This is a genomic window from Polynucleobacter sp. AP-Nickl1-40-C4 (assembly GCF_035012665.1).
In the GTDB taxonomy this organism is placed as follows: domain Bacteria; phylum Pseudomonadota; class Gammaproteobacteria; order Burkholderiales; family Burkholderiaceae; genus Polynucleobacter.
Genome location: NZ_JAYGQR010000010.1, coordinates 1 through 57671 on the forward strand (window position 1 = coordinate 1; position 57671 = coordinate 57671).

A 57671-nucleotide genomic window follows, 5' to 3' on the forward strand; every position below is an offset into this window, starting at 1 on the left:
ATAAGGAGCTTAGAATGATCCAAGACCGTTTAAACAACCGACCTAGAAAACGATTAGGATTTAAAACCCCCAATGAAGTATTTATGCAGTCCTTAAACCGTGTTGCACTTCGTGTTTGAATCTACGTCTTAATAATGCTTGTTATTTTGAAAAAACAAACTTCTCATGTCATTAAATTTCCCCTCTTTGCGGCCCTACTCCTCTCCGCTCTACCAGTAAAAGCGCAAGTAGACGCAGGTGCCTTGCAACGAAATTACCAACGCCAGCTGACAGAGCCTAATTCACAACTTCCGAAAGTTTCGGTACCCGATGCCAAGCCATCTGAAACAGTCAAAGATAAAGGGCCTCGCTTTACTGTTCGTCAATTTATCTTAGAGGGGGTTAAGGCGATTCCAGAGGAAAAAGTTCAAGAAGTTCTCAAGCCATGGTTAGATCAATCCGTTGATTTTGATGAGCTACAGAATGCTTGTGATGCCATCATGGAGCTCTATCAGAAAAACGGACTGAATGCTCAGGCTTTATTACCCCCCCAGAAAATCAGTCAAGGCAAAGTACGCATTCTGATTACAGAAGCAAAACTGGGAAGTGTCGTTGTTAACCAACCCGATGGTTCTGCCCGCTTTTCGCCTGAAGAGGCAAAAAAATACATCACTTACAACAACCCAATTGGCGAGTTACTCGATAACGATAAATTACAGCGCTCCTTAATTTTGCTAAAGGAGACCCCTGGCATAGTAGTGCGTAGCAGTCTAGAACCCGGTGATAACGATGGGGAAGTTAGCGTTAAAATGGAACTAGCCGATGACAACCTGCATTCTGAGCGCCTAGAAATCAATAACTATGGCAGCCGCTTGACTGGGGCAAATCAAGCTGTAGCAGGATTACAGATCTCTGACCCGCTTGGCATTGGCGATCAAGCAGGCCTTAGCGTTATTAGCTCTGTAGGCTCTCAGTTTGGTCAGGTCACTTATTTGGCGCCAATCGGTTATGACGGATTTAAGGCTGGGGTCAATGCCACCTACCTGAATTACACCAATGTGAGCAACTATAAATACCCCAACGGAAGTTATGGCACTGCTTGGACGGCAAGCCCGAACGTGACATACCCCCTAATACGCTCAGAGCAAACCAATGTCAGCCTGAATGCAGGCTACTTTCTGAGCTACTACACCAACTACAATATCACCGGTAACACAGTCAGCAGTGCCTACAGTACTAACTCGGCGACTTTTGGCTTATCTGCCAATCATGCCGATAGCTTTGCGGGTGGCGGATCTTCATCGGCATACTTGGTTGCAGAGAGTGGTAACGTAGCTATTTCCCCGACGAGCCCCTCAAATTATGGGGTCTACATCCCAAACAGTTACAACAAGTTGAACTTCACGCTAAGTCGTAGTCAACAATTAACTGAAGATGGGTTGAATGCGGCGACTCTGGTTGTGAATGGTCAATTTGCATCTTCCAACCTAGTGTCCTCTGAGTTGTTCTATCTAGGTGGCCCGCAGGCTGTCCGAGCGTATCCAGTTGCGCAAAGTGGCGGCGCACAGGGTGGTGTAGCTAGCCTCGATATCAATCATAAATTGTGGGACAACTACACGATTTCAGCCTTTTACGACTATGGTCTTGTGCAGCAATATCGCACTAGCGCTGCCTATACAGCTCTAAAAGGTTTAACAAACGCTAATAACACCTACTCACTCAGTGGTACTGGCTTAAGTCTGAAATGGAACTCTGGGGGCTGGGCCTTACTTGGTATGGTTGCTTGGGCTATAGGTAAAAACCCACTGTATAACTCTAGCGGACAAGCAGTCAATGTGGATAGCACTACTACTAAGCCCTTGGGATGGTTTAGTGCAGCTTATAACTTCTAGGCTTAAGTTCAGTTTATTTAAGCTGTAGCTTGCTTAAAGCTTATTCGCAATAGCAATCTGTACTAAGTCTGCAATGCTATCAACTTCCATTTTTTTCATGACATTGGCCTTGAAGATCTTGACCGTGGCAGGAGTAATAGCCAGCTCCTCGGCAACTTCTTTACTCATTTTTCCCTGGACTAGCAGCGCAAAAACCTCTTTCTCTCTGTAGGTCAAGCGGGCATAGGCCTCTAATGAAGCCCGTTGAGAACCGCGGGTTTTTTCTTTTTCAAGTTCTAAATTTAGGGCAGCCTCTACAGCTACAAGCAATTGATTGAGTGGAAAAGGCTTGAGAAGGAAGTCACTTGCGCCATTTTTCAAACCCTGAATGATGTCGACCTTTTCACTATCCCCGCTAATAAAGATAATGGGGATACTTTCACGCTTAATCATTAATTCTTGCTGCAGCTGTAAGCCAGTCATTCCTGGCATGCTCATATCCAGCACTAAAACAGCGGGAGAAGTCAGCGGAGAATGGTTCAAAAAAAGCTGCGCTGACTCAAAAGCATGAATTTCATGGCCGGTCCTTGCAAAGGCCCTCTCGAGGGAGACCCTCATAGAGTCATCGTCATCAACAATGTAAATATGGCAATTTGTTTGCATACGCTCATTCTACTATTTCATTTAATGAAAATAGGGCTTGCGTACTTCAGATTACTGCTGGGTATTAAAGAGTTCTAAATTTGTTGGGACGGGTAACAATGGTAAATGGAGCGTAGTTTTAGCGCCCCCCTCTTTTTGATTGCGAATTTCCAATTTCCCGCCATGGTTCTCTAAAATGGTCTTGCTCAACCAGAGCCCTACACCCATGCCATCCTTCTTAGTCGTTTGATATAAGCTAGGGCCTTTTTTCAGGAACTCCTCTGGAAAGCCCGGTCCATTGTCCTTAAACTCAATCACGACCTCTTGATCCTTGTGAATCAAGTTAATCATCATTTTGCGATTTTCGCTAAGCTGCTGTAAAGCCTCTATCGCATTATTAATAGCGTTTAGCACCACCATCTGAATTTGTCCATTATCTCCTTTGATTTTGCATCCTGGCGGAATGATTGCCTCAAGAGCAACCTCATGCTCAATGAGCTCTTTATTGAGTAATTTACAAACATCATTAATGGTTACAGAAAGATCAAATTCCTCAAAGGCCTCCTCACCATAAACAAAGAGTTTGCGTAGCCGCGCAACTACCCCACCCGCCCTTTGACTATCCGCCAAGATGGACTGAGTTAACTCATTACAGCGCTCCAATTGATCTTCTAGGTTAAGGGCTTTCATACTGGCAAGTTCTATTTGTAAGAGCTCAGCAGTCAGACTGATTGCCCCAAGTGGATTATTGATTTCATGGGCAATAGAGCGCATCATATTTCCCATGCTGTTGGCTTTAAAAGCGGTCGTCATCGATTTCAAAAGTCTATTTTTCTCCCTGATCGTTTTCTTCAAGGAGGCATTGAGGTCTTCAACCTCTTTTAGTCTCTCTAGCTCTTGCTGGGCCGCATGAATCTCAATGGCCTGTTCAATATTCTGCTTTTCAATCTCTTTTTTGCTAGTCAGGTCAGCAACTACCCCTTCCCAAAGAGTCAAGCCACTCGATAGCATTCTCGGTATTGCTTCAAATTCAAACCAATAAGTCCGTCCTTGAATGAGCATGCGGCCTTGCCAATTAAATGGGCGCTTTTCCCGGATACATTCCAAATAAAGACTAATGAAATGTTCATACTCCTCAGGATGAAGGCGGCTAAAGGTGATATTGGGGTCGGCTAATGCAGCCTCCTTCACCATATCAAACATCTTTAAGAAACGCTTACTTAAGAAAGTAAACCGCATGCTATTACTAGCAGTTACCTCCATTGCATAGGTGCCCATCGGGATATTTTCTGTAAGGCTTAATGCAAGGCCTTCAGTCAATTTTCTCTGTGTCAAATCTAGAAAAGATAGACATAAAGAACCCTGCACAACAGTAGCGCTAATCATCACATCTAAAATCTGGCCAGATTTTGCCTTGATCATGGATTCTCTGGGGGGAAGATCCTGATTATTCCCTACCGTCTTGGGCAAAACCTCATTCCACCAAGCCAGCACTTGGTCACGATAAGCAGTATTTGGGTAAACCAATCTAAACCAATCAGAAATAGTCGGTAGATCGCCAATCTGATATCCAAAAATCTCCGTGAATTTAGCATTCACGAATAAAGTTTTACCGTCTCGGTCCAGACTGATCCACATATGGGGAATCGGCAGCTCTCGTAAAATTTTTACGGTTTCTTGTTCAAGCACGAGGTTGTCGGCTAGTGCATTTTTTAAGGGACTTAAATCCGTGAGAACTCCCTGATAAAAAAGAGAGCCTATTGCGGGTGGCTTAATCGTGGCCTCAAAAGAAATATGTCTTAATTCACCACGACAATACGCCATACCCTCCCAGTAGATATCTTTACGCGCTTTGACGCAGGCTTGTAGTTGAGCTAAAAAGCGAGTTTGGTCTGGTTGAGGGATTAAATCCAAGAAGGCTTTTGAATGGGAGAGAATTGCGTCTCTATCTAGATCCATGAAGTACAAAAATCGTTCGGAGACAAAGCAAAATCGGGGGGCTACAGTGGCACCTAAAATCCCCTGACGAACTAGATTAGTAGGGATTTTGATCTCGAAAGCAGCGCTCGGAATATCTTGATTAAACGGCGCCTTTTCGACAATCCACTTGCGCAATAGGTAGCTGAAATAGCTTAAAGCAGCAATCGCAAGTAGGATGAGCAAAATTTCCATAGTCAAAATACTAAATACCCATTCTCCGCGAGGCGATTAGATCACAATATCTTTTAATCCCTTGCTACCAGGTGGGCTGATTGGGGGCTCGCTGGGTGCTGGAGCAGCAGGTTGATGTGCCTTAGCTGCCTCTATTAGAGTGCGTTTCATTGCCTCAGCACTACCAGCCAAACTAAACCGCGCTACTGTAAAGGCGCCATTGGATAAAGGAAATGCAAACCCAATTACTTCTGCATTTTTACTGGCTTCCAATACTAGGTTAAAGGGTACGAGTATCTGAAAAACAGTACCGTTGATTTTTGCGCACTCCACAGAGATAGGTCCACTAACAGCACCACTATTGACTAAAGCAGAATATTTTTCCCCAGGCTTACAATCAAAATTTTGGTGCACATAAAATAAGCAAGAATCTCTACTACAAAAAAGGCCAAAAGAAGAGCCCGAGTCATTAGCAGTATGAGCCTCAGTAGTATTGTTAGTAATATCAACTATCCAATTTTTATAAGCTACAGATTCTGCGGCTATTGCGCAAGACTGGCCAACAAATAAGAGACAAAGTATCAAAATTATGCTCGTCAGTGACGCTTTTATGACCCCACAAAAAAAGAGTGCTAGCTTTTTGAAAACATCGTTTTGCATAAAACCTCGTTATTTATTGGTAATTTACTCAGTATTCTCACTATTCTCAGTATAAGTGCACTATATACCGCCTTTTATTTTGAGTTCAAATATGGGGTGACTAGCTACTTTGCGGGAAAATAAGCTCTGTATGCTTTAGCCAATCCTCCAGCATCATCACCGGAATTTGAGCTTCATAAACAAGCTCTTTTAATATTCCTCGAATCTTGAATAAACCGTTTAGCCTATGAAACAGAGGCACGTCGATTTTGATCTGATTTCTTAATAAAGGTTAAAATTTAGTATGAATTTAACCGTCAGCGCCCCAATTGCCTTTGATTACCCTCAGCAAGATGCTGCTGGGGTTACTTGTACTGCCAAGGCTTGGGCCAAGACTCCACCGCAGCTTCATGGCTCTGAAAAGGCTGCTGTGATTGCACGCATCAAGCAACTCTTGATTGAAAAAGATGCAGCCTTAATCGCTCACTACTATGTCGATGGCGATATTCAAGATTTAGCATTTGAGACTGGTGGTTTTGTAGCCGACTCTTTAGAGATGGCCCGCTTTGGCAAAAATCACGCTGCCAAGAATTTAATCATCGCTGGTGTGCGTTTCATGGGTGAGACTGCAAAAATTCTGAGTCCTGAGAAACGTGTTTTCATGCCTGATCTTGATGCAACCTGCTCGCTTGATCTTGGTTGCGATGCTGCGGACTTTGCTGCATTTAGAGCCGCACATCCTGATCGTGTTGTCGTGGTCTATGCAAATACCTCAGCGGCAGTAAAAGCCCAAGCCGATTGGATGGTGACCAGCTCTTGTGCATTAGCGATCGTGCATCAACTCAAAGTTGAAGGTAAAAAAATCTTGTGGGCACCCGATCGTCATTTGGGTCGCTACATTCAAGAGCAAACTGGCGCAGATATGTTGTTATGGAATGGTGCTTGCATTGTTCATGATGAATTTAAAGCTGTGGAGCTTGAACTTTTGAAGGCCGCTCACCCTAACGCCATGATCTTGGTTCATCCAGAATCTCCGCAATCAGTCGTTGACCTTGCAGACGTTGTGGGCTCTACCTCAGCCATGATTAAGGCGGTAGTGGAAGGCACGGCTACTGAGTACATTGTTGCTACTGATAACGGCATCTTGCATCGCATGCGCCAGCTAGCCCCCAATAAGAAACTGATTGAAGCGCCAACTGCTGGTAATAGTGCAACCTGCAAGAGTTGTGCACACTGCCCATGGATGGCCATGAATGGCTTACAAGGAATTTTGAATTGCCTAGAAAATGCTTCTGGTGAAATCTTCATTGAAGAGCCTATTCGCGTTCAAGCATTGGGCTGTATAGAGCGCATGCTTGATTTCACCAAAAACCATCCCGACCTCTTAGCAAAAGCGCAGCATGGCTTTGTAAAAAATATTGGTGCCGCTTAATTATGTTTGAATATAACGAAACTTTAGAGCAAGCTCGCCAACGCAATATTCATGATGCCCTCATGGAAGATATTGGCACTGGTGATTGGACAGCCAAACTCGTTCCTAGTAAACCTGTTCATGCGCAGTTAATCGTTCGTCAAGAGGCCGTTCTATGTGGGGTTGACTGGTTTGAGGGAGCACTCAAGAGGCTCGATCCCAATGCAAAAGTTACCTGGCATTACCTAGAGGGCGACATGATGAAGCCTGATACCAAGGTTTGCGCTATTGAGGCTGACTCACAAGCCCTACTCTCTGCTGAACGTACTTGTATTAATTTCTTACAAACACTTTCTTGGACAGCAAGCATTACACGACAACACGTGGATGCAATTGCAGGCGCTAGCCCTAACCCTAAAGGTTGTGCTGTACTAGATACACGCAAGACTATTCCTGGATTACGTCAGGCTCAGAAGTATGCAGTGCTCGTTGGTGGCGGGAAAAATCAACGTTTAGCACTGTGGCACGGCATTTTGATTAAAGAGAATCATATTACTGCTGCTGGCAGTGTTACGGCAGCCTTAATGAATGCTCAAGCACTTAATGCTGGAGTGGATATTCAGATTGAAGTAGAAAACTTTGCCGAACTTGAAGAGGCTTTAGCTACGGGTGCGAAAAGTATTTTGATTGATAACTTCAACACCGATCAAATGAAGCAAGCTGTTGCCATTACCGCTGGACGTGCTTTGCTGGAAGCCTCTGGCGGCATCAATCTAGACCAAATGCGCGCCATTGCAAGCACTGGTGTTGACCGCATCTCTCTTGGAAAGTTAACCAAGGATGTGAATGCGGTTGATTTCTCGATGCGCATTTTGTAGCAATTTGGTTATACCAATAGCACTTGAATGCCCTTAGTTTCAATTAGCTGAAGTAGCTTGGCAGCGGCACCACTAGGGTGCTTTCCAGAACCTGTCGACTCCCATTTTTGAACTGTAGAGACACTTACATTTAGTAGTGAGGCAAAAATGGATTGACTCATTCTTGCTTGATGAATGCGTATATCCGTCACTTTTTTAGGCGTAAATAAAGGTGGCTTTTCTAAGCAAAGGGTCTTCATTTTTGCATAATCATGCTTAGTTAAAAGACCGTGCTCCTCCAATGCCTGCGCCATTTCCAATAACTCGTCAAGCACCCTTCTATCTTCAGATTTTAATTTTTTACTCATTGCAATTTAGCTCCTTCAATATCCCAGCCCTAACTAGTACCCGCAATCTATTTCTATCTGCCTTTTCGAATGACTTAGCAATAATCGTTGCCGCCTCTTGCTCCACATTGCTAAAGTCAGAGCCGGGATAACTCTTTTCCCTGCCAACGATAAAAATAATTGCTTCCTTATTTTTCTTGGCAACAATAGTGCGAATGCCCCCACTTTTGCCCTGACCTGGAAGTGGGATTCTCTTTTTACATACCCCACCACCTAAGTCAGCCTCATAAACTCCTCGCTCAATCTCTCTAGCAGCATTACAAAGTTCTATAGCTCCAATAATTTTTCTTGCCCAACGATCGAATGTTTTTGTTTTTAAGACTATTTTCATAGTCGATATTTTAATGTATAGCACTCAGTGCTATAACATTGTATCCGACAATGAATTAGGGTTGCAAGTAGCCGGCTTTTATAGAAGAATTCCGTGCAAATCTATAGAGTTAAATCACACAAGCTATGAGCGTCATGTGAGAAGCCTGGTATCTACAACGCAAGAGGGAAGATGAAAAACAAAACTACAAGCCCCTATGATGTGGCAGAACATTTGCGCACACCCCAGGAGATGGCCCTCTATCTTCAAGCATGCATTGAGGAATCAAATGGAGATGTTGAATTTATAGCAAGAGCATTGGACGATATAGCTAGAGCCCAAGACGCAACCCTGGAACCCAATGGGTCAGGGCGTCCTGGGATTTAATACATTAACTACGCTTACGAGCAAGCGCACTAAATTACCCTTCCCTACCCTTGTAAATGATCTGCTTCTCCAGGGCATTACGAATAAATTCAATATTGCTTCGCAGGCTATAGCATTCAGCAGTGGCTAGCTTTGCTGCTTTTGATCTGAGTATTCTGCGCTCCATCTCATTAAGTACCTCAATATATTCACCACGACGATCTGGGTCAAAGCTTTCAATCGTAGTTTTCTCGAATTTATCGAGCTCTTTATAGATTGAGTTAATTTGCTTCTTAGCAAGATTGGTTCTGTAAGTAGGAATTGATTTAATAACGGGATAAGCAAACGCAGCAAACGGGAGCAAGAGGAAGAACATGCGCTCTAAGAACTCCGCAAGCCAGAATGGCAAATACTTCATTAAGGTAGGGGTACCCTTTTCATAGAAAAATTTAGCCTCCTCACTTAAAGGGGCCTCAGTGTTCATGTAAGCAGGGAATTCCCCGGTTTTAGCAAAATAGGATTTGTTACCGTTGATTTCTCGCGCAGCCTCTAGAAATAAAACTTGGATCGCCGGGTGTAGGCGGTTATCAATTAAGAGATTGGTCGTAGTCGAAATCAGCTCAATTGGATGATCCGGGATATTTTTCCCGAGATCAAAGCCGCCCATAGGCACTGATACCTCCTCGAAATACGGCAATAAACGGGTATAGGCGTCTGCACGCGTAAATGAAGCTAACTTAATGCCTGGATTTTTAATGAGTCTTTGCACGTTTGGTGAATCAAAACCATCTACCAAAATCACGGCATCAATTTCACCGCGCTCCAAAGCACTAACGCCTTCGGCATTCCCAAGACTCAGTAAATTAGGGGCATCACCATTTAAGCCATTGAGTTTAAATATTCCGAGAGCCTGCGTACGTGTTCCACTCCCCACCGGGCCAATATTGATTTTGAGTTTGGCAATATCCCTATCGGATACGTGAATGCTTTCGTTGAAAGCATTCTTACGATAAAACATCCAAAATGGTTCATAGTCAACACTACCGAGGGATTCCACACCAGAGAGATTGTCTACAGCAATCATTCCACCCTGAACCAGGGCTGCTTGGATTGGATCTTTGCGATCAATGAGATGTTGAAGGTTTTCTTTGGACCCATGGGTCTCTACCAATTCAAGTTCAATGCCTTTTTTCTCAAAATAGGTCTTGTATTTTTCGCCCAATACTTTGTAGGAGCCACCGGTACCGGTTGCCATTAATACTTTATTGGGTGGCGCAGGCTTTGCAAACCAAATCAGAATAGCTAGAGCAAGAATTAATAAGAAAACAAGTGGCCAGACCTCTCTTAAAGCACTAACCCAATTTTTGATCTCATCAACTGCCGTTTGATAAACCGCAGAGATATGTTCGCTGACTTCTTCTTTAAAACTGGCCATGTCATTCCTCGTGATATGGGGCTAGCTTATCACCAAAAAACGGGGCTTTATAGCTTTGAAGGCCTAGGAGGCAGAATCCGTCTCAGCACCCTCTGCTTGAGGAGTCAGGATGGTTGGGTAAGAGACAGCCCAAGTACCGGGGTAGTCACGGCTGTAATGGAGACCACGACTTTCCCTACGCATTAATGCCGAGCGTACGATCAGCTCTGCGCATTCCAATAGATTTCTGAGCTCAATGAGATCGCGCGTAACCTTAAAGTTAGCGTAATACTCCTGCACCTCATAACGGAGAAGCTTAATTCGATGTAGGGCTCGCTCCAAGCGTCGATTGGTTCTGACAATACCTACGTAATTCCACATCAAAGAACGTAGCTCATCCCAGTTGTGGGCAATGACCACTTGCTCATCCGCATCCTCAACTTGGCTCTCGTCCCACAATGGGAGAGCCGGCATCACTGGGGTCTTCAGATTGGAGATATCTTCTGCAGCAGCCTTGCCAATGACGACGCACTCCAACAATGAGTTGCTTGCCAAGCGATTCGCCCCGTGTAAGCCGGTGTAAGTTGCCTCACCTACTGCATAGAGTCCTGGCAAATCAGTACGCCCCTTGAGATCAGTCACTACACCACCACAGGTGTAGTGCGCAGCAGGGACAACTGGAATCGGTTCTTTGGTGATATCTAGACCAAGACTTAAGCAGCGCGCATAAATCATCGGAAAATGCTCTTTTATAAATGCTTCGCCTAAATGTGTGGCATCGAGATGGACATAGTCTAAGCCGTGCTTTTTCATTTCAAAGTCAATAGCACGGGCAACGATATCGCGCGGCGCTAATTCGTGGCGATCATCGTGGTCAGGCATGAAGCGTGTGCCATCAGGCAGTTTGAGCAGACCACCCTCACCGCGCATGGCTTCGGTAATCAGGAATGTACGGTCACTTGGGTGATACAGACATGTCGGATGAAATTGAATAAATTCCATATTGCCTACTCGGCAACCTGCGCGCCAAGCCATAGCAATGCCATCGCCTGTAGCGGTATCGGGGTTGCTGGTGTAGCGATAAACCTTGCCTACGCCGCCAGTAGCTAAAACCACTGACTTGGCTTCGATTGTTTCTACGCGATTATTTTTAATATCAAGTGCATATACACCGTAACAACGATTAGGCTTAGTGCGCTGGGTCTTGGCATCGAGCTGACGATTGGTGATGAGATCAAGTGCGATCCAATGCTCCAAGATCTGAATATTTTTATGGGATTTAGCTTTATCTAACAGCACTTCATGAATTGCCTTACCCGTGGCATCAGCAGCATGAGCAATACGACGATGACTATGACCACCTTCGCGGGTTAAATGCAAACCCATTGGGCCAGCTTCATCAGTTGTGAATGGGACACCTTGCTCTACCAACCAACGTATCGCATCAGCGCTTTCTTCGGCGATATAGCGTGCTGTGGATTCAACCACAAGCCCTGCACCGGCATCTAAGGTGTCAGCTACGTGCGAATCGATACTGTCATGCTCTTTGTCGACTACCCCAACAATACCGCCTTGGGCCCAAGCTGTAGCAGCCTCACCTAAACCTCGTTTGGCCATCAAAATCACCGGCTGGGATTCGGCCATGTGCAAGGCGACAGTCAGCCCCGCTAATCCAGCCCCAATAATCAGGACAGGAAGCTCGGCGTTTACGGTGGTGTTTTGGGAGGGTTTAGAACTTGCCATAGAGAGATCATTCTAAAGGGCAAAGGGGAAACTTGTTCTGATGTGCCCTTAAATCAACCTTTATCAATCCAATAGCCAGGGGGGATCTATGAAAATCAAGCAGGTAACTATGTAAGGCCCTACCAAATCTCCTTGCCAACAGGTTTTGCCTCCAGCCATTCATTATCTTCATTTGAGCGCTTCATTTCCGGATTCCAATTCGCAAGCAATTCATCTAGCCGAAATTGTGCTTGCTTTACTGGCTTAGGCTCTGACAGGGAGGCTAATGAGTCAGCAATGAAGGATGCAGGTAAATCGGGATTATCAATTGCTGCTCGACCTACTTTTACCCAAAATTCAATTTGAGCTTGAATAGTATGGCGCTCAAGCCTTGCCTCTCTCTTTGCTGCCTCATATAAATCATGATTAATTTTGATTAATCTACTCATCAGATACCCCCATAAAGACTTTTTACTACAAAATTAGGCATCCTGAAAACAAGGTCTTTAAACAAAAAAGCTCCCATTTGGGAGCCATTTTGTGAATTGCCAAATCCTAATTTAAACGTTGGACATTTCCTTAGATCCACCTGGGGCATTTGTACCGTACCCCATGATCTTGGCTGCTTCTCCGCCTTTAGCCAGCTTCACAGCGCAATACTTAAACTCTGGAATCTTGCCAAATGGATCTAGCGCAGAATTGGTGATCAAGTTAGCGGCAGCCTCATAGTAGGCAAAAGGAATAAAGATCACCCCTCTTGGTGTGCCGTCGTCTCTTCTCACGTGAATACCTACATCACCACGACGAGATTGAACGGTAATCACATCACCCGCCGTAACGCCTAACTGGGTCATATCCTCGCCATTCATCGACACGGTAGCCATAGGCTCAATCGCATCGAGCACAGTGGCACGACGCGTCATACTGCCGGTATGCCAATGCTCTAACTGACGACCAGTAATCAATACAAATGGATATTCAGTATCAGGACGCTCATTCGCAGGAATGATATCGGCTGGCACTAACTTCACTCGCCCATCTTTGGTATCAAACTTGTCATTAAAGACAATTGGGCGACCTGGATCTTCGGCAGACAAGCATGGATAAGTAACGCTAGATTCTTTTTCTAAGCGCTCCCAGGTTATGCCGTTGATCGCGCCGTGCATTGCCTGACGCATTTCGTCATAAACCTCAGCAACACCGGCATCAGGACCTTGGTAATTCCAGTTCAAACCCATGCCTTTAGCGATTTGCTGAATAATCCACAAGTCAGGTTTTGCATCACCCGGAGGATTAATGGCTTTCTTACCCATCTGAACCATACGGTCAGTATTGCTAGCGGTGCCAACCTTCTCAGGCCAAGCACTTGCAGGCAAGACAACATCGGCAAGCAATGCTGTCTCTGTCATGAAGATGTCTTGTACAACTAAGTGTTCAAGAGCCGCTAATGCATGACGCGCATGATTTAAATCCGGATCACTCATCGCAGGGTTTTCACCTTCGACAAACATGCCGCGAATCTTGTCTGGATCAGAATCAGGTGCAGTGATCTTATGCATGATCTCCACCACGGTATAGCCAGGTTTTTTATCTAATGGCGTACCCCAGAACTTCTCAAACCAAGCATGCGCTTCTGGATTATCAACACGCTGATAGTTCGGGAACATCATCGGAATCAAACCAGCATCACTAGCGCCCTGCACGTTATTTTGACCACGCAATGGATGCAAGCCCGATCCAGGCTTACCGATTTGGCCAGTAATACTTACAAGAGCAATTAAGCAACGTGCATTGTCTGTACCGTGCACGTGTTGACTTACGCCCATGCCCCATAAAATCATGGCTGATTTGGTGGTAGCAAACTCTCTCGCCACTTCACGCAAGGTTTCTGCTGGGATACCACAGATTGGCGCCATTGCTTCAGGGCTATAACCTTTGATGTTTTCTTTTAAGGCTTCAAAGTTATTCGAGCGATTTTGAATAAAGTCCTTATCAACCAAGCCTTCTTCAATAATCGTATAGATCATGGCATTGAGCATCGCTACATCAGTGTCTGGCTTAAATTGCATCGTGCGCCATGCATGCTTACTGATTTCAGTCGCACGTGGATCACACAAGACAATTTTGGCGCCACGTTTAGCGGCATTCTTAAACCAGGTAGCAGCAACTGGGTGGTTTGCAGTTGGATTGGAACCAATCAAGAAAATTAAGCTGGAATGCTCAACATCATTAACCTGATTACTTACCGCACCAGAGCCAACACCTTCGAGAAGCGCTGCCACAGAGGATGCATGGCAAAGACGTGTGCAATGGTCTACGTTATTGCTACCAAAGCCGGTACGAACCAACTTTTGGAAGAGATAAGCCTCTTCATTACTGCCTTTGGCAGAACCAAAGCCCGCCAATACTTTTAAGCCATGTTGATCTTTTAATTTCTTAAGGCCTCCAGCAGCAAACTCCAAAGCCTCTTCCCAGCTAGCTTCACGGAAGATGTCTGACCAGTCTTGCTTGCCTTCAAGGATGGACTCATCCTTTGGAACGCCCGCTTTACGAATTAATGGTTTGGTGAGGCGTTGTGGGTTATGGATGTAATCCATACCAAAACGGCCTTTAACGCATAAACGATTGTGGTTTGCTGGGCCATCACGACCTTCAACACTAACAATTTTTTCGTCTTTGACGTTGTAAGTAATTTGGCAACCAACACCACAGAATGGGCAAACGGAGTCTACCTTGCGATCCACCGTTTGGGAACCAATCAAACCCTTAGGCATCAATGCGCCAGTTGGGCAAGCCTGCACACATTCGCCACAGGCAACGCAAGTACTGTCGCCCATCGGATCATTTAGGTCGAATACGATCTCACTATGACTGCCACGCATAGCGTAGCCGATCACATCATTTACTTGCTCTTCACGACAAGCGCGTACACAGCGATTACATTGAATACATGCATCCAAATTGACAGCCATCGCTGGATGAGAAATATCACTGCTAACTTTCTCACGACGCAGCGCTTTGAGTTCTGGGCGAACAGTGACGTCCATACGTGCAGCCCAAGTACTTAACTCACCATGCTGGTTTTGTTGCTCTTCTTCTTTGCTATCGCCAACCCACTTAAAACCTTCATCAGGCATATCTGACAACAACATCTCCAGCACCAATTTCTGGCTCTTTACAGCACGCTCGCTATTGGCCTTAACTTCCATTCCTGGAGTCGCGGTTCTGCAGCAACTTGGCGCTAATGTACGCTCGCCATTGATCTCCACTACGCATGCACGGCAGTTACCGTCGGGACGATAGCCATCTTTAAAGCACAGATGTGGAATATCAATACCGTGGCGCTTGGCAGCCTTGAGAATCGTTTCGCCTTCGTATGAAACGATCGTTTTGCCATCGAGCTTGAACTCAACGGTTTGTAATTCGAGTTCTTTTGGATTTGTTGGTGCGTTCATGTTTGTCTCGTTATTCCCTGAATTTTTATTAAGGTACTTCCTTATTGAACTTCTTCAGGGAAATATTTATGAATACAACGAATAGGGTTTGGTGCCGCTTGGCCAAGACCACAAATAGAAGCATCCACCATCACGGTGGCTAAGTCCTCTAAGGTTTCTTGATCCCATGACTTGGCTTGCATCAACTTGGCTGCTTTACCTGTGCCAACACGGCAAGGTGTACATTGACCGCAGCTCTCATGTTCAAAGAAATGCATCACGTTCAATGCCATATCGCGCGCTTTGTCTTTGTCGCTAAACACCATGACTGCAGCAGAACCAATAAAGCATCCATAAGGTTGCAAAGTATCAAAGTCGAGCGGGATGTCATTCATGGTCGCCGGCAAAATACCGCCCGATGCGCCACCAGGCAAATAGCCGTAGAACTTGTGGCCATCTTGCATGCCACCACAGTACTCATCAATCAATTCTTGAATCGTGATGCCTGCTGGGGCTAACTTCACACCAGGTTTGTTCACGCGCCCGCTCACGCTAAAGCTTCGCAAGCCCTTGCGATCATGACGACCGAATGAACTAAACCATTCTGGTCCGCGCTGAACAATGTCACGCACCCAGTACAGAGTTTCAAAGTTGTGCTCGAGCGTTGGGCGTCCAAACAAACCGACTTGTGCAATATATGGAGGGCGCATCCGTGGCTCACCACGTTTACCTTCGATACTTTCAATCATGGCGGATTCTTCTCCGCAGATGTAGGCGCCAGCGCCACGACGTAATTCAATATTCGGTAATTTAAATGGCGGATTAGCTTTGAGCTTTACCAATTCAGCCTCAAGCAACTCACGGCAGCCGTGATACTCATCACGCAAATAGATATAGCAAGCATCAATACCAACCACGCTGGCTGCAATGAGCAGGCCCTCTAAGAAACGATGTGGATCACGCTCTAAGTAAGTGCGGTCCTTAAATGTTCCTGGCTCACCTTCGTCGATGTTCACTGCCATCAATTTAGGGGCTACTTGATCTTTCACAATGCGCCACTTACGACCCGCCGGGAATCCTGCACCGCCTAAGCCACGTAAGCCAGAACTTTCCATCGCTTTGATGATGCTTTCGGCATCTTTCTTGCCTTCGAAAATTTCTTTAGCTAAAGCGTAACCACCTTTTGCGCGGTATGACTCATAGCCAACATAGTCAGGAGAAACGGCTTGCATTTCACCCTGAGGAGAAACTCCCTGCTCTGCTAAGGCTGCAGGATCAAAGACGGCATCGTCTTTAGCTATGGGCTGGGTGGTTAACTTATTTTTTACAGCAGTCGCTACCTTGTCCACTGTGGCAAACAAGACTGGATACTGATGAACTACAGCTACAGGAGCTTGCTCGCAACGTCCCACGCATGGAGCTGCAGCAACTTTGATATTCGGATTACCTAAGATACTTGGCAACTTGGCCAATAGGTTTTGCGCCCCCGCCAATTCACAGGCAATGCCGTCACAAACGCGAATAAGGATATCCGCGACTGGATCGTTACCACGCACTACTTCAAAGTGGTGGTAGAAAGTTGCTACTTCATACACCTCTGCCATTGGCAGATTCATTTCCTTGGCTAATGCCACTAAATGTCGGTCATGCAAAGCGCGGTATTCATCATTAAGCTTGTGAAGATTTTCAATTAATAGGTCACGACGATGTGGCGCATTACCAATGAGCTGACGAACTTCAGCAACTGAAACATCATCCGCTTGACGCCCCTTCAATTTGCTCTTACGGCGAATGGTTTCCCTCAAATCATCTGCGGTTGCAACAGCAACTGCTTTGACTTCTCCAGAAGGCTTTGGATGATTCATAGTTCGTAGTCTCTAATTTTCTATTTATTGCTATTTTGTACTCAGCACCAATGCAGAGCCTTATCCCACTTTGCGCATCAAAAAACCCTGCTAAGCCAAATACTTAGCCGGTCATCAATACGCAAAATAACGCTTAATTTTGGGTTATTTAAGGTCCTATGTCCTTGACGGCGCTCAAGGACTTTAACTAAGGGTTTACCCTACTATAGGAGGGATGGTGAAGGCTGGTCGCCAGGAGGAAGTGAGTAGTCCAACTTGCGCTCATACAGTCTGGCTTTGTAGCAATCCTGGTAACCCTTGCTGCCAATTTGCCAACCAATTGATGTGCAATCGTCTTGGGCAGCCGATTCAATAGAGCCACAGCCTACAAGGCCTAAAGCGACTAAGAATGTAATTACAGGGAGAATGGGCAATTTTGTTGAATTCATGACCTCAAGTCTACTTGATTCTGATCTCAACATCGAGAGGTATGCCCTCTTTTCCAACCTCTACAGTCTTCACATCACCTAGCTGAATACGGTCCTTAAGACTGGGATCAGCCTTAACCATGAAGCCATAGGCCGTCATCGCCCTATTTTTCGCCAATTCTTGAAGCTCGGCATCAGTGATACCTATTCCAGCGATTAATTCCTCATGCAGTTGCTCATTGCGCTTCTCGCCATCTGGAAGCGTCAATAGACGTTGCCCAAGCTTGATGCGCCCTATGTATTGGGCATATGCCGCCTTCAGGCCTGACTGTACTTTCGGGTCTGTAAATGATGGGGTGGGTACTGGCTCTCCAGGAGTCAACTTAAAACCAGCATCTAGCAAAATGGCACCATCTGCCTTAGCTCTTGCAAGCTCCTTCTTGTCCTGCACAGGATCATAAGTACCGATGATCTCTAAGTTCGAGTTCGGGCGCCTCACCAAATACTCGCCAAATTTTTCTAGGCGATCTTGATCAGCAACCAGGAATACTGCTTCTCCAGGTACGGCATTAACACCCTCTTCACCAGCCATTCCTAAAATAGATGCAAGAGCTCTAAATGGTGCTGTTGCTACGTTTGTTAGAACATTACTTATGGCCTGCCAAACCAAGCCACTGGCACTAAATTCTGGAGAGTCGACATTGCCTGCGATGCGAACCGTTACGTCAATCGTGTCATCAGAGTCTTCTAATAAAGCAATTGCTAAGCCTAGCGGTAATTTTTTGCCAGTAAAGTCCGGCACCTCATCACCCAGCACCACCTTCTTAATAATGATCTGATTACTTCCATTGAGTTCGCCATCATTGGCTTTGTAATTGAGATTGAGGTTTAGTCGTCCACTGGTAATTTGATAGCCTGCGAATGTCATGACTGCAGGATTGAAGGCAGTCAGCGGAAGGTTTCTAAAGCTCATCAAGATGTCATGATTACGTCGTGGATCATCAAATGATGCTTGACCTTTTACTCGCATACTTCCCGAGCCAGCAACAACGCCATCCATCGCCACAGTGGCAAATCGACCAGGAGTATTGCTAACCCCCAAAAGAGTGGCATTGAACCTCTTCACATCCACCTTGAAGTTAGGATGCATCGCCATATCCGAAAAGTACACTTCCCCATTCTTCAGAAGGGTGGATCGAATATCCAAACTGAATGTAGAAGGATCTGCATTCTTAGAGGCAGCCACAGGCTCAGACTTTGTTTCTACTGCTGACTTAGCAAATAGCCTTCTAAAGTTTGAGAACCCTTCTTCATTAATTTCAAATTGCAGGGTTGGCGCATCAATGGCCAACTCATCTATTGAGAGGCTATTGTTGGAACCCTGTTTTGACTTAACGGATTGATATTCAAACTGACGAATATCCGCCATCTTCCAAACAATCAGTGGATTTTTTTGCCCTTTCTCTAGTATTGCTAAGTCTGCAATATGAATATCGCCCGCAACTGAATCAGTCTCGCCGCCTATTTTCACAGTTAGATCGGCGTTCATCAAGCCACTGGTACCGATGAGCTCTTTATTAGCCGGCAATAGAGCGACGATTGGCGAGGTTGCAAGATTGTGAATTTCTAGCTTGCCATTAACTGACTTCGAGCTGGTATTGAAATCCCAGTGTGAGCGTATCTCACCATCGTCCAACTTCAAGTTGAGCTGCGCGCCTAAGTTACCTGGCTGAGGATTATCCAATCCACCTGTAATAGCAACATGGCGATACGCAATAGTTTTATTGATTCCAGGTATTAATAACTGCAAGGCACCAAGATTAAAGTCGTATTGACCACGGACCCCAGTCACTAAACCATCCTTATCGTAATTGGCTATATTAAGCAACTTCATCGTAAACGGGTTGAGTGATTCTTTTAATTTGCTCGAATCATCCACCAAACTTAAAGAAGCTGAACTGACGATAAATTCATCGATCGATATTTTGAGAGGCTTCTTGAGCTCTTTGGGGTCTGTAGGAGGCATCGCCTTTTCAACGGCAGCAATCAATTCCTGCCAATTCCAGGACCCTGCGTGCATGCCCTTAGGCGGACTCTTCTCGACCAACACTTTAGGCTCTTCCAGCAAAATCTCATCAAAGCCCAGCACCCCTATAGCCAGCTTTGTCCACTTGAGGGTAATTGCTAGCTTTTTAAATTCCAGCAATTTAGAGCCACCTTCTTTTGCCAAGTGAAGACCATCAAGCTCCACCCTCAGCCGCAACGGAGAAAGACTGAGGTCTTGATAGGAGATCTCATAACCAATCTTGTTGCCATATTCAGTTAGGGACTTTTTAATCAAGCCAGGCAGCAACAAATGGCTTCCCAACCAGAATAAGGCGGCTATCAGAATAAAAAGTCCCGCCAAACGCAGAGACCATCGCTTTATTCGGGGGTTTGTGAGGGAAAGCATCTACTTGTCTTTATAGGGCGATATCAGCAACAATGAAAATGAACGCAGAATAATAAATATACCCCCTCAGGAGACCCATGAAAATATTCATCAAAAAACTGGCCTTATCTATTGCATGCCTTGCCGCCCTATCGATCGGTAGTGTTGCTAACGCCCAAAGTTCAGACGGGTTTACTGATCTGATTGACGGCGTGAGCTTGAGTGGATGGAACATTATTGGAAGCGCCAACTGGGTCATTGGTAACGGTATTGTCGAAGGCAATAAACCCAATGGTTTTTTAGTTAGCGCTAAGACTTACAAAAACTTTATCATCAAAGCAGAGTTTTATGCTGAGTCCAATACGAATAGCGGCATTTTCATTCGCTGCCAAGACCCTAACAAGGTGAGTCAATCCACTTGTTATGAAATTAATATTTGGGATACCCGTCCTGAACAAGCGTATGCGACCGGCGCTATTGTGGATGTTGCCAAAGTTGACCCAGTACCTAAGGCTGGTGGACGCTGGAACACCATGGAGATTATTGCAAATGGCTCCAACTTTAAGGTCATGATGAATGGTGTGGTCACAGTAGGGAATGGCCAAGATAGCAAATATTCTGAAGGCCCTATTGCCCTGCAATCTGCTGGTGGCGTTATTAAATTTAAGAAGTTGCAAATAAAGCCTCTATAAGCTTTGACGCCCAAATAAATCAAAAGCCGCTGACAAGCGGCTTTTTTAATTCTCTCGAGATCAAGCGTCTTACGCTGGCGGAAAGCCTGCTTTTTGCTCCCACATATTATTAAATACATTAATGATGGGCTTTTCATAAACACCTGCCTTGGTATAGGGCTCATCCTTTAACCAAGCTTCCACATCTGCCCTGCTAGGAAAGTCGATTGCGAGCAAGCTACCAACTGTAGTCTTACCGTCATCAGAAGTCATCGGTCCAGCAAAAGCCATGCGGTCAGAAAGTTGCGCCAAGTATGCGCGGTGTTCTGGACGGATTTGTACACGCAAGTCAGCAGTACCAGGCTTATCCATCAACAAAATTGCAAAGATCATATTTTCTCCATCTTTTAATTGGTTTTATTTTTAAATCTTAATTAGCAAGATATTACGGTAAGTTCCAAAGAAAAAACCACCCGAAGGTGGTTTTCTTGATACATGGCGGAAGAGGCGGGATTCGAACCCGCGGTAGGCTATTAACCTACGCACGCTTTCCAGGCGTGTGACTTAAACCGCTCATCCACCCTTCCGGAACCGATGATTATACGATTCCCGAAGGGGTTTGGTCTAAATCTTGATTTAGCTTATTACAGAGACTCTTTGAGCTGGTCCAAGATATGTGGATTTTCCAGGGTTGAGGTGTCTTGAGTTACTTCCTCGCCTTTAGCAATCACACGTAAGAGACGACGCATGATCTTGCCAGAACGGGTCTTAGGCAAGTTATCACCAAAACGAACATCCTTAGGCTTAGCGATCGGGCCGATCTCCTTACCTACCCAGTTACGTAGCTCAGTAGCAAGCTTCTTGGCTTCATCACCAGTTGGGCGTCCGCCCTTCAGAACAACAAATACGCAAATGGCTTCACCAGTCAGCTCGTCAGGACGACCTACAACTGCTGCCTCAGCAACTAAAGGATTAGCCACTAAGCAAGATTCAATTTCCATGGTTCCCATGCGGTGACCAGAAACATTCAATACATCATCGATACGACCAGTAATCGTGAAGTAGCCAGTCTCTTTGTTACGGATTGCACCGTCACCTGCCAGATACAAGGTACCGCCCAATTCTTCTGGGAAATAGGATTTCACGAAACGATCTGCATCATTCCAAATCGTACGAATCATAGAAGGCCATGGACGCTTCACAACCAAGATACCGCCTTGACCGTTAGGAACATCTACACCAGCCTCATCCACAATCGCCGCCTGAATACCTGGCAATGGCAATGTGCATGAACCAGGAATCATTGGGGTTGCGCCTGGTAATGGTGAAATCATGTGACCACCAGTTTCTGTTTGCCAGAACGTATCTGCGATTGGGCACTTTGAATTACCAACATGCTCATAGTACCACATCCATGCCTCTGGATTGATTGGCTCCCCTACAGAACCTAGAAGGCGCAGTGATGACAAATCGTAGCTCTTTGGATGCACTGCTTCATCATTGCTGGATGCTTTGATCAATGAACGAATTGCAGTTGGTGCTGTGTAGAAAATAGAGGCTTTATGTTTTTGGATCATGTCCCAGAAACGGCCAGCATTTGGATAGGTTGGCACGCCTTCAAATACGATCTCAGTAGCGCCAACTGCGAGTGGGCCATAAGTAATATAAGAGTGACCCGTTACCCAACCAATGTCGGCAGTACACCAGAACACGTCATTAGGCTTAATGTCGAAAGTCCACTTCATTGTGAGAATGGCCCACAAAAGGTAGCCACCTGTTGAGTGCTGTACACCCTTTGGCTTACCGGTTGAACCAGATGTGTACAGAATGAATAATGGATGTTCAGCGCTCACCCACTCTGGCTCGCAAGTAGTCGCTTCGTTCGCTACGATCTCTTGCATCCACACGTCACGCCCTGCTTGCATGGTGACATCAGTGCCGGTGCGTTTACTAACTATTACATGCCTAACCTTAGGGCACTCGCCCGTAGAAAGCGCTTCATCACAAATTGCTTTGAGTGGCAATGCTTTGCCACCGCGGAACTGGCCATCAGCAGTAATCACTGCAACTGCACCCACGTCCATAATGCGATCACGTAAGGCTTGGGCAGAGAAACCGCCAAACACTACAGAGTGAATTGCGCCAATACGCGCACATGCCTGCATAGCAACAATGCCTTCAATCGTCATTGCCATGTAAATGATGACGCTGTCGCCAGACTTAACACCCATCTTGCGCAATGCGTTTGCCATTTTGCAAACACGCTCGAGCATCTCTTTGTAAGTTACTTTAGTAACTGTGCCGTCATCTGCTTCAAAAATGATGGCAGTCTTGTCACCTAAGCCGGCCTCGACTTGGCGATCTAAACAGTTGTATGAAGCATTAGTGGTGCCATCTTCAAACCATTTGTAGAAAGGCGCCTTGGATTCATCTAAAACCTTGGTAAAGGACTTTTTCCAATAGAGGTTCTCTTTTGCAAGACGACCCCAAAAACCGTCGTAATCTGAATTGGCTTCAGCACAGAGCTTGTTATAAGCCTCCATACCTGGAATTGCCGCACCCTTTACAAAGTCTGCAGGTGGGTTAAAAACGCGGTTTTCTTGCTTTAATGGTTCCATGCTTCACAGCCCTCTATCTAATAATCAATAATCTAAAATCAACAACAAATGCGAGAAAATGTCGCAAAATGGCATATTTAGAGTCTCAAGACCTTAGAAGATAAGTGAAAACACTGGGGATTTGCTCTATGGCAAACCCTTAAAATAGGGCAAACCTTACTAATAATGTGGAAATAAGCAGATAACCATGACCAATATCAAACAAAACGACCTGATTCAAAGCGTTGCGGACGCATTTCAATTCATCTCCTACTACCATCCCAAGGACTTTATTACCGCCATGGGCAAGGCTTATGAATTGGAACAAGGTCATGGTGCCAAAGATGCGATTGCTCAAATTTTGACCAACAGCCGTATGTGCGCCGAAGGTCATAGACCGATGTGCCAAGATACCGGCATTGCTGTGGTCTTTCTCAAAATCGGCATGAATGTTCAATGGCCTGATGCAACCATGAGCGTCACAGATATGGTGAATGAAGGCGTGCGTCGCGCATACCTTAACCCTGACAATATGTTGCGCGCTTCAGTGTTGGCAGATCCAGCAGGCAAACGAAAAAATACCGGTGATAACACCCCAGCCGTGATCCACTATGAAATCGTCCCGGGCGATGATGTTGAAGTGATTTGTGCGGCTAAAGGTGGTGGCTCAGAAAACAAAGCCAAGATGGTCATGCTCAACCCTTCTGATTCCATTGTGGATTGGGTTCTCAAGACCCTTCCTACAATGGGCGCAGGTTGGTGCCCTCCAGGCATCCTCGGCATTGGTATTGGCGGCACACCAGAAAAAGCCATGCTCATGGCTAAAGAAGCACTGATGGGTCCCGTAGATATTCAAGAACTCATTGAGCGTGGACCTAAAAATCGCGTTGATGAACTACGACTCGAACTCTATGAAAAAGTAAACAAACTCGGCATCGGCGCTCAAGGCCTAGGTGGTTTAGCCACTGTGCTCGATATCAAGATCTTGGATTACCCAACGCATGCTGCTTCATTGCCAGTAGCCATGATTCCGAATTGCGCGGCGACTCGTCACATTCATTTCCACTTACATGGCGATGGTCCTGCGAAACTCGAAGCCCCTTCACTCTCAGATTGGCCAGATGTAACTTGGACACCAGACGTTCAAAAATCCAAGCGTGTGAATTTAGACACCCTCACTGCTGAAGAAGTAGCTAGTTGGAAACTTGGTGAAACACTATTACTGAACGGCAAGATTTTGACTGGTCGTGATGCCGCTCATAAGCGCATTCAAGACATGCTCGCTAAAGGCGAAGAGTTGCCAGTGAGCTTTAAAAACCGCGTGATCTATTACGTTGGACCAGTTGATCCAGTACGTGATGAGGCAGTTGGTCCAGCAGGCCCTACTACTGCAACTCGTATGGATAAATTTACTGAGATGATGCTTGCCAAAACTGGCTTGATCTCGATGATTGGTAAAGCTGAGCGAGGACCAGAGGCGATTGAAGCCATCAAGAAACATAAGTCAGCTTACTTAATGGCTGTTGGCGGCGCTGCGTACTTGGTATCTAAAGCCATTCAAACTTCTAAAGTAGTTGGCTTTGCCGATTTAGGCATGGAAGCCATTTACGAGTTTGATGTCAAAGACATGCCAGTAACTGTTGCAGTGAACTCAGAAGGCATCTCGATGCACAATGAAGGTCCCCGTGAATGGCAAGCGAAGATTGCCGGCATTCCAGTGAAGATTGCTTAACACCCTAACAACTTCATTACAGAGCAAGCATAGTCCACATTGGCACTCATCGGGGTTTTCGATTCTGGCGTTGGAGGCTTATCCATATTGGATGAGGCTCTGCGTCAGCTGCCCCAGAATGACTATATTTATCTTGCTGATTCAGCCAACGCGCCTTACGGCGAAAAATCAAGCGAGTGGATTGCAAAGCGCAGCCTCGCTCTATGCAACTATCTAGCTAGCAAAGGATGTGACGCCATCGTAGTTGCTTGCAACACTGCAACCGCTGAAGCGATTAAACAAATTCGGGAGTCAACCTCTGTTCTGATCATTGGGGTTGAGCCAGGCATTAAGCCAGCAGCCATGCAATCGCAAAACAATATAGTCGGCATCCTTGCTACTGAGGCGACTCTCAAGAGCGATAAGTTCAATGCGTTAATAAATACCCTGCCAAATGATTGTCAGTTCATCAAACAAGCTGGCCCAGGATTGGTGCCGTTGATAGAGTCTGGTAAAGCGGATAGCGAAGAAACCTTAGAGTTGCTAGCAAAACATCTTGAGCCCATTCAAGTTGCAGGCGCTGATACCTTGGTCTTAGGCTGCACGCACTACCCTTTTTTAAGAAAAGCCATTCGCAAGCTCCTCGGTGAATCAATTATAATAATTGATACTAGTGATGCCGTAGTAAGACAACTGAAGAGACAGCTAGAGTCTCTCAATATAAAGAGCGATGGCAAAGAACATGGATCGATGTTGTTTATCAGCAGCAAAGATGAGGCTATTCTGATGTCGATGGCGCAAGATCTCATGTCTGCCGATTTAACTTTGCATTCCATAGAAGCAAATATCCTAGGTGAAGTGCGATGAGCGCTTTCCTGAAAAAATTAGATGGTTATATTCCGTTCAACAAAACTGAACGAATCATTATTGGCATCGTGGTGCTCTTGCATGCACTCCCTGCTCTCGAGTTTTTGCACTTTAGTCAGCGCCCGCCGCAAATGGATGATGAGCGCGTCATGGCAAATTTAGTTAGTCCTGAAGCCTCTAAAACTCAACAACCACCTGCTGCCACTCCGCCTAAACCAAAAGAAGAGAAGAAAGCGGTTAAAGAAACGCCAAAGGATAAGCCCTCAGAAAAGCCTAGTCCCACACAGGCACAGCCGCCAACGCCTGCGAACCAGGTTCAAAGCAAATCCGATGCACCACAACAAAATGCTGCTGTAGCCCCTGCTACTAGTGGGGGTGCTAGCGGTACACCTATTCAGACTGACATTGGTAAACTGATTGTGGTTTATCAGCCTGATGCAGATGCTTACTATCCATCATTCTCTAAACGCTCTGGGGAACAAGGTACAGTAGTAGTGCGTTTAATTATTGATGAGGGCGGCAACGTAGAGGATGTGGCATTACTGCAATCTAGCAACCTCCCCAGACTAGATCGCGCTGCAACTGACATCGGTAGACGTTATCGCTTTAAACCTTTTTTAGTAAATGGCTCACCCCAAAGAATTTCCACCAATCTTTTAATCAAATTTAATCTCAAGAATTAATCAATATGAATACACCATTTGGCATAGCAAATCTCTGGCTTGAAGGCGATGCGATTACTCGATTTGTGGCAATTGCCCTACTGACCTGCTCTATAGTGACTTGGGTCATTTTCCTAACTCGACTTTGGGATTTACGCAATCTACGTAAACTCAAAACTGAGCTTGAGCAATTCTGGCGCGCTACTTCGTTTGATCAAGGCCTACAAGCATTTAGCAACCATGCTATCAACCCTTACTACCAAATTGCGAAGTCAGCAACCAAAGCATCTGCGCACCACCAAAGTCAATCCACCAATCACCGTGAATTACTGCAAACACTGAACTATTCAGAGTGGATGGCAAGAAGCCTTAAGAACAGCGTTGACAGCATTGCAGCGGGATTACAGAAGGGCTTAACCTTTTTAGGATCTACTGGCGCTATTGCTCCATTTATTGGTTTGTTTGGCACCGTGTGGGGCATCTACCATGCCCTGATTGCCATCAGCAGCTCAGGAAGCGCACAACTTGATCAAGTGGCTGGCCCCATTGGCGAAGCGCTCATCATGACTGCCCTTGGTCTTGCAGTTGCTATCCCTGCCGTATTGAGTTTTAACGCAATTAATCGCGCCAATAAATTGTTTGTAGCTGACCTCAATCGCTTTGGCAATGATCTATTAGCCTACTTCGTTACTGGTGCCCGCGTTAACTCCGGAGAATAGTCATGTCTTTTCATATGCAAGACGACCAAAACGACGACAACATCATGTCGGAAATCAACATGACGCCGATGGTGGACGTCATGTTGGTACTGTTGATTATTTTCATCATCACCCTGCCTGTGATTCAGCAAGCAGTAAAGGTTGAGCTTCCAAAGGCTAATAGCGTTCGCAATGAAGTAAAGCCTGAGTCAGTTCAGCTATCAATTGATGCCAATGGTCAAATCTTTTGGAACAGTACCCCCATTGATTTAAAGACCTTTGATGGCTATGCAGAAAAAGCGGCTCAGAAAGATCCTCAACCAGAGATCAATCTGCGAGCTGATAAATCCGTGAAGTATGAATATGTTGCGCAGGTTTTGGCTGCATCGCGCCGTGCTGGCTTAACCAAGCTCGGGTTTGTAACCGAGCCAAACTAAGTTTTATTTAGTTCTGTAGGGCGCTTTCGAGGGAAAACAAGTCTCTTCACTAGTGTGGGTGCCGTTTCCAATAGTTGCACCCAAGATACCACCCTGTATTTTCTCGACCTTCTTGAACTTACCGGTTACTGGGTCAAGCGTAATGTTGGTGATGACATTACCTGCAGGATAAGAAACCCCCATAATTTCTTCAGGCTGAAAATTCGCCTCGATCAATATCAAGATATTGGGGCGGGCCAAGGTGATACTCTTGACGTCTTGTGTTCCATACATATCTGACTGATCTAGGTCACGACCATCTAAAAAGATCTTGGCCTTTTGAGCGCCCGAGGAGAGCATCAATTTCATCTCATACTCTTCGGTGTAGCCCTTTTCCGAGCGCTTGCAATTAAATTCGAGAACATCAACGCCCCATGCAAGAGATGAAAAGATCAAGCTAGAGCAAATGAGAAGTTTAGGTAAATTCATAGATGAGGGATGAGTGTCTTTGGTGCCCGAGGCCGGAATAACCAAAGAATTTGTTGACGCTCAGAGCCAAGTATTAACAGGACTATTGTACTTCCACCCAAATGAAATGTATCTAATATCGAGGATTTGTATCTAAATTGTATCTAGGTCCATGGGTACCCGGGGGCTTCTTTTATAACCAATCCCGACTTTTCAGGTACCCCACCCAGTCGACCGAGAGGCTCCAAGGTCAAGCAAGCTCCCAACCTTTCCAAATCATACTTTCTCATATTGAAAGCCTCATCTTATGGCTATATCTTAGGAGAATGAAGTCCAAAAATTTTTTTATATATCCGACCGAAACGCGAATTACAAAACCATATTAATTAAGGTCTCTAAGGGCTGCAGCTTTAGATTGGTAGCCCCAACAATCAAAGGAGATTAGGCGCAGACTCTACAAATTATTTTATAGCAACCTCTAAGCCTAATCTAAGTTTTTTTCGCTGTTTCGCCATGTTATTGCGACGCACCTCATCAGCAGTGGATGGGTTAAATTGAAGCACTTCAATAGGCTTGAAGTTGTCATCAACTGCAACCATTGTGAAAAAGCAGCTATTCACATGCCTAACAACCTGACTTCGTATATCTTCGGCAATCACCTTGATGCCAATTTCCATTGAAGTCTTGCCTGTGTAATTAACAGAGGCAAGGAGGGTAACCATTTCGCCAACGTGAATTGGCTGGCGAAAGGTTACTTGATCAACACTTAACGTTACAACATAACTTTTAGTGTAACGACTAGCGCAGGCGTAAGCTACCTGATCAAGTAGCTTTAGGATGGAGCCACCATGGACATTGCCAGAAAAATTAGCCGTGTCAGGCGTCATTAACACCGTCATACTTAGCTGATGATTCAACATGCCCATGTAAGGCGCTCTTATTCCAGCTTAACGCCGCTAGACTTAACCACATCTCCCCAATACTTATATTCGCTACGCAGGTAAGCTGCAGCATCATCTGGGCTCTTGCTGACACGGGGTATGCAACCGATAGTTAATAAACTTTGCTCTACCTCTGGACTACTCATAACCTTGGATAGTGCAGCGTATGTTGAATTAACGATTGACTTAGGCGTTCCTGCGGGATAGATGATCATCAACCAAGTAACGGCATTAATGTCCTTAAAACCACTCTGAGCCAAAGTTGGAACACCAGCAAATACACCGCCAAGTTGCTTGGAGCTTCCAATTGCCAGAGCTCTCAACTTACCTGAATCAACATAATTTTTTACGGAAGAAGCTGTTTCCAATGCTACTGAGACGTTTCCAGAGATAACATCCGTTAAGCCAGCAACACTTCCCTTGTATGGAACATGGGTCATCTTGATTCCAGCATCGCGCTTAAGTTTCTCCATTGCCAGATGTGAAACCGTGCCATTTCCAGAGGAAGCGTTAGTCAATGTCTCTGGGTTGGCTTTCGCATAAGCAATGAACTCTTTAATATTCTTAAATGGCAGAGATGGATTGCAAACCAATACAAAAGGTAAGTCGCCAATTAGGCTAACGGGTTCAAAGTCTTTGAGAGACTCATAAGGCACCGCTGGATACAGATGTGGATTGGCGGCAATTGCGGACATATGAACCACCGACATCACACTTCCATCAGCCGGAGATTTAGCCACTGAGCCCAAAGCAATACTTCCACCCTGCCCCGGACGATTATCAACAATGTAGTTATCGCCCGTAACTTGACGTAACTTATCGGCTAACAGTCTAGTTACCGAATCGGTTGCTTGACCCGGAGGAAAGCCAATAACGATTTTGACTGTCTTGCCTGAATTTTCAACCTTGGCCTGCCCAAAAGATAGGGTGCTTATTAATCCTAATGCACCGCCTATCAAAACTTTTCTTCTGCTAATTACTTTTGTATTCAATCTGTCTCTCCACTTTCACATTTAGTTCATTAATCGCCCTGACGCTATGGCTATAGTCGCGCCCGAAAATAAAGCAACAACCAACCACCATGCAGGAACCATGCCTCCTGTACCCTGCGTCTTTTGGGGAATAGATTCAACAGACTTACCTTCACGCTTTGAGTCCAATGGCTTGAGCGAAGTCTTTTTAGGCGGCTCAGCATTAGTGGCTGGCTCATCTGCACCACTTAATTGCTTACGGAAGGCGATAAAGAAATCATCGGCAATCTTCTTAGCGACACCCTCGATCAATCGGGCACCAACTTGAGCTAACTTTCCACCAACTTCAGCACTTGCTTTGTATGTCAACTGAGTGTCGCTGCCAACTGTTTGCAAAGTTATATCTGCTGTCCCCTTACCAAAACCAGCGACACCACCCTGACCTTCAAATGCCATGTGACATGAATTTGGCGCCTTAACATCACTCATCAAGAGCTTACCTTTGAATTTAATTTTCAAAGGGCCAACAACAGCCATTAAAACGATCTTGAATTCTTCAGGGCTTACCACTTCGACCGATTCACAACCGGGTAAACACTTCTTCAAAACTTCTGGGTTAAACAATGCGTCCCAAACATTGTGTTGGGGCACATTGATTAGCTGATTACCGTTAATTTCCATAGATGCCTTATTTCTTTAAAAGGTGAATTAGTGAGGCCTCTTCATTGCTGCTGAGGTGTTAACCATCGAGTGCAATGCTCTTGCGTAATCAATTGCAGCTTGGTCATCCATACGTGGCGCAACACGCATGTACTCCTTGAGTCCAAGAATTGCTGGACGCGGACGGCTTAGCAATAAATTACAGAAGCGATCTACTTCAGCATTCAATTTGTCAGCCGTTACGACTTGGCTTACAAGGCCATAAGTCAATGCCTGCTGAGCGCTGATAAAGTCAGCTGAGTAGGCCATCCATAAAATTGCGTTACGGTTCAAACGATCGTAAACAGCAGACATGACCATAGTTGGCATGACGTTATGTTCAATTTCAGGGATGTTAAAAGTTGCTTTATCGCTAGCAAACGAAATATCACTCAGTGCAGTAATCGCCGTACCAAAGCCCATTACCCTGCCTTCTAAAACGGTAATTACAGGGACCTTGCAACCACGAATAGCTCCGTATGCCCCAAAGATTGAGTCATATTCATCTCTGCGTGTATATGCCTCTGGAGACGCAGGTGGAAAATCAGGTCCACGCACGCGGCCGGTACAGAAATCAGGGCCAACTGAACGAATTACAACCATGTCAGATGTTTCATGCGCTGTATTTAAGGCTTGAATCAATGCGCCTGCCATACGATCTGATACGCCATTGTCATCTGGGCGATTAAAGGTAACGCGTAGGACTCTTCCGTCTTGGTTAATTTGAATTTGTTCGCTCATGTTATTTCTCCTGACTAAAAGTGGTGTGTTAAAAATTAAATGCTCTTTAATGCGCTTATCAATAAATCATTGAAACGAGTGCTGTTATCTATATTTGGTAGATGTCCAGAGCCCTCTATTACTTCGAGTTTTGAATTTGGGATTAGCTTTTGAATGTCTGCCATTGCTTGTGGCAAGGGACCATCGTTAATGCCCACCAACAGGGTTGTTGGAGCGCTAATTTGATTTAAGTTTGGAAGGTAATTAAGTCCTTGAATTGCCCTTGCGCAACCTACAAACCCATTAACGGATGTGTCTGATGCAATTGCCAATAGCTTATTAGCCGCTTCTGGGTTCGCCTCCACAAAAGCCTTACCAAACCATCTCTCAATAGTCGATTGAGCCAATGCACCGCATCCGCTTTCTTTTGCAATATCAATTCGCTCATCCCAAGGCGCAGAAAATGCAGGAGGTGCATCAGCACGAGCATCGCAAATAATGAATTGATGAAAGCGATTGGGATAATCAAGCGCCAAACCAAAACCAGTCATACCGCCTAAAGATAGGCCGACATAGTGCGCTTTCTCTATATTTAAGGCGTTCATAGCCTCGATCGTGTCGACCACTAAATCCTGCATTGAGTAAGGCGGCTTTGTTGCATCAGATCCACCATGACCTCTGGTGTCCATGCGAACCACTCGATAACCATTTGCGACTAATAGTTCAGTCTGTTCATCCCACATCCCGCTAGAGGACAGAATGGAATGGGACATAAAAACTACCGGCTCACCCTCTTCACCTGAGACGTGTAGGGCTATTTCAGCCTGCATCGTTGGTAAATACTTTTTTAGTTGCTCTGTTTTTACTGACATGATTAAGCCTTCACTGCACCAGTGCCCACATTGATTGCGCTCCAAAGCGCACTTGGGGTCATTGGTAACGTATTGATTGAGATGTCTTTGGAAGCAAGTGCATCATTGACGGCGGAGGCAATAGCAGCTGGGCTACCTAAATATCCAGCCTCACCCGATCCCTTTTGGCCAAACTCTGTCAATGGAGATGGCGTGCAATGGTCAACAATCGTGATTGATGGCACTTCATGTGCGCTTGGTAACAAGTAATCCATGAAGGTGCCGGAGAGCAGTTGACCCTCATCAGAGAAGCTAAACTTCTCAAGCAATGCAGCCCCAAGCCCGTGAGCGATACCGCCATAAGTCATGCCGTGTACAACTCCGGGGCTAATCATCACTCCACAGTCATGTCCGCAAACATACTTGTGAATAGTTACCTTACCGGTACCCGGGTCAATACTGGCCAAGATCACGTGTGCCTCGAATGAGTGGCACGGATACATTTGCACTCTTCCGTCTTCGGTTGGAAGTTTTCCACCCGTAGGTACTTCCCAGACAAATTTCTCCTGCAGTCCCGGCTCCATGCCTTCTGGTAGCTGGTGGTACTTTCGGTGAGCAATATCAACTAGCTCATCCCAATTCATTGATTTAGCCGAGTTGCTGATGGAGGTAAAGGTACCACTGTCATATTGCAGGTCTTCAACAGGCACCCCTAAGTTATGGGCTGCTATCTTGGACAGCTTCACTCGCAATTTTTTTGCCGCACCTGCTGCTGCACCACCCAACATAATTGCCATACGACTACCTACTGGACTATTGGATGGAAGAGCATTTAATGAATCGGCATGCAGAACTCGGATGTCATCTGGCTGGTGGTCAAGCACCTCTCCTACAACCGTAGAAACCAGTGTTTCATGGGCTTGGCCTGATGAAGATGTACCCATTAATGCTGTAATGCTTCCAGACAAATCAATACGAACCAAGCAGGAGTCCATCCATGTGGTGGTTTGATTTTTCGGATTAAAGAGCGGCTCGAAGGAAGAATTTCCACCAGATGGCTCTAAACACGTTGACATGCCGATACCAGCCAACAATCCGCTTGCACGCAACCGATCGCGCTCTGCAATCAAATCTGAGAGCGGAGCCGCATTTAGCGCCTTCATAAACACAGTTTCGTAATCACCAGAGTCGTAACTAGTACCACTTGGAATCAGGTATGGGAATTCATCTTTGCCAATAAGATTCTTTTTCCTAAATTCAATACGATCCATATTCAAGAAGCGGGCAATACGGTCGACACCCGTTTCAATGGCATAGTTTGTAGGCGACTGCCCGAACCCACGCACAGCCTCTTGTGGTGTCTTGTTGGTCATTACAGCAATTGCTTCGTACTCAACGCTTTGAATACGGTATGGGCCAATGATTGCGCCAACTGGCTTACCAAGCTGCAATGGGGAACGGCCTGAATATGCGCCGATGTCATCAATCGCCCGCATTTTCATGGAGCGAATAATCCCGTCCTTAGTAAAGCCCATCGTGACGTCAAAAATTCGGTCTGGACCCTGCATATCCCCGCCACGCATATTTTCTAAACGGTCCTCTACAAAACGCACTGGACGATTGAGTCTACGCGCCAAGTAAGCAACCAAAATTGAATGCTTGAGTCCGCGCTTTACTCCGTAACTACCACCCACATCAATATCAAAATGAACCCGGACGGCATTTCCTTCTAAACGAAGCGCCTTAGCCAATTGATCTGGAAATTTAGGCATCTGAATTGAGGCCCATACATCCATAATTTGTGTTGAGTCATTCCACTCACATGCAACGGCAAATGTTTCAATTGGAACCGTAGAGTTTCTTGACCAACGGGCGCGATAAGAAATCTCATGGTCGCACTTAGCAAAGTCCTCCTCAACCGGACCCCAAAGAAATTTACGCTGGAAAATGATGTTTGATCCTTGCGCCTCATGAACCAAGGGAGAAGACTTATCCATTGCAGCTTCAGGATCAACGATGTGATCAAGTGGCTCATAATCAACATCAATTAATTCAATTGCGTCTTCAGCAATAGCGCGCGTTTCCGCCACCACAGCAGCGACCCACTCTCCCGCATATCTTGCTACATCAATGGCCATTGGATAACGCTTAACCAACGGAGCATCAACACCCGGCAACGTTGGATCAGTATCGGCGAATAAGTCAGCGCCGGTAATCACGGCATGAACGCCCGTTAGGCTTAGGGCCGCACTAGCGTCAATGGACTTAATCTTGGCATGCGCATACGGACTCGCAACGATAGCCACGTGCAACATATTGCGCAAGTGAACGTCTGCAGCATAACGGCCTTGGCCCACAACAAATCTACGGTGCTCTACAGCACGTCTTTGTTTGCCAATGTATTTAAATTTCTTTTCAGTCATGGCTATGCTCCTTACCGGTAGCATGCAAAACGGCATCAACAATCTGTTGATAGCCAGTACATCTGCAGATGTTTCCGCTAATAGCTTCGCGCACCTCTTCCTCTGTTGGGTGCGGATTATTTTTCACCAGATCATGGCAGGCAACCAGCATTCCGGGGGTGCAATAGCCGCATTGCATTGCATGACATTCGCAAAACGCATCTTGAATCTTTGACAATTCGCCGCGTGCAGGTGCTAGTCCCTCTACGGTTGTAACTTGCATGCCATCTGCTTGAACAGCAAACATGCAACAAGATCTGATTGGCTCGTCATTTAAGAGAACAGAACAGGCACCACACACACCATGCTCACAACCTACATGGGTACCGGTTAAATGGGCTTCATCACGAATGAAGTCGACCAAAGTCATTCTTGGCTCAACTTCTTTTGCAAAAAGCGTTCCATTAATTGTTAGCTGGACCATAACTTTATCTGCCATCATTTATTCCCCATTGCGTTTTCAAGTGCCTCAATCAGTACTCGAGCCAGCAGAGTTGCCCCTAGGCTTTTTCTAAATTGAGCTGTGTTGTGCGTATCGCTACCCGGATCACACTGTTCAATTGCTTCATTGGCTATTTCTTGCGCCAATTGCGTGGTTAGCGCTTTCCCAACAATTTTTTCTGCAAGTTGCGGGAACGCTTTGGGCGCGCCATTAACACCACCAGCCCCAAAAGCAATACGCTTAACTATCCCTTGTGAATCAACCTGTAGCTGGCATGCTGCCGATGCAATTGCAAAGTCACCCTTACGCATCGCGACTTCAGTAAAGGCTGTGCCGATACCGGAACCACCCCAGACTGGGAAATCAATTGCAACTAAACACTCTGTTTCAGCAAGTGCTGTGTACATTGGTCCAAGAAAAAAATCATTGGCCTCTACAGAGCGAACACCACTAGATGCACTTTCCAGATGCATGGTTGCCCCTAACACTTGGGCGGCTAACGGAAGCTCAGCAGATGGATCTGCAAATGAAAGACTGCCTCCAATGGTCCCTCTATTACGAGTTTGGCTATGCCCAACCCAGTTGAGCGCCTTTTTAACTAACGGGACGGTTTTATCAAGCGATGAATTGAATTCAATATCGCGTTGTCTTATGCAAGCTCCAAAGCGAATCGTTTCCCCATCTTGGGTTAACTGCTTTAATTCATCGAGTCTATTGATGTCGATTAATAACGATGGCCTCGCAAATCGCATTGCCATCATCGGCACAAGACTTTGGCCTCCGGCTATTAACTTGGATTCGGATCCAACCTCTTCTAAAACACTCAGAGCGTGCTCTAAGTTTTCAGCGCGAACATAATCAAAAGTAGCGGCTTTCATTGGATATGCACCAACCTCTATAGAAACCAAAATTTGTGGAGACAACTTAATGACTGCAGATTTTGTTCGTAGTTAGTGCGCAAAGCAATGTAATATTACTCATATCTCATGAGCTATTCTCATGATTCAATTGTTTAAGTAATTGATTTTTAAGGAATAATGATGAGGAAAATTCCTCCATTGAATGCCATAAAGGCATTTGAATCTGCCGGTCGCCACAATAGCTTTACTAAAGCAGCTGATGAATTGTGTGTTTCACAGGGGGCTATAAGCAAGCAAATTGCCGTACTAGAAGAATGGCTCAATACGCAGCTATTTCTACGCACCCAATCCCAGCTAAAACTCACCGAAGCAGGACAGGAGCTATTGGCAACTGTTACACCCGCTTTTGACCGCATTGCCTTAACTACGATGCGACTAACTGAGCGCTCTACAGAGGCAGGTATTTTGAATGTGAATGCACCGCCAACTTTTACCATGCGGTGGCTTATACCCCGCATCTCATCATTTCAAAGATTGCATCCAGAGATTGAAATTAAGCTCACAACCTCTACTGCACCAATTAATTTTAGGGAGTTCTCATACGACATTGCAATACGAGGTTTTCAAGTTGAGCCTGAAATAGATAATGCAACTGCATTTATGTCAGAAACGATCTTACCTATTTGTCACCCTAATCTATTGAAGGGAAAACTAATTGAGTCTCCTAATGACATTAATAAGTTTCCACTGATAACTTATGACACAGCGCCAATGAAATGGTCTGATTGGGCAACATCAGCAGGGGTTAGTGGCTATGGACCTGCCGTTACTCCACTCCAATTTGAGCAGATGTACTTTGCCTTGCAGGCAGCAAATGAAGGATTAGGAATAGTTCTTGCTCCCCTATTTCTTGCAGCTGATGACATTTCAACAGGCAAGTTATGCGCACCATTTGGGGTGGCTGGCGCGCGACAAAGAAAATACTACGCAGTGTCCAGAATTAAAACCAATGACAAGCCCATATTCAAAGTCTTTCACCAATGGCTCAAGGAAGAAAGTATTAAGACAGAAATCAAGATGGAGCAGTTACTGGAACAAAAAGCAAATCCCTAGATTTCTTATTATTTACAAAAAGTTCTACCCCGCTACTAACCGTTGAAGTACGCGCCCTAATCTGAAAAAGGTTCTCTTGTATAAGGTGTCGGTATGTCACCAGCTTGCTTAGGCTGTTGATGGCGCTGCATCCTATCTTGCTCCTTAACTCAGGCCTCAAAGGCTGCTTTAGCTTCCTGCTCTGCCTGCTGTCGTGCAGCCAATTCGGCCGCGGTAAATACCTCAACGCGGTCCATTAGCGCAGCTAAGTCCTCTTTAGAACGAACCACATAGCTGTTACCGTAGCTTAGGTAACGCTGCGTCTCTTCTTTCTCAGACAACTTGACTGGCTTGATCATGCCAAACGGTTTAACACTGCCATCCATAGAAGTTAGAACTTAGATTTAGTCTCGTAACCTTTTGACTTCAAGCAGACAACGTAAGAATCTGATTGAGTTAGGTCGTTGTTAGATATGCCGCAGTACTTACCAGCAACCTGTAAACATTCCGCTTTATCGCGATTAAATTGAGCCTCGGATTGCCCTTTGGTTGGCACATACTCGGTCGTCATTGCGCAGGCTGTAAGAGCGAAGCCTATTGTTAGGGCATAGGCTTTGTGAGTAGAGTCTTTGCCAGTTCATCGACATCAGTCAATACATCCCTATCAGCCCTATAGTAAAAGTACTCCTGTATATCAATCAGGTGGGGCTGGTCATCGTATTTATTGGGGATGCTAGTTTTTAGATTCCCATCCCCGGGGCGCAGACCATAGAACGCAAGTAGCGCCTCAGCATCAGCCTGCGTCCAGTCAGCTCCGGAGTCAGCTTAAGGCGAATGTGTTGCTTATTCTGAAAGTATTTGCGAAGACCCAATGGAATGCGACGCTGAAACATAAGCGTGCCATTGTTGTTAACTAAGTATTTGGTCTTCACGGTAATGTGTTGTGTCTGCAGTATGAGCATAGTCTACCCTCAAAGATATCTAAAAAGTATCTAAGACAAAACTCTGAGGTAACCGCCCATCCTGATGCAATGGGGGTGATGCTAACTTCTTTGGTGCCCGAGGCCGGAATCGAACCGGCACGACTTTTTTGAGTCGGCAGATTTTAAATCTGCTGTGTCTACCGATTTCACCACTCGGGCTCGCATCAACAATAAAGCCGTGCTAAATAAATCAAGACAAGCGAAATTTTAGCACGCAAGCCACTAATAAGACCCTGGAGCCCCTTTTGCCCCGCAATCCAAGGGCGTGACGAATAAAGCATCTAAAATATCTCCATGAATTTACCGGCTAAATCATCGGGGCTCGCCAAGCTTTTACGGGCTGGACTGTGGCTTATAGGGCTATGTCTCATTACTGGCCTAGCAGTCACTCTTGCCTATTTATATTCTGCCCAATCCAATATCTCCGGGAAACGCACAATTAAAAGTCTGGGTGATTCTGTTGCCATCACCTTTGATGAGTCTGATGTTCCGCATATTAATGCAAAAAGCCAGGCAGACGGCTACTTTGCCTTAGGCTACCTACATGCCAGTGAACGCTCCTGGCAAATGGAAATGAATCGACGCATTGCAAGTGGTCGACTTTCCGAAATCCTGGGTCATGACACTGTAAAAATTGATCGCTTTGTGCGCACCCTCGGTATCAAACGTGCAGCTGAGCGTCAATTTGATCGCTACCCTGTTTCTGCCAAACGTCTATTGCAAGCCTATGCCGATGGTGTCAATGCTGGCAATGCACAATTGGGTTGGGCTCTCCCGGTTGAATATTTCTTAACGGGTTCAAAACCAGGCCATTGGTCTCCGACGGATAGCGTTGCTTGGATGCTGATGATGGCTTATGACCTAGGTGGAAATTGGCAGAAAGAATTACAAAGGCTTGAGTTATCCCAATACCTCACAACAAAACAAGTTTGGGAGGTGATTGAGCCATATGAAAATGATGAGCCTGTCAGCAATATGGATTTTTCCAAGCTCTATAGAGATCTGCAGGTCTTTCATCCCGCTCCAGGTCCCATTGAGAGTAAGTCCAAGAACTTACCCGCAACCGAGTTGAGCCAGTTAGATCAAATGGGAGCAAGAGATGGTATTGGCTCCAATAATTGGGCTGTGGGCGGCAAGTTAAGCGCTTCTGGTAAGCCCTTATTGGCTAACGACCCTCATCTGGGACTTTCCGCACCGGCTATTTGGTACTTTGCCCATCTAGAGGCCCCTGGATTAAATGTGATCGGCGGCACTCTCCCCGGAATACCTGCAGTGGTTTTGGGTAGAACGGATAAATTTGCATGGAGCTTTACCAATACCGGAGCCGATGTTCAAGATTTATATATTGAGCAAATTGACCCAAAGAATCCAGGCATGTATCGAGGTCCTGATGGACCACTCCCATTTAAAGTGCATCAAGAGATTATTGATATCAAAGGATCCCCATCACTGACTTTCTTGGTAAAAGAAACACGACATGGGCCTGTTATCTCTGATTCCTATGCAAAGGCCAAACGTACGATTGACACGGATCGCTTTGCTCTTGCCTTACGCTGGACAGCACTTGATCTTGAAAACCAATCAGTCATCGGATTATTGGATATGAATCATGCGGCTGATCTTGATCAATTTAAACAAGCCCTACGGAAAAATTACGCCCCGATGCAAAACGTCGTGATGGCGGATGCCGAAGGCAATATTGCTTATCAGGCAGCTGGGGTCGCCCCCAAAAGGATCTTGCACCAAGGTCTCTATGGCGTAGCCCCAGCACCAGGCTGGGAGCGTCAGTATGACTGGAACGACTATGTGCCTTTTGAGCAGCTCCCCTCTATCAATAATCCCGAACAGGGCTGGATAGCAACCGCTAATCAAAAAATTATTGCAGTCAATGATCCCAATCCTTTAACGGGCGACTGGGAATTGCCAACACGTTATGACCGAATTGTTGATCTCATCAAATCCAAAAGCATTCATTCGACTGACGATATGAAGGCTATGCAAGGCGATACCCTATCGCTTGGGGCGACACCATTATTAGAACTATTTAAGGCCAGCCAAAGCTCTCATCCCTTAAGTGCGCAAGCAATGGAAATTGGTAAAAGCTTTGATGGCAATATGAAAGTAGATAGCGTAGGCGCACTTATCTTTAACGCTTGGGCAGACCAATTGACCCGCAATCTCTTCTCTAGATTAAGTTATCTGTTTACTGAAAATTATGGAGCACGCAACTACCGCGCCCCACTAATACGCCAAGTAAAAAATCCCAATAGCCCCTGGTGTGATGATCCTAAAACCGAGAAGATTGAATCTTGTCAGGAGTCATCCAATAAGGCGCTTGATAAAGCCTTAGATTACTTAAGTAAAAAGTATGGTGACGATCCCAAGACTTGGGTCTGGGGTAAGGCCCATATCGCCATCTCTGAACATCGTCCACTGAGTAAGGTGCCGCTACTAGGAAGCTTGTTTAATATCCAAACCCCCTTCCCTGGGGATAGCTTTTCTGTCAATGTGGGACGACTTGAGCTGATGCAATCCAATAATCCCTATGAAACACTTCAGGCTCCAAGCTTACGGACAGTCTATGATTTATCCGATTTGGAGAAATCACTCTTTGTATATCAGACAGGCCAATCTGGATGGGTGCAAAGCAAGCTCTATCGCAATATGAACTCTTTGTGGGCCAATAATGAATATCTCCCGCTGCAGATGAAGCCAGAAAAGACTGGTCGACAGCTTGAATTGATGAATAAATAAGCATTTCAATAAATGCTAAAAATCCCACGGCTGCCATTCATGGCAGGTAAAATGTGATTATTGTGACCAGAAATTTTAAAGGGCCTTTCATGAAAAAATTATCTTCTCTGCTTGTTCTAGCCACCACCATAATTTGCTCTCCCAACGCATTTGCAGAATGGCAAGAGATCGGCAAACCTGATGCTTTCACTCTTTACGTAGACGCAGCTACGATTCAAAAGCAAGGCGATAAAGTACAAATTATGTCTTTATTGGATTTCAAAAAACCGGGACAAAATCCAAAAACTAAAGAGACTGCAAACTCCCTTATTGGCCTTAACGAATTTGATTGCAGCGCCACGAAGTATCGCCCTATCGAATTTAAAGTCTTTTCCGGGAATATGGGCAAAGGCAAAGTAGTAGAAGAACAAAAAACTCCAGATAGCTCTTTTGAGCCTATTGAGAATGGATCTTGGCCAGCCGGAGTCTTTAACGTTGCTTGCCGGACAAAGTAAAACAGGTTTATTAACGCTGAAAGCGATTGTCCTAGCCGTCTTAGGGATATCGGTTTTTTTTATTAGCGGATGCGCTGCGCCTTTAGCCGCTTTAAGTAGTTCCAGTACGGCAGCTGCCAGCGCTGTTGGAACTGCTGCTGTAGCCAATCCTGGAACAGCAGTTAGCCTTGCATCAACTGCAGCCACAGGCAAGTCCCCTTTGGAACACGCTGCATCTGCTGCTACCAAGAAGGAATGCAGCTTCTTTAATGTGATTGACTCAAAACCTATCTGCATTGAAGTTGTCCTGCCAACCATTACTGACAATAGCGAGCCCTTATTGGGTCCTGCGGATACGATTCAAAAATCCGCCCAGCAATAACTCTGCCACCCACCCCCAACCAGGGGATAACAGACTAAAATTACACCTTATAAGCATTCCACTAACAATTTCATATGATCACTGAAAACTATTACCTCACCCTCACCTGCCCCAATAAGCCTGGCATTGTTGCCGCGGTCTCTACTTACATATTTGAACTGGGGGGTGATATTGAAGAGGCTCAACAGTTTGATGACAAAGCGTCAAAGCGCTTCTTTATGCGCGTCACCTTTAGCTGTCCTGCGAATGTAGAGTCGCTCAGAGCGGGCTTTGTGGAAATTGCAAAGCGTTTTGAGCTCACTTGGGAGCTACGTGCCGTAAAGGATCTTAAGCGCGTATTAATCATGGCTTCCAAGTTAGACCATTGCCTGGTTGACCTTCTCTATCGCTGGCGCATTGGTGAATTGCCAATGATCATCTGCGGTATCGTCTCTAATCATCCTCGTGACGTCTATGCCAGCATCGATTTTGCAGATATTCCCTTCTACCACTTACCAGTCACACCTGAAACCAAGCCGGCACAAGAAGCCAGGCTTCTAGAAATCGTTGCCGAGTCTAAGGTTGATATGGTGATTTTGGCGCGCTACATGCAAATCTTGTCCGATGATTTATCGACCAAGCTATCTGGCCGCTGTATTAACGTACATCATTCATTCCTACCTAGTTTTAAGGGTGCCAAGCCTTATCACCAAGCACATGCGCGCGGTATCAAACTGATTGGAGCTACCGCCCATTTTGTGACCAGCGATCTGGATGAAGGTCCGATCATCGAACAAGACGTAACTCGCGTTACCCATGGCGACACACCAGATGATTTGGTACGAAAGGGTCGAGATTTAGAGCGCACCGTTCTCTCAAGAGCTTTGCGTTACTACCTACACGATCGCGTCCTTATTAATGGAGCGACTTCAGTAGTCTTTTCTGATTAACTGAGGAAGGACCTTTGCTACGGCCTCACCCCTGGAGATTCTAGGGGTAGACCTCTAGCTCGCCACATTAGAAACAACTCTAACTGCGCCATCTCTGGCGAACCATATTCAAATTGTTGTGCCCGTACACCGCTCATGCAGTTCCGTAGGCGCCTTTGTAATGACCCTAGGGTTTGCCACTCTAAGCGATATATCGGATAGGCATTGGGATGCCCTTGCGGTATCAGGCTGCCGCCAAGCTTTAGACCTGCTCTATCCTCATGACATTGCGCACAAGATAAATTCAGCTGCCCCATACGCTCATTAAAAGTTTGCCTTCCCTTTTTTAAGAAAGATGCGTTAGTAGAGTTTTCATTAACTGCAATTGGCATGCCCTTGGACTGAAACGCAATAAAGGCAGTTAAGGCTAAGAGATCTTTGCTCTCGTAGACTAGGGCGGGAGCTGATTGAGCGCTGACGCGACACTGATTGATCTGACCTTCCAGTGTTTGGAGTTTGCCTTTGATGACTTTAGGATATAGCGTAGCTACACCACGCATGGATTTTTTTGCATCTCCATGACAGGTGCTACAAGAATTATTTTTTGGGCCAAGCTTTTGTTGCCACAGGCTTTCTCCATCACCAACCCAAAACATTGCTGGATTAAGTGAGGGGTCATCCTGCATCGCCTTGTTCTCGCCAGACATTAATTCATAACTAGATTGCTGTGATGGTGGCAGCGCTTTGGCTACCCCCATGCATATGAAGTTAGCAAGCACGAGATAAATACTGCTAAGAAAAAGAGATGTCTGCTTATTCACGAAACAGTAATGTGAGACTGGTTTATCGCCTCGTACCCATCATCCCCAACCCATCTGAACTCCAGGGTTCCAGACTCAACAGCGATAGTAGTAAAGATGATCAAGGGATTAGCCCCAATCCCTGAATAGAAATCCGCTTTAAAGACTTCCACGGTGTTGTAGGTGCAGGTAAAGGTACGAATGATGTCGCGCGGAATGGGCTTACCGCCCTCGCTATATCGAAAACCAGACTCCATATCATGCTGCGCAATTGCGCGAATCTCAATAATGGAATCTTTTTTTGCCGTCGCCGGCATCGTAATGGATGTACGGGAAGTTTTACTCATACCATCTCCGTACATGCTGAAAGGGTTACCAAAGTTTCAGCAGAACCTTGCCAAAAACTACCATTACTCATTTGCGCAATAGCCCATACCTTCTGACTATCAGCTAAACGGACGCGAGTCGTAATATTGGCAGTTCCTGAGCGAGGGGTAAGGTACGCAGTAAAGATATTGGGTAAAGGATTACCCTCGGCAATCACATATATGGTCTTAACGTAATCATTGGCAGTCATCGGACTATCTACGCTGACCTTCAAAACCACTAGATTGCCGTTCTCCACCAGCGGAGGAATAGTTAGAGTAACCTTACCCTCCCGAAGGGTGGCGCCACCAACAATTTTTTTAATGGCTTCATTTGCATCCTCTTTTTTAGCAAAGGCTGTTAAAGGACTTGCTAGCAAGCCAAGGGTCATGAGCCCAAGACCCTGAACCTGCTTAAGCCATTTTCGGCGATGCTGGTAAATAATATTTTTCATCTTGGTTACAGTTAGTTTTGATTATTCAAAGTCATTAAGAAAGCAATCACGTCTTCGATCTCTTGGCCACTCAATATGGTTTGATCAACAAATTTAGAGGCTACACGATTGAGATGGCTTGTTTGATAGTAGGCTGGCATGATCGTTTGTGGATTGAAATGCGCTGCATTTACGATACGGGCTCTTAATTGAGGTGCATTTAACCTCGCTACGCTTGACTTTAATTCGGGAGCTAAGCTCCCTTGAAAGCGTTCTTCCGGAAAGGGGCCGCTATGACACAACAAACACAAGCCCTTTTGACGACTTGCCACGATTACCCTGCCACGGGCTGGATTGCCTACCTCAGAAGAAAGGGATTCGAAAATCGAATCCCCCGTAATTACTTGAGCGTGCACAGCATTGAGATTGAGAATGACTAGCAATGAAAATGCTAGTGCAATCCTCTTTCTCATCGACACAATTTCACTATGAACTAACTCTTAGACCAACTTAATGCCGCTGTTTTTCAAGGGCACTGTGCGCAAGCGTTTGCCTGTTGCCCGGTAGAATGCATTAAGTACTGCTGGTGCAGCTACCGCAATAGTTGGTTCACCAACACCGCCCCACTCTTTGCCGCCACCTTGAATGATGATGGTTTCCACTTTTGGCATTTGAGATAGGCGAATCGAGTTAAAGGTGTCAAAGTTCTTCTGTACAACTGCGCCATTCTCAATGGTAATTTCTTCTTCAAATAAAGCAGACAAGCCATAAACAAATGAGCCAGCAACCTGACGCTCGATTTGAGCTGGATTCACTGCATAACCTGGATCAGTTGCCGCTACGATACGATGAATTTTCACATCAGTACCATTGATCACTGAGAGTTCGCAAGCGGCAGCGACATAGCTTCCATAAGAATGCATCTGTGCGACGCCACGAAATACTCCAGGCGCAGCTGGCTTAGTCCAGCCAATGCCATCAGCCACCGCATTGAGAACTGCAATCGCACGCGGATAATCCTGCATGTGCTGACGACGGAACTCAATGGCATCTACACCGGTAGCTTCTGCTAACTCATCCATAAACGTTTCTAAGAAAATGGCATTTTGATTCACATTCACGCCACGCCAAAAACCTGGCGGGACATGAGTGTTACGCATAGCATGATCAATATTTAAATTTGGGAATTTATAAGTAATGCCATGCTCACCGGTCTCATCTACACCCTGAAAGGCTGCAGGATCCTTACCTTTATTCGAGGCTACCACTGCTGGGCGAACTGCGGCTAAGATAGATTGGCCTGATAAACGCATATTTAAACCGGTAACGTTTTTCTTATCATCGATGGACGCAGACATCTTACACATCATCACTGGGTGATAGTGATCATGTGTCATATCTTCTTCTCGAGTCCAAATCAACTTGATAGGTGTTCCCGGCATTTGCTTTGCAATATTTACCGCTTGAGTTGTGAAGTCCTGAAAGGCACCACGACGGCCAAAGCCTCCACCAAGGTTGACTTTATAGACATTACATTTTTCAGCGGGCAACCCAGCAGCCGCTATCAATGCTGCTAATGATGCCTCACCATCTTGAGTTGGAACCCATGCCTCACACATCTCTGGAGTCCACTTCGCTGTAGCAGTTTGTGGCTCTAAGGTTGCGTGACTCAAAAATGGATAGAAATAAGTCGCCTCCATTGTTTTAGACGCACTAGCAAAGGCAGCTTTCACATCACCGTTAGCGCTTCCGACAAAAGCATCATTTGCTGTCAAACCTTCTTCTAGGTTTTTCTTAATAGATGCGCTCGAAACGGCAGCATTTGCCCCCTCATCCCAAGTAATATTTACCTGCTCAAGACCAGTTTTAGCATGCCAAAACGTATCAGCAATAACGGCAACAGCATTATCGCCGACTTGAACCACCTTCTTAACGCCCTTCACATTCATGGCTTTTGCAGAATCGTAGGCCTTAACCTTGCCACCAAATACTGGGCACTGTTTGATAGTTGCGACCAACATACCAGGCATCTTCAAATCAATTGCGTAAACCTGACGGCCCGTAACCTTATCAGCAACACCATCAATACGATTGACTGGCTTACCAATGAGCTTCCACTCTTTTGGATCCTTTAATGGAATCTCTTTAGGAACTTCCAACTGGGATGCAGCAACAGAAACTTTTCCAAAAGTCGTTTTCTTACCGGATGGTGTGTGTGTAATAACGCTGTTCATGGCAACACACTCAGAAGCTGGTACATTCCATTGAGTAGCGGCAGCCTGAATAAGCATCATGCGGGCGGCGGCACCCCCTTTACGAACATACTGCTCAGAGGTACGAATACCACGACTTCCGCCAGTAGAATAACTGCCCCAAGCCGCCTTACGCACCAAGCTTTCAGCAGGAGATGGATATTCATAGCTTACTTTTTTCCAGTCGCATTGAAGTTCTTCAGCAACCATCTGCGCCAAACCGGTAATGGTTCCTTGACCCATTTCTGAGCGAACGATCCGGACAACAACATCATCGTTTGGCTTAACTACAACCCAGATACCGATTTCTGGGGTTGATAAGGGAGCCATAGCGGTTGTACCAGTGCCCATTGCAGCATTTGCAGTAGATATAAAAGAAAAATCAAAGCCAATAGCCAAGCCAGCCGCAATAGCACTAGAACCAATAACAAAGTGGCGACGAGAAATATTTGTGTTTGTAGTCATGTCTTTCCCCTTAAGCCTTGCTAGCCGCATGAATCGCTGCGCGTACTTGCTGGAATGTGCCACAGCGGCAGATATTAGTAATGGATTCATCGATCTGCGCATCGGTAGGCTTTGGATTGTTTCTTAACAAAGCGGTGGTTGCCATCACCATGCCAGACTGACAATAACCACACTGAGGCACTTGATTGTCGACCCACGCTTTTTGAACTTTAGAAAGCTGACCACTCTTCTCTAAACTTTCAATAGTCTCGATTTTTTTACCTTCAGCAGCACCTACTGGAATAGAGCAGCTACGAATGGCCTGGCCTTCAAATAACACGGTGCAAGCACCACATTGACCTACTCCACATCCATACTTAGTACCAGTTAATCCAACCTGTTCGCGGATCACCCAAAGCAATGGGGTTTCTGGATCTACGTCCACCTTGTATTTTTTGCCATTGACATTTAATTCAGCCATGAGTGCTCTCCTAAAAATTCTTTATATGGTGTCAGGGGCAACTTCATTACCCCCACTTATCTTGTGCTTATCTTAACTAAGAATCAATATATTGCAATGCAACATATATTGGGGACAAAGGTCTAGTGAGTCTGCCAATCAAGGATTAATTCAGAAAATAACTGAGTCGCGTCTGTAATTTTGTCGACGTAGCAAAATTCGTCAGTTTGATGGGCCATGTCTGGCTGGCCTGGCCCTAGGATTACCGTAGGTGGATTGCCGATAGCGGGCTTTAATGCTGAGGCATCGGTAAAGTAAGACACCGTCTTTTCAATTGGACGAACCCCATTAATCTTTTCACAAAAATCAAATACGCTTGCCATCCAGGGATCTGTAGAGGGCGTGAACACACCTTCGATATCGATGATGGTGTCCAGCCGTACCGAAGGGCCTAGCGCTTTGCATAGGCAGCCGTAAATATGTTGGTGGCTTTGCCCTGCAACCGTACGAATATCCAGCGTCATTTCTGCTGCATCAGGAACCGAGTTGATATTAATGCCTGATTTAGCAGTACCCACATTAAGGGTGCCCTGCCCCATCAACTCATGAACCGGAGTATCAAAAGAAAATTTTTCTAAAGTTAATGCCGCCTTAGCTAGCTTATAGAACGCATTGTCTCCACGCTCAGGCATCGAGCCATGTGCTGTGACACCATCGGTGGAGGCTTTTAACCAGTAAGCCCCTTTATGACCTAGCAAAGGTTCATTAGCGGTTGGCTCAGCCACAATAAAGCATCCAGCAGGGCCCAGAAAATCCAAGATCTCTTGGTTGGCTGCCAAATGAAATGCACCTTCACAACCCGTCTCTTCTCCTGCGGTAATGATCATGCTCACACCAGCGCCTTGCTTTGCTGAGTCAGCCATTTTCATAGCCGCAACAACAAATGCAGCTACGCCACTCTTCATATCACTAGAGCCACGCCCATACAGCTTGCCATCTTCAATAATGCCGGCAAAGGGCTCATATTTCCAAGTACGAGCACCCAAAGGGATAACGTCTACATGCCCAGTAAAACAAATGCTTGGTTTTTGATCGGAGCAGGCGCCAATTTTGGCAACTAAACTCATTCGATGCGGAGCAAATTCAATCTTGCGACATTCGTAGCCGACTGACTCTAAAAGCTTGGCTAAATAGTTGCAAACTTGATCTTCATTACCCGGGGGATTAATCGTATTGAAGCGAATTAGAGCTTGAGTTAATTTAATTGGATCGGGAATGCTATTAGTCATCTTGAGTTACCCAAAATAAGCCGCTTGAACTTCGGCGTTCTCAGCCAATTCAGCAGCACTTCCCTTAGCCACCACTTGACCCTTGGTAATGACATACCCACGATGGGCGATTGCCAAGGTTTGACGAACATTCTGCTCAACCAATAAAACTGTGGTCCCCATTTGATTGATTTCTTTAATGATCTTAAAGTTTTCTTTTACAAACAGCGGTGATAAGCCCAGCGAAGGCTCATCGAATATCAGCAACTCAGGCGAACTCATTAAGCTGCGACTAATAGCAAGCATGGCCTGCTCACCACCCGACATGGTGCCTGCTAGCTGATTGGAACGCTCTGCAAGACGCGGAAACAAATGCTTAACATGCTCACGACGCTCTTCAATGACCTTTTTGTCGGTCACCAAATAAGCTCCGGCGGATAGATTTTCATCCACCGTCATACGTGGAAACACACGACGCCCCTCAGGAACGCATGCAATCCCCGCCTCAATAATGCGATGTGTTGGTAAATGGGCAATATCCACGCCATTAAAAATAATTTTTCCACGATTGGCTGGAGTCAAGCCCAGGATGGAGCGAATTAAAGTGGATTTACCAGCACCATTAGCGCCGAGTATGCAGGTGATTTCACCCTTCTCGACTTTGATGGATACATCTTCAAGTACATCAATCCGATCGTACGCGGTATAGATGTGTTCAATTTCTAATAAGGCCATGATTATTCTTGCCCCAAATAAGCGACTTGCACTTCGCGGTTATTCACAATCTCATCGTAAGTGCCCTCAGCAATCTTCTTGCCATAGTTCAAAACAATGCAACGCTCAGTCATCCGCTGAATTAAACCCATTTCATGCTCAATCAAAATAATGGTGAATGGCTTAATCTTGCTGCGTACCTGCAAAATATCATCCATTACTTCAGCGGTCTCATCGTGAGTCATGCCAGCTGAAGGCTCATCTAAAAGCAGTAAATCAGGTTGACTGATCAAGGCTCTGCAGATTTCAATACGGCGGCGATCAATCATGGGGAGGCTAGCAACTGGCTCAAATATTTTGTCTGCTAACTTAGGGTTAAATGTGAGAAGCAACTGTCTCACCTGCTCAACCAAGCCTTCGTATTCTTGTTTGAACTTCTCTCGTTGAAACAAATTGAAGAAAAGCCCGGTATTTAATCGACGGTTATCACCAATGGCGATGTTGTCAAAGACAGTCAGCGGTAAAGATAAGCGTGAGCGCTGAAACGTACGAGTAATCGCATGCAAATACACTTGCTGAGCAGTGGCATCAGTCAAATTCTCACCGCGGAATGCGACACTTCCTGAACTTGCCCGGTACAGACCGGTAATCACGTTAAAAAAGGTGGTCTTGCCAGAACCATTGGGGCCCAACAATCCCAATACCTCACCCTCGTTCACATGAAGATCTAATGAATCTAATGCTGTCACACCACCAAAACGCATGGTGAGTTTTTCTGCGACCAGAATCTGCTTCTTGGATGATGGTAATGAGCTCATTTTTGACCTCCCGCTTTGTTACCCGGGAAATACTCACGAATCCGCCTTGGCAGTAAACCATCGGGACGGAATAGCAAGATCAAGATCACCACGATGGCATATAGCAAGAAGCGGTATTCCTGAATAAACTGAAGCTTCTCAGGAAGAATCACCACAATGGCTGCCGCAGGAATGATTCCCCATGGATTACCAATGCCGCCCAAAATCACAATCGATACCAAAATCAAAGAGTCGGCAAAGGTAAAGTTATTGGGGGCAACATAGGCAGTCATCATTCCATAGAGCGCTCCCGCCATACCAGCAATGAAGTTACCCAATGTAAATGCCACCACCTTCCAGTGCGCAATATTCACACCAAAAGTAGAAGCTGCAATTTCATCAGTACGGACCATATCCATACTTAAGCCTATCCATGAGCGCTCTAAGTTCCGGGTAATTCTGAAACTAGCGATTAATAAGATTAATGCGATCAGTAGATAAGGGATGTAAAAAGACAGCTCAAAACCAGCAATGTCCAAGCCATCAGATAAATTCCAGCCAAAAATAGTGAGCGGAGGGATCTTCAATCCCTGTGGGCCGCCCAGAGTGTCATTCACTTCCAAGAAATTACGGAACAGGATGCCAAATGCAATAGTCACTAATGCAGCATAGTGCCCGCGAGTTCTCAACACGGGATAGATCAAAATAGAACCAATTAAGGCGGAGATGCTAGCGGCGATAAATAGAACTAGCAAATGCGGGATTGCGGTGTGAGTCGCCAATATTGCAGCGGTATAACTGCCGATCCCAAAGAAAGCGGCGCCTGCAAAGTTCACGATGCCGATATAACCAAATTGAATGTTTAAGCCAAGGCAAACAATGGAATAGATCAGCACTGTAGCGAGCATCAACAGCGCAAAGTGAGAATTGTGGAACACCAGCATGGTTATAAGCACGCCTGCAATCGAGGCATAAGCAGGAAACTGCGGATGCTCTCTTACGGCAAGCGCAAGCTTATCCATCAACCCTAATTTTTTACCAACCAAACTAGTTGCAAATGCAAGGATTACGAGAGCACCAACTTCTAACTGGTTTTCAGAGCCCAACAATAAAATGCAATAGACCAGGCAGGCAATGAAGGCAGATATTAATAACTTCATACTTAAACTCGCTCGCTGGATTTTTCAGAAATCAAGCCTGTAGGCTTTAATCCCATGATGATGATAATTACTGCAAATGCAAAGACATCCTTATAGGCGCTAGGAACGCTCGGCATGATGGCGGGTAACAAAACAGCGCCAATCGTTTGGAGTCCTGCAAATAAAAACCCTCCCACAATTGCTCCATAGAAATTTCCCAAGCCGCCAACTACCGCAGCCGAGAAGCCAATCACACCTAGCAATAAACCCATGCTGAAATTGACTTCGTTGTAATACAGGCCGTTCATTAAGCCAGCTAATGCAGCCAAGGCTGAACCCAACATGAATGTGATCAAGACAATTCGATGGAAGTTAATGCCCATAATGCGTGCTGTTTCGCTATCTTGTGCAACCGCACGAATAGCCAAACCAATCTTGCTCTTGGTGATCAGGCGTTGAACGGCAATAATGATTAAGACGCCGGTGATAAGCAAGATAAGACTGTCGGAGCGCAACGTAAATTCACCGAGAGCAATGCCGTCTACAGGCAGTAACTTTGGAAAAGGTTTTGGATTCGATCCATTTGGATAAAACAAACGGACTAATTCACGCAGCGCTAGGCCCAACATCAAAGTTACCAATAAGGTGTTGATTGGGGGCGCTTTCTGCAAAGGCAGAATGAGGTAGCGCGCAATGACTGCGCCAAGAAAGGCTGCAACAGCCAGACTCACTACTATTAACACTAGAAGCTGTAGCCAAGGAGAAGTAAAGGTCTCGGCTATACCGATATAAGCGGTGAGGCCAGCAAAGGCCCCCACCATGAGGATGTCACCATGAGAAAACTTAATGACATCTAAAACACCGAAGTAGAGGGTAAATCCAACTGCCACGATTGCATAAATTACACCCAACATCAAACCATTGAGCAAGTACTGCAAAAAAATATCAAATGACATGCAAAATTACCCTCTTCTACTACGATTTCAATTACTGACCTAACTTACGCTGCTTCTTAGCATAGAGACTATCTTCCCAGAGAACCCATTTGCCATCTTGCGCAACATACTTAGAGATCAAAGGAACAATGTTTTGACGATGATCATCAAAACTGACTTTGCCAATAATCGTTTCTACGTTTTGGGTATTGTTTAAAACTTCCATTACCTTCTTACGATTAGGGCCTGCCTTTTCAATTGCAGCCATGATCAAATTAGTAGCGGTATAGGCAAAAGGACCGTAGGCTTCAGGCGCATCCGGATACTTTTGTTGTGAATACTTGGCAATGAACTCAAGTCCACCTGGGAGTTTTTCCCATGGCGCGCCTTCGATGAAAGACAAAGAGCCTTCAGATAATTTACCCAGGCCCTCGATGTAAGCATCAGACTTAATTCCAGAGGTTCCTTCAAATACGGCCTTGATACCCAAGCGATCCATTTGTGTGCGGATACGAATACCAATTGGTGTGAGACCGCCAAAGTAAACCACTTCAGGATTCAACTGCTTGATTTTGGTTAATTCAGCCGTGAAATCTTGTTGATCGGCAGTGACACCAAAGGTGCCCAAGATCTGACCGCCATTTTTAGTGAGGAACTGAGAGAAATACTTATTGTGACCTTTGCCGTAATCGGTAGTGTCATGAATGATGACCCACTTCTTGTAGCCTAAGCCAGTTAAGAATTTTGCTGCCACTTCATTTTGATTAATCATCGTACCGTTTACGCGATGAATCTCTTTATAGTCATTACCATAAGTGATTTCAGGTAGAACAGCACCCCACACCATCACTGGTAATCCAAACTTATGATAAACATCGACAGTGCTCATGGCGACTGCTGAACAGTAATGGGTTACACCTGCGATGATAGAGCTATCTGACGCAATTTTCGTAGCCACTTGAACACCTACGTTTGGCTTGCACTCATCATCTGCAATAACCAATTCATACTTATATTTAGCATTCGGGTCTTGGTTTTTGAGGCGAACTGCTAGATCAGCAGAATTACGACCGCCAATCCCATTTGCAGAAACACCTCCGGTCAACGGCCCAATGTAGGCAATCTTGACCGTATCTTTAGCCGATACAGAAAAAGAAAGGCTGGAACACAAAGCAAGAAGCAAGCCAGATACGAGTGACTTCATGTTGAATCTCCTGTTTATTAATATGAACTGCTATTTTCAGACCAGTGTAGCAAGGTTTTGTATACAAGATATTGGCTGGAATCCTCAGGACATCCCTGAATAGTACAAATCTAACTTAGATAGCCATGGGGCAGCTTCAGAAAACCCCTTCTTTGGTGCCTCAGGCACTGAGATGGTTATCCGGGCACTCTATTCACGCAGGCGGTAAGATAGATAGATGATTTTTGGTCTTGTACAAATCCTTCTCTTTCAAAGCTTGGGCGAACTCGTTTCCAAGTTCCTTTTGCCGACCCTCCCTGGACCGGTCATTGGATTGGTTCTCTTGGTGCTGTGGCTGGTTTTGCGCAAAGGGATTAATCCCGACTTAGCCATGGTGGGCGATGGCTTTAGTCAGTACCTTGGACTTCTCTTTGTTCCAGCCGCTGTTGGCGTGGTGCTTTTCTTGCCCCAGCTCAAAGCAAATGCATGGGCCATTATTAGCGCTCTCATCGGTAGCGTCATCCTCACTATTGCCTCTAGCGCCTTGGTCGCCCGTTTATTGAGCAAGAAAGAATCTCATGAGTGAAAAGCACTCCATCGTCGAGATTTGGGTTTACTTATCGGGTAGCCCGCTTTTTGCCTTGTTCATTACGCTAGCGGCTTATCAAATTGGACTCAGTATTTATAAGGCCAGTCATCAGAATCCATTGGCCAATCCAGTAGCAATTGCAATATTGATTGTGGCAAGCACAATTCAATTTATTGAAATGCCCTACTCAACCTATTTTGAGGGTGCGCAGTTTATTCACTTTCTATTAGGTTCCGCGACAGTTTCTTTGGCTATCCCCATCTACAGAGGATTGGGCAGCCTTAAGGGGAGATCACTCCCTTTGATTGCTTCGCTATGCACGGGCGGATTGGTGTCAATCATTAGTGCGGTAGGTATTGCTACTGTGCTCGGGGCAGACTCCAGCATCACTGGTGCCATGTACCCCAAATCTGTTACCGCACCAATTGCCATGGGTATTGCAGAGCGTATTGGTGTCTCGCCCACCCTGACAGCCATCTTTGCAGTGAGCACAGGGATACTAGGCGCTATTTTGGCGCCCTTTGTCCTGAATGCATTGGGTATGAAGGCTTGGTGGCAAAGAGGTTTTGCGATTGGTATTGGCGCTCATGGCATCGGCACCTCACGTGCATTTAGCATTCATCCTGAAGCAGGAACATACGCCAGCCTAGCAATGGGCATGAATGGCGTTGTCAGTGCAGTAGCAATACCCGTGATTTACCACTTATTCAATCGCTAATTGAGTCGCCAATAATTAGGCGACCAGTAAATCCGGTATTTGTATGTGCTTCACTTTAGGCCTAATAGTCTTTCTGGCTTTCCACAAATCATAAGCAGACTGTTGGGCCAACCAAATACTTGCACTGCCACCATTTTCAACGCCTAACCATGCCTCAATTCTCAATGCCATCTCAGGCGAAATTGCAGCTTTAGCATTTAATACTCGAGATAAAGCGACTCTAGTCACACCAAGCTGATCAGCTGCGGCAGTAACAGTAATCCCTAAGGCAGGAAGAATATCATCACGCAAGGTGAGTCCTGGATGCGGGGGGTTGTGTATTTTTCTCATTTTTATCATCAATGGTAGTCCTGATAATTTACCAACACTACGTCTTCACCTTCAAACCTAAAAGTAATTCTCCAGTTTCCACTAACAGAAATTGAAAAGTGGCCAACCAGTTTTCCACCTAAGGAATGCAATCGCCAGCCGGGAATATTCACATCCTCCCAATTACGGGCCTCATTCAATCTGGATAATTGTCTTGAAAGACGAGGAGCATGAGAACTTTGAATACCAGCACGGCTTCCAGTTTCAAAAAATAACTGCAATCCTTTATGCCTAAACGATTTAATCATACCATATTGTATAGCGTAGCTATACAATCATTCAAGCCAATTAAAACCTAATATTTACGCGGTTAATTAACCTTCATCGCCTCATCAATAGCATCACCTAAAACGCTACACAGAAATTCCACTTCTTCAGGCTTGGAGATAAATGGGGGGCCCACAGCGATGGCATCACCAGCCACCCTTACTAAAGCACCTCTTTCGATGCAGGCCTCCAGCACCTTCATGGAACGAAGGCCAGGTTTACCAGGAACAGGATCAAGCTCAACAGCACCAGATAAACCAAAGTTACGAATATCCAAAATACCAGACTTACCTTTTAGGGCATGAAGTCCATTTTCTAAAACAGGTTCAAGTGCTCGAGCCCGATTGACCAAATCATCAGACTCAAATATATCGAGTACTGCGTGGCCTGCAGCTGCCGGTATTGGATGACCTGAGTAGGTATAGCCATGGAAAAATTCAATCGCCTGCTCTTGTCCGCCATTAGCAATGATGTTGTCATATATATCACCGCGCACGATCACCCCGCCCATGGGAATAACACCATTGGTAATTCCTTTAGCAAACGTAATCATGTCGGGCGTTACACCAAAACGATCGGCGCCGAAGTTTGCGCCTAAGCGCCCAAAGCCAGTAATCACCTCATCAAAGATCAGCAAAATACCGTGCTTAGTACAGATCTCACGAATCTTTTGTAAATAGCCATCCGGTGGAACTATTACTCCGGTTGATCCCTGTACAGGCTCCATGATGACAGCGGCAATCGTATTGGCATCATGAAGAGCCACAATCTTTTCTAACTCTTCTGCCAAATGGGCGCCCCACTTAGGCTGCCCTTTTGAGAAAGCCATCTGCGAAAGATTTAACGTATGTGGCAAATGATCTACACCGGGCATCATCATGCTGGCGAACATTTTGCGATTGGCGACCATGCCGCCTACGGATATACCGGCAATACCAACACCGTGATAAGCGCGATCTCGACCAATCAGTCGAATACGGGATGCATTACCCATTACTCGGTGATAACCAATAGCGATCTTCAATGCAGTATCAACCGCCTCAGAACCAGAGTTGGTGAAAAATACTTTGTCCAATCCTTCTGGTGCCATCTTCGCAATTCGACCAGCCAAGCTAAAAGTGGTTTCGCTGGCCATCTGAAACGCAGGGCAATAATCCATCGTTTCAAACTGCTTTTGAATAGCTGCACCAATACGTGGATCAGCATGCCCCAATGGAGAGCACCACAGCCCAGATAAGCCATCAAATAGCTTACGACCCTGATCATCAAAGTAGTAAGCCCCCTTAGCTGACTGCATGATCTTCGGATGGTGCTGAAAGTAGCGGTTAGGTGTGAAGGGCAGCCAATATGCTGACATATCAATTCCGCTGCTTGTTTTATTCATTGTTGTCATGCGTTTCTCTATTTGATCTTTTTAAAACTAGATTCTGAATTTCCAATACTATATTACTCATCTCACTCTCTGATCATTAAATGCGCTATTTCAAATCCCTCATCCTTGGCTCCTTAGGACTGTTGACTTTAAGTAACTTGGCGCTTGCCGCCTCCGATACAGATTGGCCTAAAAAACCGATTGTTGCGATTGTGTCCTTTCCTGCAGGCGGATCTACTGATATTTTTGCGCGTAGTGTGACTGCGCCTTTAGCCGAAGCATTGGGTCAATCCATCGTTGTCGAAAATAAACCTGGTGCCGGTGGAATGATTGGCTTACAAGCCGCCGCTAAATCTGCTCCTGATGGTTACACCATCAACATTAGTGCGCTGACAAATCAATCGATTTCTTCAGCCCTATTTAAAAATCCGCCGGCTGATTTGCAGAAAGATTTTGTTCCGGTGGCATTAATTGGAACAATTCCTCATTTAATTGTGGTGAACCCAAGCGTTCCAGCAAAGAATCTCCCGGAGCTTATTGCATTTATCAAATCTAAAAAGGGTGACTTTAATTACGCATCTCAAGGTAATGGCAGTCTCTCCCACTTAGAGTCCACTTTGTTTATGCAACGTATCGGCGCAACAGGAACCCATATCCCCTATAAGGGCAGCAGTTTTGCTTTGCCAGATTTGATTGCGGGCAACACCCTGATGATGTTTGATAGTGTGACTGCCTCATTGCCCCATATCCAGAGTGGTAAGCTACGCCCGATTGCGATCGCCGCAGCAGAACGCTCCCCTTTATTGCCCAATGTTCCCACTCTCGGACAAGATGGTATGAAGCAGTTTGATGTGGAAAACTTCTATGCGGTATATGTTCCCAAAGGAACTTCTCCAGTAATCATTGCAAAATTAGAAAAAGAAATTCGTAAAATTCTCACGAATCCTGATTTCAAAGCGCGTATGGCAGCCCAAGGTATTCATCCTCAGTTTGCAAACTCCGAAAAATTGTCTGAAATCACCGCAAGTGAA

59 protein-coding genes, 2 tRNA genes and 1 pseudogene (1 of these 62 running past the window's edge) are annotated in these 57671 nt (G+C 45.6%); 19 read left to right on the plus strand and 43 right to left on the minus strand.

Features of this window, described 5'->3' with window-relative positions:
- Positions 1-119, plus strand: a pseudogene (locus tag VC182_RS10405) (IS30 family transposase); the annotation flags it as partial.
- A 27-nt stretch (positions 120-146) separates the two neighbouring features.
- On the plus strand, positions 147-1871 hold the full coding sequence (locus VC182_RS10410) for a ShlB/FhaC/HecB family hemolysin secretion/activation protein (protein ID WP_323485245.1): 1725 nt from the start codon (positions 147-149) through the stop codon (positions 1869-1871).
- A 33-nt stretch (positions 1872-1904) separates the two neighbouring features.
- Here the strand turns inward: VC182_RS10410 and VC182_RS10415 are convergent, their stop codons facing one another.
- The 3 genes from VC182_RS10415 to VC182_RS10425 are packed head-to-tail and all read right to left on the minus strand — an operon-like array spanning position 1905 to position 5057.
- A complete protein-coding gene (locus VC182_RS10415; protein WP_323483983.1) occupies positions 1905-2513 on the minus strand; it encodes a response regulator transcription factor in 609 nt (202 codons plus the stop codon).
- A 51-nt stretch (positions 2514-2564) separates the two neighbouring features.
- Entirely contained in the window at positions 2565-4664 is a 2100-nt protein-coding gene (locus tag VC182_RS10420) for a PAS domain-containing sensor histidine kinase (protein WP_323485246.1), read from the minus strand.
- A 36-nt stretch (positions 4665-4700) separates the two neighbouring features.
- Positions 4701-5057, minus strand: coding sequence for a hypothetical protein (locus tag VC182_RS10425; protein WP_323485247.1), 357 nt, complete (start codon positions 5055-5057; stop codon positions 4701-4703).
- Positions 5058-5586: 529 nt separating this feature from the next.
- Here VC182_RS10425 and nadA point away from each other — a divergent pair.
- Together nadA and nadC are read left to right on the plus strand one after the other, a co-directional pair.
- On the plus strand, positions 5587-6714 hold the full coding sequence (gene nadA / locus VC182_RS10430) for a quinolinate synthase NadA (RefSeq protein WP_323485248.1): 1128 nt from the start codon (positions 5587-5589) through the stop codon (positions 6712-6714).
- Positions 6715-6716: 2 nt separating this feature from the next.
- Positions 6717-7571, plus strand: coding sequence for a carboxylating nicotinate-nucleotide diphosphorylase (nadC, locus tag VC182_RS10435; protein WP_323485249.1), 855 nt, complete (start codon positions 6717-6719; stop codon positions 7569-7571).
- 8 nt (positions 7572-7579) lie between these two features.
- On the opposite strand, the gene VC182_RS10440 is transcribed toward nadC, so the two are convergent.
- Together VC182_RS10440 and VC182_RS10445 are read right to left on the minus strand one after the other, a co-directional pair.
- Positions 7580-7918 (minus strand): helix-turn-helix domain-containing protein, encoded by a 339-nt coding sequence (locus VC182_RS10440; RefSeq protein WP_076024163.1) that lies wholly within the window; start codon positions 7916-7918, stop codon positions 7580-7582.
- Positions 7911-8288, minus strand: a complete 378-nt coding sequence (locus VC182_RS10445) for a type II toxin-antitoxin system RelE/ParE family toxin (RefSeq protein ID WP_072583586.1) — start codon at positions 8286-8288, stop codon at positions 7911-7913. Before VC182_RS10445 ends, VC182_RS10440 begins: the two co-directional genes overlap by 8 nt.
- 171 nt (positions 8289-8459) lie before the next feature.
- Between VC182_RS10445 and VC182_RS10450 the strand changes: the two genes are divergently transcribed.
- Complete coding sequence (locus VC182_RS10450) at positions 8460-8654, plus strand: hypothetical protein (protein ID WP_323485250.1); 195 nt, start codon at positions 8460-8462, stop codon at positions 8652-8654.
- A 34-nt stretch (positions 8655-8688) separates the two neighbouring features.
- Here VC182_RS10450 and VC182_RS10455 read toward each other — a convergent pair whose 3' ends face one another.
- From VC182_RS10455 to VC182_RS10485, 7 genes are all read right to left on the minus strand, one after another.
- Positions 8689-10068, minus strand: coding sequence for a TAXI family TRAP transporter solute-binding subunit (locus VC182_RS10455; RefSeq protein ID WP_323485251.1), 1380 nt, complete (start codon positions 10066-10068; stop codon positions 8689-8691).
- A 63-nt stretch (positions 10069-10131) separates the two neighbouring features.
- Complete coding sequence (gene nadB / locus VC182_RS10460) at positions 10132-11790, minus strand: L-aspartate oxidase (RefSeq protein ID WP_323485252.1); 1659 nt, start codon at positions 11788-11790, stop codon at positions 10132-10134.
- A gap of 119 nt (positions 11791-11909) precedes the next feature.
- Positions 11910-12218 (minus strand): TA system antitoxin ParD family protein, encoded by a 309-nt coding sequence (locus tag VC182_RS10465; protein WP_215319983.1) that lies wholly within the window; start codon positions 12216-12218, stop codon positions 11910-11912.
- A 111-nt stretch (positions 12219-12329) separates the two neighbouring features.
- Complete coding sequence (gene fdhF, locus VC182_RS10470) at positions 12330-15224, minus strand: formate dehydrogenase subunit alpha (RefSeq protein ID WP_323485253.1); 2895 nt, start codon at positions 15222-15224, stop codon at positions 12330-12332.
- Positions 15225-15265: 41 nt separating this feature from the next.
- Complete coding sequence (locus VC182_RS10475; RefSeq protein WP_323485254.1) at positions 15266-17068, minus strand: NAD(P)H-dependent oxidoreductase subunit E; 1803 nt, start codon at positions 17066-17068, stop codon at positions 15266-15268.
- Positions 17069-17271: 203 nt separating this feature from the next.
- Positions 17272-17496: a hypothetical protein gene (locus tag VC182_RS10480; RefSeq protein WP_143143917.1), complete on the minus strand. Its 225-nt coding sequence runs from the start codon at positions 17494-17496 to the stop codon at positions 17272-17274.
- 10 nt (positions 17497-17506) lie between these two features.
- Positions 17507-19882: a DUF748 domain-containing protein gene (locus tag VC182_RS10485; RefSeq protein WP_323485255.1), complete on the minus strand. Its 2376-nt coding sequence runs from the start codon at positions 19880-19882 to the stop codon at positions 17507-17509.
- A 122-nt stretch (positions 19883-20004) separates the two neighbouring features.
- On the opposite strand from VC182_RS10485, the gene VC182_RS10490 reads away from it, so the two are divergent.
- Entirely contained in the window at positions 20005-20598 is a 594-nt protein-coding gene (locus VC182_RS10490) for a DUF1080 domain-containing protein (RefSeq protein ID WP_323485256.1), read from the plus strand.
- Between the two features lie 69 nt (positions 20599-20667).
- Here the strand turns inward: VC182_RS10490 and VC182_RS10495 are convergent, their stop codons facing one another.
- The 3 genes from VC182_RS10495 to acs form a co-directional block, all read right to left on the minus strand.
- Positions 20668-20970 carry a YciI family protein gene (locus tag VC182_RS10495; protein WP_216191969.1) on the minus strand — a complete coding sequence of 101 codons (303 nt, stop codon included), beginning with the start codon at positions 20968-20970 and terminating at the stop codon, positions 20668-20670.
- Positions 20971-21073: 103 nt separating this feature from the next.
- Positions 21074-21164: transfer RNA gene (locus VC182_RS10500), tRNA-Ser, on the minus strand.
- 57 nt (positions 21165-21221) lie between these two features.
- Entirely contained in the window at positions 21222-23195 is a 1974-nt protein-coding gene (gene acs / locus VC182_RS10505) for an acetate--CoA ligase (protein ID WP_323485257.1), read from the minus strand.
- Positions 23196-23382: 187 nt separating this feature from the next.
- Between acs and VC182_RS10510 the strand changes: the two genes are divergently transcribed.
- From VC182_RS10510 to VC182_RS10530, 5 genes are read left to right on the plus strand one after another with little or no spacing between them, the layout of a single operon-like run.
- A complete protein-coding gene (locus VC182_RS10510; protein WP_323485258.1) occupies positions 23383-24906 on the plus strand; it encodes a fumarate hydratase in 1524 nt (507 codons plus the stop codon).
- Positions 24907-24945: 39 nt separating this feature from the next.
- Positions 24946-25752, plus strand: coding sequence for a glutamate racemase (gene murI, locus VC182_RS10515; RefSeq protein ID WP_323485259.1), 807 nt, complete (start codon positions 24946-24948; stop codon positions 25750-25752).
- A complete protein-coding gene (locus VC182_RS10520) occupies positions 25749-26435 on the plus strand; it encodes an energy transducer TonB (RefSeq protein ID WP_323485260.1) in 687 nt (228 codons plus the stop codon). The genes murI and VC182_RS10520 overlap by 4 nt, the downstream gene beginning before the upstream one ends.
- Before the next feature lie 5 nt (positions 26436-26440).
- Positions 26441-27133 carry a MotA/TolQ/ExbB proton channel family protein gene (locus VC182_RS10525; RefSeq protein WP_216243795.1) on the plus strand — a complete coding sequence of 231 codons (693 nt, stop codon included), beginning with the start codon at positions 26441-26443 and terminating at the stop codon, positions 27131-27133.
- Positions 27134-27135: 2 nt separating this feature from the next.
- Positions 27136-27549, plus strand: a complete 414-nt coding sequence (locus VC182_RS10530) for an ExbD/TolR family protein (RefSeq protein ID WP_072583546.1) — start codon at positions 27136-27138, stop codon at positions 27547-27549.
- A 3-nt stretch (positions 27550-27552) separates the two neighbouring features.
- On the opposite strand, the gene VC182_RS10535 is transcribed toward VC182_RS10530, so the two are convergent.
- From VC182_RS10535 to VC182_RS10575, 9 genes are all read right to left on the minus strand, one after another.
- Positions 27553-28017 carry a hypothetical protein gene (locus VC182_RS10535; protein WP_237767778.1) on the minus strand — a complete coding sequence of 155 codons (465 nt, stop codon included), beginning with the start codon at positions 28015-28017 and terminating at the stop codon, positions 27553-27555.
- Between the two features lie 440 nt (positions 28018-28457).
- Complete coding sequence (locus VC182_RS10540; protein ID WP_323485261.1) at positions 28458-28922, minus strand: acyl-CoA thioesterase; 465 nt, start codon at positions 28920-28922, stop codon at positions 28458-28460.
- An 11-nt stretch (positions 28923-28933) separates the two neighbouring features.
- Positions 28934-29929: a tripartite tricarboxylate transporter substrate binding protein gene (locus VC182_RS10545; RefSeq protein ID WP_323485262.1), complete on the minus strand. Its 996-nt coding sequence runs from the start codon at positions 29927-29929 to the stop codon at positions 28934-28936.
- A 21-nt stretch (positions 29930-29950) separates the two neighbouring features.
- Positions 29951-30589 (minus strand): carbon monoxide dehydrogenase subunit G, encoded by a 639-nt coding sequence (locus tag VC182_RS10550; RefSeq protein ID WP_323485263.1) that lies wholly within the window; start codon positions 30587-30589, stop codon positions 29951-29953.
- A 27-nt stretch (positions 30590-30616) separates the two neighbouring features.
- A complete protein-coding gene (locus tag VC182_RS10555) occupies positions 30617-31348 on the minus strand; it encodes an enoyl-CoA hydratase/isomerase family protein (RefSeq protein WP_323485264.1) in 732 nt (243 codons plus the stop codon).
- A 35-nt stretch (positions 31349-31383) separates the two neighbouring features.
- On the minus strand, positions 31384-32199 hold the full coding sequence (locus VC182_RS10560; protein ID WP_323485265.1) for an alpha/beta hydrolase: 816 nt from the start codon (positions 32197-32199) through the stop codon (positions 31384-31386).
- A gap of 2 nt (positions 32200-32201) precedes the next feature.
- The gene (locus VC182_RS10565; protein WP_323485266.1) at positions 32202-34601 is read right to left on the minus strand and encodes a xanthine dehydrogenase family protein molybdopterin-binding subunit; all 2400 of its coding nucleotides are present in this window, start codon (positions 34599-34601) and stop codon (positions 32202-32204) included.
- Entirely contained in the window at positions 34594-35082 is a 489-nt protein-coding gene (locus tag VC182_RS10570; RefSeq protein ID WP_416350587.1) for a (2Fe-2S)-binding protein, read from the minus strand. The genes VC182_RS10565 and VC182_RS10570 overlap by 8 nt, the downstream gene beginning before the upstream one ends.
- Positions 35079-36005, minus strand: coding sequence for an FAD binding domain-containing protein (locus tag VC182_RS10575; protein WP_323485267.1), 927 nt, complete (start codon positions 36003-36005; stop codon positions 35079-35081). Before VC182_RS10575 ends, VC182_RS10570 begins: the two co-directional genes overlap by 4 nt.
- A gap of 114 nt (positions 36006-36119) precedes the next feature.
- On the opposite strand from VC182_RS10575, the gene VC182_RS10580 reads away from it, so the two are divergent.
- On the plus strand, positions 36120-37055 hold the full coding sequence (locus VC182_RS10580; protein WP_323485268.1) for a LysR substrate-binding domain-containing protein: 936 nt from the start codon (positions 36120-36122) through the stop codon (positions 37053-37055).
- A gap of 149 nt (positions 37056-37204) precedes the next feature.
- Here VC182_RS10580 and VC182_RS10585 read toward each other — a convergent pair whose 3' ends face one another.
- The 4 genes from VC182_RS10585 to VC182_RS10600 form a co-directional block, all read right to left on the minus strand.
- Positions 37205-37393 (minus strand): hypothetical protein, encoded by a 189-nt coding sequence (locus VC182_RS10585; protein ID WP_323485269.1) that lies wholly within the window; start codon positions 37391-37393, stop codon positions 37205-37207.
- 32 nt (positions 37394-37425) lie between these two features.
- A complete protein-coding gene (locus VC182_RS10590; RefSeq protein WP_323485270.1) occupies positions 37426-37605 on the minus strand; it encodes a hypothetical protein in 180 nt (59 codons plus the stop codon).
- Positions 37606-37774: 169 nt separating this feature from the next.
- Complete coding sequence (locus VC182_RS10595; protein WP_323485271.1) at positions 37775-37996, minus strand: hypothetical protein; 222 nt, start codon at positions 37994-37996, stop codon at positions 37775-37777.
- A 91-nt stretch (positions 37997-38087) separates the two neighbouring features.
- Positions 38088-38176 (minus strand) — tRNA-Leu (locus VC182_RS10600).
- A gap of 135 nt (positions 38177-38311) precedes the next feature.
- On the opposite strand from VC182_RS10600, the gene VC182_RS10605 reads away from it, so the two are divergent.
- The 4 genes from VC182_RS10605 (at position 38312) to purU (ending at position 42555) form a co-directional block, all read left to right on the plus strand.
- Positions 38312-40771 carry a penicillin acylase family protein gene (locus tag VC182_RS10605; RefSeq protein ID WP_323485272.1) on the plus strand — a complete coding sequence of 820 codons (2460 nt, stop codon included), beginning with the start codon at positions 38312-38314 and terminating at the stop codon, positions 40769-40771.
- An 89-nt stretch (positions 40772-40860) separates the two neighbouring features.
- Positions 40861-41265 carry a surface-adhesin E family protein gene (locus VC182_RS10610; RefSeq protein WP_215320022.1) on the plus strand — a complete coding sequence of 135 codons (405 nt, stop codon included), beginning with the start codon at positions 40861-40863 and terminating at the stop codon, positions 41263-41265.
- A complete protein-coding gene (locus VC182_RS10615) occupies positions 41216-41626 on the plus strand; it encodes a hypothetical protein (RefSeq protein WP_215320024.1) in 411 nt (136 codons plus the stop codon). The genes VC182_RS10610 and VC182_RS10615 overlap by 50 nt, the downstream gene beginning before the upstream one ends.
- 74 nt (positions 41627-41700) lie before the next feature.
- Positions 41701-42555 carry a formyltetrahydrofolate deformylase gene (gene purU / locus VC182_RS10620; RefSeq protein WP_323485273.1) on the plus strand — a complete coding sequence of 285 codons (855 nt, stop codon included), beginning with the start codon at positions 41701-41703 and terminating at the stop codon, positions 42553-42555.
- Between the two features lie 17 nt (positions 42556-42572).
- Here the strand turns inward: purU and soxA are convergent, their stop codons facing one another.
- From soxA to VC182_RS10680, 12 genes are all read right to left on the minus strand, one after another.
- The gene (gene soxA / locus VC182_RS10625) at positions 42573-43292 is read right to left on the minus strand and encodes a sulfur oxidation c-type cytochrome SoxA (RefSeq protein WP_323485274.1); all 720 of its coding nucleotides are present in this window, start codon (positions 43290-43292) and stop codon (positions 42573-42575) included.
- 59 nt (positions 43293-43351) lie between these two features.
- Positions 43352-43681: a thiosulfate oxidation carrier complex protein SoxZ gene (locus VC182_RS10630; RefSeq protein ID WP_215320029.1), complete on the minus strand. Its 330-nt coding sequence runs from the start codon at positions 43679-43681 to the stop codon at positions 43352-43354.
- Positions 43678-44154 carry a SoxY-related AACIE arm protein gene (locus VC182_RS10635; RefSeq protein WP_216154977.1) on the minus strand — a complete coding sequence of 159 codons (477 nt, stop codon included), beginning with the start codon at positions 44152-44154 and terminating at the stop codon, positions 43678-43680. Before VC182_RS10635 ends, VC182_RS10630 begins: the two co-directional genes overlap by 4 nt.
- Positions 44155-44165: 11 nt before the next feature.
- On the minus strand, positions 44166-44606 hold the full coding sequence (gene soxX / locus VC182_RS10640) for a sulfur oxidation c-type cytochrome SoxX (RefSeq protein ID WP_323485275.1): 441 nt from the start codon (positions 44604-44606) through the stop codon (positions 44166-44168).
- Positions 44607-44633: 27 nt separating this feature from the next.
- Positions 44634-46850 carry a xanthine dehydrogenase family protein molybdopterin-binding subunit gene (locus tag VC182_RS10645; RefSeq protein WP_323485276.1) on the minus strand — a complete coding sequence of 739 codons (2217 nt, stop codon included), beginning with the start codon at positions 46848-46850 and terminating at the stop codon, positions 44634-44636.
- 10 nt (positions 46851-46860) lie between these two features.
- Positions 46861-47310, minus strand: coding sequence for a (2Fe-2S)-binding protein (locus VC182_RS10650; protein ID WP_216122551.1), 450 nt, complete (start codon positions 47308-47310; stop codon positions 46861-46863).
- 122 nt (positions 47311-47432) lie between these two features.
- Positions 47433-48578: a M20 family metallopeptidase gene (locus tag VC182_RS10655; RefSeq protein WP_323485277.1), complete on the minus strand. Its 1146-nt coding sequence runs from the start codon at positions 48576-48578 to the stop codon at positions 47433-47435.
- A 6-nt stretch (positions 48579-48584) separates the two neighbouring features.
- Positions 48585-49292, minus strand: coding sequence for an ABC transporter ATP-binding protein (locus tag VC182_RS10660; RefSeq protein ID WP_072583534.1), 708 nt, complete (start codon positions 49290-49292; stop codon positions 48585-48587).
- A gap of 2 nt (positions 49293-49294) precedes the next feature.
- On the minus strand, positions 49295-50089 hold the full coding sequence (locus tag VC182_RS10665) for an ABC transporter ATP-binding protein (protein WP_072583533.1): 795 nt from the start codon (positions 50087-50089) through the stop codon (positions 49295-49297).
- Entirely contained in the window at positions 50086-51228 is a 1143-nt protein-coding gene (locus VC182_RS10670; protein WP_323485278.1) for a branched-chain amino acid ABC transporter permease, read from the minus strand. The genes VC182_RS10665 and VC182_RS10670 overlap by 4 nt, the downstream gene beginning before the upstream one ends.
- 2 nt (positions 51229-51230) lie before the next feature.
- Positions 51231-52163: a branched-chain amino acid ABC transporter permease gene (locus VC182_RS10675; RefSeq protein WP_216122556.1), complete on the minus strand. Its 933-nt coding sequence runs from the start codon at positions 52161-52163 to the stop codon at positions 51231-51233.
- Positions 52164-52194: 31 nt separating this feature from the next.
- Complete coding sequence (locus tag VC182_RS10680) at positions 52195-53346, minus strand: branched-chain amino acid ABC transporter substrate-binding protein (protein WP_216122558.1); 1152 nt, start codon at positions 53344-53346, stop codon at positions 52195-52197.
- A gap of 217 nt (positions 53347-53563) precedes the next feature.
- Between VC182_RS10680 and VC182_RS10685 the strand changes: the two genes are divergently transcribed.
- Positions 53564-53911, plus strand: a complete 348-nt coding sequence (locus VC182_RS10685; protein WP_323485279.1) for a CidA/LrgA family protein — start codon at positions 53564-53566, stop codon at positions 53909-53911.
- Positions 53904-54632, plus strand: a complete 729-nt coding sequence (locus VC182_RS10690; protein ID WP_323485280.1) for an LrgB family protein — start codon at positions 53904-53906, stop codon at positions 54630-54632. The genes VC182_RS10685 and VC182_RS10690 overlap by 8 nt, the downstream gene beginning before the upstream one ends.
- A 15-nt stretch (positions 54633-54647) precedes the next feature.
- Here the strand turns inward: VC182_RS10690 and VC182_RS10695 are convergent, their stop codons facing one another.
- The 3 genes from VC182_RS10695 to VC182_RS10705 form a co-directional block, all read right to left on the minus strand.
- Positions 54648-54962, minus strand: a complete 315-nt coding sequence (locus VC182_RS10695; RefSeq protein WP_323485281.1) for a HigA family addiction module antitoxin — start codon at positions 54960-54962, stop codon at positions 54648-54650.
- 8 nt (positions 54963-54970) lie between these two features.
- Positions 54971-55249, minus strand: a complete 279-nt coding sequence (locus tag VC182_RS10700; RefSeq protein ID WP_215357080.1) for a type II toxin-antitoxin system RelE/ParE family toxin — start codon at positions 55247-55249, stop codon at positions 54971-54973.
- A 62-nt stretch (positions 55250-55311) separates the two neighbouring features.
- A complete protein-coding gene (locus tag VC182_RS10705; protein ID WP_323485297.1) occupies positions 55312-56652 on the minus strand; it encodes an aspartate aminotransferase family protein in 1341 nt (446 codons plus the stop codon).
- Positions 56653-56741: 89 nt separating this feature from the next.
- Here VC182_RS10705 and VC182_RS10710 point away from each other — a divergent pair, with 89 nt between their 5' ends.
- A protein-coding gene (locus tag VC182_RS10710; protein WP_323485282.1) for a tripartite tricarboxylate transporter substrate binding protein crosses the window boundary here: on the plus strand, positions 56742-57671 show its 5' portion. The gene runs 51 nt beyond the window's last position; 930 of the gene's 981 nt are visible here — the first part of the coding sequence; it begins with the start codon at positions 56742-56744; the stop codon falls past the right edge of the window.

Bases quoted from the DNA above. Each gene is read 5' to 3' on its own strand.
- nadC (WP_323485249.1), top strand. From the start codon at position 6,717: ATGTTTGAATATAACGAAACTTTAGAGCAAGCTCGCCAACGCAATATT.
- VC182_RS10680 (WP_216122558.1), bottom strand. From the start codon at position 53,346: ATGAAGTCACTCGTATCTGGCTTGCTTCTTGCTTTGTGTTCCAGCCTT.
- soxX (WP_323485275.1), bottom strand. From the start codon at position 44,606: ATGAGAAAGAGGATTGCACTAGCATTTTCATTGCTAGTCATTCTCAAT.
- VC182_RS10475 (WP_323485254.1), bottom strand. From the start codon at position 17,068: ATGAATCATCCAAAGCCTTCTGGAGAAGTCAAAGCAGTTGCTGTTGCA.
- VC182_RS10535 (WP_237767778.1), bottom strand. From the start codon at position 28,017: ATGAATTTACCTAAACTTCTCATTTGCTCTAGCTTGATCTTTTCATCT.
- VC182_RS10525 (WP_216243795.1), top strand. From the start codon at position 26,441: ATGAATACACCATTTGGCATAGCAAATCTCTGGCTTGAAGGCGATGCG.
- VC182_RS10595 (WP_323485271.1), bottom strand. From the start codon at position 37,996: ATGCTCATACTGCAGACACAACACATTACCGTGAAGACCAAATACTTA.
- VC182_RS10540 (WP_323485261.1), bottom strand. From the start codon at position 28,922: ATGGGCATGTTGAATCATCAGCTAAGTATGACGGTGTTAATGACGCCT.
- VC182_RS10605 (WP_323485272.1), top strand. From the start codon at position 38,312: ATGAATTTACCGGCTAAATCATCGGGGCTCGCCAAGCTTTTACGGGCT.
- VC182_RS10615 (WP_215320024.1), top strand. From the start codon at position 41,216: ATGGATCTTGGCCAGCCGGAGTCTTTAACGTTGCTTGCCGGACAAAGT.
- VC182_RS10585 (WP_323485269.1), bottom strand. From the start codon at position 37,393: ATGATCAAGCCAGTCAAGTTGTCTGAGAAAGAAGAGACGCAGCGTTAC.
- purU (WP_323485273.1), top strand. From the start codon at position 41,701: ATGATCACTGAAAACTATTACCTCACCCTCACCTGCCCCAATAAGCCT.
- VC182_RS10465 (WP_215319983.1), bottom strand. From the start codon at position 12,218: ATGAGTAGATTAATCAAAATTAATCATGATTTATATGAGGCAGCAAAG.
- acs (WP_323485257.1), bottom strand. From the start codon at position 23,195: ATGGAACCATTAAAGCAAGAAAACCGCGTTTTTAACCCACCTGCAGAC.
- fdhF (WP_323485253.1), bottom strand. From the start codon at position 15,224: ATGAACGCACCAACAAATCCAAAAGAACTCGAATTACAAACCGTTGAG.
- VC182_RS10655 (WP_323485277.1), bottom strand. From the start codon at position 48,578: ATGACTAATAGCATTCCCGATCCAATTAAATTAACTCAAGCTCTAATT.
- VC182_RS10650 (WP_216122551.1), bottom strand. From the start codon at position 47,310: ATGGCTGAATTAAATGTCAATGGCAAAAAATACAAGGTGGACGTAGAT.
- VC182_RS10675 (WP_216122556.1), bottom strand. From the start codon at position 52,163: ATGTCATTTGATATTTTTTTGCAGTACTTGCTCAATGGTTTGATGTTG.
- VC182_RS10695 (WP_323485281.1), bottom strand. From the start codon at position 54,962: ATGAGAAAAATACACAACCCCCCGCATCCAGGACTCACCTTGCGTGAT.
- VC182_RS10670 (WP_323485278.1), bottom strand. From the start codon at position 51,228: ATGAAGTTATTAATATCTGCCTTCATTGCCTGCCTGGTCTATTGCATT.
- VC182_RS10555 (WP_323485264.1), bottom strand. From the start codon at position 31,348: ATGAGCGAACAAATTCAAATTAACCAAGACGGAAGAGTCCTACGCGTT.
- soxA (WP_323485274.1), bottom strand. From the start codon at position 43,292: ATGGGGGTAGCCAAAGCGCTGCCACCATCACAGCAATCTAGTTATGAA.
- VC182_RS10570 (WP_416350587.1), bottom strand. From the start codon at position 35,082: ATGATGGCAGATAAAGTTATGGTCCAGCTAACAATTAATGGAACGCTT.
- VC182_RS10660 (WP_072583534.1), bottom strand. From the start codon at position 49,292: ATGGCCTTATTAGAAATTGAACACATCTATACCGCGTACGATCGGATT.
- VC182_RS10560 (WP_323485265.1), bottom strand. From the start codon at position 32,199: ATGTCAGTAAAAACAGAGCAACTAAAAAAGTATTTACCAACGATGCAG.
- VC182_RS10440 (WP_076024163.1), bottom strand. From the start codon at position 7,918: ATGAGTAAAAAATTAAAATCTGAAGATAGAAGGGTGCTTGACGAGTTA.
- VC182_RS10565 (WP_323485266.1), bottom strand. From the start codon at position 34,601: ATGACTGAAAAGAAATTTAAATACATTGGCAAACAAAGACGTGCTGTA.
- VC182_RS10480 (WP_143143917.1), bottom strand. From the start codon at position 17,496: ATGAATTCAACAAAATTGCCCATTCTCCCTGTAATTACATTCTTAGTC.
- VC182_RS10490 (WP_323485256.1), top strand. From the start codon at position 20,005: ATGAAAATATTCATCAAAAAACTGGCCTTATCTATTGCATGCCTTGCC.
- VC182_RS10635 (WP_216154977.1), bottom strand. From the start codon at position 44,154: ATGAAAAATATTATTTACCAGCATCGCCGAAAATGGCTTAAGCAGGTT.
- VC182_RS10455 (WP_323485251.1), bottom strand. From the start codon at position 10,068: ATGGCCAGTTTTAAAGAAGAAGTCAGCGAACATATCTCTGCGGTTTAT.
- VC182_RS10580 (WP_323485268.1), top strand. From the start codon at position 36,120: ATGATGAGGAAAATTCCTCCATTGAATGCCATAAAGGCATTTGAATCT.
- VC182_RS10665 (WP_072583533.1), bottom strand. From the start codon at position 50,089: ATGAGCTCATTACCATCATCCAAGAAGCAGATTCTGGTCGCAGAAAAA.
- VC182_RS10610 (WP_215320022.1), top strand. From the start codon at position 40,861: ATGAAAAAATTATCTTCTCTGCTTGTTCTAGCCACCACCATAATTTGC.
- VC182_RS10690 (WP_323485280.1), top strand. From the start codon at position 53,904: ATGAGTGAAAAGCACTCCATCGTCGAGATTTGGGTTTACTTATCGGGT.
- VC182_RS10590 (WP_323485270.1), bottom strand. From the start codon at position 37,605: ATGACGACCGAGTATGTGCCAACCAAAGGGCAATCCGAGGCTCAATTT.
- VC182_RS10705 (WP_323485297.1), bottom strand. From the start codon at position 56,652: ATGAATAAAACAAGCAGCGGAATTGATATGTCAGCATATTGGCTGCCC.
- nadB (WP_323485252.1), bottom strand. From the start codon at position 11,790: ATGGCAAGTTCTAAACCCTCCCAAAACACCACCGTAAACGCCGAGCTT.
- nadA (WP_323485248.1), top strand. From the start codon at position 5,587: ATGAATTTAACCGTCAGCGCCCCAATTGCCTTTGATTACCCTCAGCAA.
- VC182_RS10530 (WP_072583546.1), top strand. From the start codon at position 27,136: ATGTCTTTTCATATGCAAGACGACCAAAACGACGACAACATCATGTCG.
- VC182_RS10415 (WP_323483983.1), bottom strand. From the start codon at position 2,513: ATGCAAACAAATTGCCATATTTACATTGTTGATGACGATGACTCTATG.
- VC182_RS10700 (WP_215357080.1), bottom strand. From the start codon at position 55,249: ATGATTAAATCGTTTAGGCATAAAGGATTGCAGTTATTTTTTGAAACT.
- VC182_RS10630 (WP_215320029.1), bottom strand. From the start codon at position 43,681: ATGAGTAAAACTTCCCGTACATCCATTACGATGCCGGCGACGGCAAAA.
- VC182_RS10645 (WP_323485276.1), bottom strand. From the start codon at position 46,850: ATGACTACAAACACAAATATTTCTCGTCGCCACTTTGTTATTGGTTCT.
- VC182_RS10420 (WP_323485246.1), bottom strand. From the start codon at position 4,664: ATGGAAATTTTGCTCATCCTACTTGCGATTGCTGCTTTAAGCTATTTC.
- VC182_RS10445 (WP_072583586.1), bottom strand. From the start codon at position 8,288: ATGAAAATAGTCTTAAAAACAAAAACATTCGATCGTTGGGCAAGAAAA.
- VC182_RS10510 (WP_323485258.1), top strand. From the start codon at position 23,383: ATGACCAATATCAAACAAAACGACCTGATTCAAAGCGTTGCGGACGCA.
- VC182_RS10495 (WP_216191969.1), bottom strand. From the start codon at position 20,970: ATGATCTTTGCAATTTTGTTGATGGATAAGCCTGGTACTGCTGACTTG.
- VC182_RS10450 (WP_323485250.1), top strand. From the start codon at position 8,460: ATGAAAAACAAAACTACAAGCCCCTATGATGTGGCAGAACATTTGCGC.
- VC182_RS10685 (WP_323485279.1), top strand. From the start codon at position 53,564: ATGATTTTTGGTCTTGTACAAATCCTTCTCTTTCAAAGCTTGGGCGAA.
- VC182_RS10550 (WP_323485263.1), bottom strand. From the start codon at position 30,589: ATGGAAATTAACGGTAATCAGCTAATCAATGTGCCCCAACACAATGTT.
- VC182_RS10520 (WP_323485260.1), top strand. From the start codon at position 25,749: ATGAGCGCTTTCCTGAAAAAATTAGATGGTTATATTCCGTTCAACAAA.